The sequence below is a fragment of the Nostoc sp. genome (genome assembly GCF_054880495.1).
Genome location: NZ_JBTYKD010000104.1, coordinates 1 through 57,671 on the forward strand (window position 1 = coordinate 1; position 57,671 = coordinate 57,671).

A 57,671-nucleotide genomic window follows, 5' to 3' on the forward strand; every position below is an offset into this window, starting at 1 on the left:
ATTGCAGCGCATTGAGTGGAGAATAATCATAAAGAGGAGAATATCCCTAAACTTCATTGAATCAAGGTGCAATATGAATACACCGTCGGTATTTTAAGCATTCTGGTAGTCCCGTCCTTTTTGGGGATGGGGATTTCCCGTAAGCCTTGATGTTTCCAATCTCCGTTATTCACTCTTAACCATTCTTCCAGGTGGAAGCGTTCGCTAAAGGTGAGGGATTTTTTACCATCGATACCAGCCGTCTTTTTACCAGCATTTAGCTGAGATACTTGTCTAATTGCAAGAAATCGAGCCGAGGTTGATTTAAGAATAAGCTTTTGGAGTGACCGTGCTGACCGCTTATCGCCAACTTGAACAGCTTTAAATACGCGTCTTTGAAGGCGGAAAAGGTTACGGCGGAATTTCTTCCACGGTAGAGCTTTCCAAGATTCACTAGTTTGATAACTGTGTCTAATCATTTTCTCTTCTCTGGGTTGTATTTTCTGAACACCTCGCAGCAATTACGTTGCGTCCTACCCTAACTGTGGGGATTCCTCCGCTCGTCTGGGCTACCCAAGGTTCGACTGCCTTAAGACCCACAATTAGTTTTTATTCGTTCCCTCGGTGAGATTGATAGTTCCTTTAGATGTAGCCACTTCAACTACTAGATTCCCTGGACTCTTGCCGTTATACGTGCAATTACGGCGGGGATTAGCTCTAGTGGGGTCAGGGGTGATGGTTGTTACGCCCTGCCCAAAGACTAAGTTGCTTTTCTAGGCTCTGTTTCATCATGGGAACCCCCTATTAGCGCTAGTGTCAGCCCGTAACGGCTGTCTAATTGCGCCCTGTTCCCAGCTTCACTCTACAAGAAACGAGCTTGTTCGGTGTGGGCAGGTAAGGAGTCAATTCTGAGTCTGAATGGTAGGGCTTGCACCTACATCAAACCGAGAGTTCAACCTTCTATGGCAGTAATCTGCTGCCAGGTTGGATTAGCTATGTACGGACTTACACCGTGATTCACTAATCAACGAATCGCACTACACATATCTTTGTACAGGATTAAAACGGTGTGGGACAACTCTAAAATACTTGTGTGTACACGGTAGCCCTATTCTGGGAAGATTATATGACTATTAAAGATGAGTATTGAAGGTACTATCTCTAGTTTTATTTTCCCATTTTTGGTAAATAAGACTGACGATACTTGTTCTTAGCCATCAGCCTAGCCTCACGCTTTGTCCACTGTTTTTGTAAAGGAACATCAGCTAATTTTTGCAATAATATGAATACACTATCATCTCCAGTCAACCGAGCGATGATTTGAGCGATCGCCTTACAACAACTCCAAGGATGACGCACCACCTGAACTTCTGCAAATCTCACCACACCCCAATTGCGCTCTAAGAAAAAACGGTTACGGATTTTATCGTCATCAACATCAATGCAGTGGTGAGGTTTACCTGTATCTCCAGCATAAGGTTCATCAATCTCAATATCGAGAGCTAACCCAGAAGATTGATGGTAAAGGATAAAATCAGCTGAGTAACGTCGAGACGAACCAGGAATTTCAAATTCCACCGCTTGACAGATAAGATTCTCTAGAAACGCACACAGTAAATGGCGAAAAAACTCCTTTTCACTGACACCTTGCTTGGCCGTACCATTTACATTTGGTAATTGAACGCATCCTTGCAACGAAGCTTTCAGATGCTCCCGTGCTTGATAAGCGTTAGTAAACCGTCTTGCTAGTGGTGGATAAAGGATAACCGGATAGTAGCTAGTAGACATTAGTAGTTATCGGGCTGCTCGCGTCTAACGCTTTTTATTCGCAAGTATCAACCTTAATTGTAATCAAAAAAACTTATTTAAGGCACTGACCAAGTGCATAATAATATCATTCCCCCACCGACAAAAACCAATGAACCTTCCTCAGTAAATTGCCGAATATTCCAGCATCTAACCCCAGTCAACCTAATGACCAAAATCCTCGATTAATGGAGATACCCATGAAAGAATTAATGAAACAGCCTTCATCTTGGCTACCAAATGGAATAAAACTTAATCTTTCCGATCAGTTTCGTCCTTTTTCTTTTACTGAAGAATTACAAATACGTTTAGAGGAACTATTAGAAAAAAATAAAGAAAATTTACTCAATCCAGATGAACAAGCAGAATTAGCTGGGTTATTGGAATTAGAAAAAATCTTCAGTTTTATCAACGCTAAACTTGCTTCTTAATTGTGGTTATCAACAATTTTGTTCGCTTAAATGTCCGTAAAAGGGCAAAATACTTGTGTGAATATTGTCACTCTCCAGAACGCTCAAATGCAACACCCTTTACCATTGATCACATTATTCCTCAATCTTTAGGAGGATCAGACGATCTCAATAATTTGGCTTTAGCTTGTCATCGTTGTAATCAAAGGCGGTATAATTTTACAACTGGGATTGATCCAGAAACACAAACAGAAGTTCCATTATTTAATCCGAGAAATCAAAATTGGTCAGAGCATTTTATCTGGACAAAAAATGGGTTAAATATCATTGGAACAACTCCTATAGGTCGTGCAACTTGCAGTCGTTTTGATTTTAATGATCAAAACCATGATGATGGGTTTATTCTAAATTCCCGTCAACTTTGGTTAACAGCAGGTTGGCATCCACCTATTGATGATCTACGTCAATAATAATAAAAGAATATCCATCTTAATGAACACTAATAAATTAAACTTTTTCGGGTATTTGTGTGAGGGTTTGGAATCCTAGCCATTGACAGATAAACTTGCTGCGGTTGCTCTCCAGACGCGCTATCGCGCCACGGTTTCTAGCATTAAGCAAGCAACATTTATGCAAACACTGACAACTTCACTTGACTCAACTACTGCTGCTCATCAAAATCTTCAACCTAAACAAGAAATTGCTTCCAATTTATCTTTCAATACTAATTTAGATTCAGGCACTATAGCTATCTTAGAACAAATTGAAGCTGAATATGAATACTACGAAACTTGTGAGGAGTGGTAATCATGAATTTAGCACTCGCTCAACAATCCTTAGCAGGACTTTCCCAAACTGCTGCTCATCTCTGGGAACAACTAACCAATTGCCAGACTACTGAAGAAGAAGCTGCTATCATCACCGCTATTTGGGAAACTCAGGAAGTTCAGGAAGAAGTTGTTGATATCCAAGCAGAACTGGCATTACAACTGGATGCTGAAATAGCGGCTATTAAGCAACGACTAGAACATCTAAAAGCTGTACATCAATCAGCACTGTTAAGACTAGAACGCTGGCGACAAAAATTAGATGAAACTATTTTAGAACAAACCGCCGCAGGAATTCTACCTGAGCAAATGATTGGTAATTCACTTCGCATCACAATTCAAGAAAATCCGCCAAGTTGTGAGGTGCTGATAGATGCAGAACAATTGTCTCCAAAATACCGCAGAGAAAAGACTGTTTACTCAGCAGACAAGAAAGCTATCATTGCTGCTTGGAAGAAAGGTATTCCTGTAGATGGCACTCACATCCAGCGTAAGCGCCGAGTTATCTATGCTTTGACAGCAACAGCAATTCAAGACTTCAAAGACTCGCTTTTAACTTAGCAATAGCTTTAACTAATTTATCAGCCAACAGCATGAATTTTACTGTTTAGTTGGCTGCTAATTATAACTCTTTTTTAAGACTTAAGTACGTTGGCACTATGAAAGTCAAATATGTTCAAACGTAACTGAATTAAGCCTGGTTTCTAAAATAAATAGTATTTCATCTGTTTCTCTAACTGCTCATTTTTAGCCAACCAAACACCTGAGCTACAGTTAACTCCAAGTCTATCCCGGCTAACACTGGCAAACGCTCATCACCCTGTAAAAGTTCTGGTTGTTGATTTGGACGGAAGACCAAAATAGAACGATCTTCTGGATCTATCAACCAACCTAATTGGCAACCATGATCTAAGCAATAGAGAATATTGCCTGTAACTCGATTTGAACTTTGTTCGGGAGAAAGAATTTCAATTGTCCAGTCTGGAGAAAGCAGAAAATCATTGGGTGCCTCCCCATCAGCAGCAAAGGGAATACGTGACCAGTTGAAAACCGCTACATCAGGTACTATTGAGCGGATACCAAAACTACAGCGCAGTTCTGGAAAGGCATAAGCAACATGAAGGCTTTCGGCAACATCATTAATACTGTTGCACAGCCTTAACTGTAATCGGCTATGCTTCCCTTTTGGCATTGGCTTGGTGATAATCTCACCATTAATGTAAATGCTTGCAGGCTTTGTTTCTGGTAGCTTGAGAAACTCCTCCAGAGTCAGGGATTGGGCAATTACCGTGGACATGGCTCAGTCGAGAAAAGCAAAGGGGATATGTTTTAGTCTAGCAGTACCTACTCTCAAAAACAGTTTCTACTTCTGGCTACCGCCACAACTGCTTGCACACCAGTTAACAAGGCTAAAAAAGCTATGACTACAAAATGGCTAACACCAGAACAGGCCATTGTCAAAGCCAACCTCACTATTACATCTGAAACCTTAAAATCTTACATTTCAGAACAACAGGGAAAAACCACTGCTGAAGAACAATTCCAAGCTCTAGGATTGCTATTTGACAGGGAACGCTTGCGTGCAGGTAAACCTAACTTTTTACAACTTTTAGAACCAGTAAGTGATGAAAATAGCTACGGCAAAGATGAAATCGACTCTCACCAGTTAGACGACGATGACATAGAAACATCTGCTATCAACAAGGTAAATCAACTAGAACCATTTATTTTCGAGCAATGTAAAGTTCAAATCGTTATCACCCTACTACCTACACAACAAACAGGAGATAGACCTGTAATGATTGCTGCCAGCAGTCACGGTGATTTCCCTGTAGTTACCATGCTCAATCAGGAAGAACTCGGTGATTTACCACCTGCAATTGTTCAACTACTGGACGAACTCAAAGCCGATTTTCCTAATCGCCAAATTCGCCGGAATATAGCCCAGACTAAAGTTGTCAAAACCAATAAACCGCCCACTGCCCAAACTCCAGTTCGCACTGAAACTGCTAGCTCAGATACTACTAAACCAGCTAGTAATACTACGCAAATATCACTGTTTTAAATGCCATGAATACTACAGATAGTAACAAATTACTTGTTATCTACGAAGGTCAACAACACTGGATTCCAGAAGCGATCGCCATTAATGACCAATTACTACGGGATGCCTTCACTCCTCTTTGCGCTGAACTGGCAAACGCAGACATTGAGCGGAAACCAGGAGAACCCATTCACATCATCAAGAAGCCCGGTAAAAAAGGTACTTCTTCTCTAGATTGCTTGATAATGGCTCCTGAAGAAATCAACCCCGCAGTCCAAATGTGCTACCAAATGCGTCAACGTCAGATCATCACTGGAATTGACTGGCAAAATGCAGGACAGGTATCAGTCCAGATTGAAGAGGCGATCGCAGCTGGGACAGAATTTTCTCAGTTACTCAACCAAACCCTAAAATCCCTAACAGCCTGCACTCCCACATCTAGCGTTATCCCTGAAGGTTTTTGAGTGCTGACAAAAGGGGTTGGAAATTGACTTGAGGGATAAATTATTGTCCACATTATAGCAGTTTGCATTTCGATTGAAGTAGACCCCACACCTACCTCTGTCTTTTTGTTCTTCAATTCCGGCCCCCATAATAACGAGTTGCACTAAAATATGTCTCACCTCGTACCCCTCAGTATGGCAGAGGCAATTTATAGTCTTTATCAGTGCCAATTTACCTTAGATGCCACGGAATCACTCGATTATCTGGAAACCCAACTCAACCTCTACTCCTTACTAGCACTGTATCAGCACTACTTTCCCACCGAATGGAAAGCCAGCCAAGCCGCTATTTACCCACCGACAGATGTAGATTGCCATAGTCCCAGAGAACTGGAATTCATTGTACTGATTTACACTCATCTGTTTCCGTTATCCCACTGGACTGTAGAAACAGCCTACGAACAAAGATTGCACAGCATTCCTATTACCCCAATGGGTATTGACTGGACAATGGATGGAGAAATTGAACATCTCAAAGATGGTTGGCAACTACTTTTACCCTTTAGCCATGACAGTCGCCGTTGGCTTGATGACATACACCCAGAAGGTAGCGATTGGTTTGATAGTGAATTTGCAATTTACGAAATTACGTACACTGACATCGACCACCCAGACAAAATTGACCACAAAAAACTGAAACGGCAGTGTCATCACTTAGATAATCCTTTAAAGTTTCTGCCTTTAACTTTAAAGCTGCTAGACCATGAAACTAAAAACCTTTGGTTGGACGAGTACGCAGACGATTATTACTACCAACCTGACTGCACCTCTCTACCTTGGTCAAAAGCATCTATTGATTTGCTCACTAGAAAATGGCAGCAAGCCACCCGGATGCTGAACTGTGCAGCCAACTTAATTGATTGGCTAGAAGCAGACTTAAAACCTCATGCTCAGATTCTACTACAACTATGGAAACAAGCATTGAAACCACGTTAATCGACGTTACATCCGCAGCAATTCTATCCAGCGAGATTCTACGAGCAATTTTGGCAGAACCTCCCCGAAAATCTCCAGTAATTCAAGCAGAATTGCTGTTTTTGGATGGCATTTACATCTTCCATCACCGAGACAAAGAAATTGCCGATGCTCATATTTACAAATGTATCTCACCGGCAGCCCTGAGAATTGCTTTTAGCAACGAACCAATTGATACTGGTTGGATGGAACCAGGAATTGTGCGCTGGGGTACGGGCAGTACAGACACATATTTGGTAAAATTTATCCCACCAGCCACTCATAGAATCAATTGCGATGAACTTGGTTCTTTAATCGTTCCGCTACCTGCAATGGTGTTTGTGGGCAAGGGATTAAAGTATTGGGTTTGGGCAATTCAAGAACAGGAGTTTACCCCTCAAGCGTCAGCCTTTCATGTGCCACTACCAAATGTCTACAGTTCTGGACAGGTTTGCTGGGGAGTGAACGAACCACCTGCTGCTAATAGTCTATCAATTAACTATGCTTGGAATTTGTTTATTTCCAGTATTTTCACTAACCACTTAACAATAAGTAAATCACAAAAATACCGTAAGGATGTTCGCCACCAACTTCTAAAACTGCACAAAAGATGCAGACGTGCAACCTATCCTGTATCTGACCTTGTGCCTATCGGCAATCAGAAAAGTGTCGCTATGCTTGTGCAGGAAATCCTCGATGAACCCATTGCTTGAAGGCATTATTGGTTACAAAATTGTCACAACTTCATCTCTACCAACACACACCAGTAGTGGATTAGAGTACCTTTATGCCGGAAATGGCATCTTTGCTAGAGCCATTCGTCCTGGCATAGAGGTATTAATGCCTATTTGCTTGTGTTCCCAAACTATCAAAGGGCTACCTCACCTAACACCTTATCTCAAAGTCACTCCCTTAATTCCCAAACCGCTACTACTGGAAATGTGGCGGTCGAGTTATCAAGCTGGCAATCAATTTCATGAAATTCTCTTTCATCTCCAATGTACTGATGCAGGCTGGGATTTACAAGTCCCAGAGCAAATTCAAACTCCAACTAGCTGCCAGCCAACTCATTCTGGCAGTGACTCTTCCCACCAGAAAGCGGCTGTAGATATCCATTCCCACGGTTCCTTACCTGCCTTTTTCTCTACCACCGATAATGCTGACGAATCTGGCTTTCGCATTTATGGAGTACTAGGTAGAGTTAATACCCTGAAACCAGAGATTAAATTACGGGTTGGACTGTTTCGCCACTGTTGGGATGTACCTGCTAGAGCAGTGTTTGACATTGACCCAGACTTTTTTATGGTTGATGTCTCACTTTCATCTGGCTGCAAATTCTACAGTACCGATGTACCGCCTGTAAATGTGATGGAGAAGCTATGGAGGTGAATTTCAATTTAGCAAATGCTTGTCCCCTCACCAATACCTTTATCAACTTAACCAACCGTACTATGGAGCTAAATCTTGATTTGGCAAATGCTTCTCCTGTCCTGACTGTCAACTACTCGAAGATAGAACTGTGGCTAGTTGGGTGCGGCGGCACTGGTTCTTGGTTGGCTCCTTCTTTGGTTCGGTTAGGCAGAGTTCTTTCTCAGCAAGGTAAACAGGTGAAACTCTACTTTGTTGACCCGGATCATGTTGAGTCAGCTAACGTTTTCCGCCAGTGCTTCTGTGATGCAGAAATCGGACTCAACAAAGCCAAAACCCTGGCGCTGCGCTACTCCCTGGCTTGGAAGATGGAAGTTACAGCGATCGCTCAACCCTTCCAACCCGAATGGATTGTCCCCAGTTACAATACCCTAATTGTTGTGACTGCTTGCGTAGATAATGCCAAAGCCAGAGAGTCAATTACCCAAGTACTTCAGCACAACACTCATCGCCCTGCGCCTCACATTTGGCATTTGGATTGCGGTAACTCCAAGCGTAGTGGTCAGGTACTATTAGGTTCTCATCTGTCTACTAACCCCAATGACTATTATTTCCAGGCTTTAGGCTGCTTTCGCTTACCTGCGCCAACTATACAGCAACCTGATCTACTGGTTTCACAACCAGAAGAGTTGGCAGACAACAACTTGTCATGTGAACAAATGGCTTTGCTCAATAGCCAGTCCTTGAGCATTAACCAGCGAGTTGCTGCGGAAGCATTTGATTATTTGCTGCAACTGACGGCGGGGAAACTACGACGATTTGCTACTTATTTCGACTTAGAGAGTGGTAGCGGAAAATCCCTGTATACAACGCAAGTTGGTATTATGCAGGCGATTCTACTGGGTCATTCCTGTGCGTAGGCGTAGCCCGCACTTCTCTACGAGACGTTGCGCGTAGCTTGCTTCCACGTTCGCGGAGCGTGCCGTAGGCAAGTGGTACGACAAAGCTCAGTGACCGTCGTAGACATCGCTCCTCTCTCAAGTTAATAACCAAGCACTGTACAGTTGCTTCTGTACAGTGACTTTAATTAAGTAAACCAGCCCGCAACGCCAATACAGCTGCTTGAGTGCGATCGCTTGCACAAAGCTTGTTCAAAACCCCACGCACATATACTTTTACACTTCCCAGGCTGAGATAGAGTTTCTGGGCAATCTCGTTATTGCTATAGCCTTGGACAATTAACTCCAAGACTTGCAGTTCCCGATTTGTCAATGGATCTGCTTGCAGAATGCTTGCTTGCTCTGGGTCAATTGCAGAAATCGCTACCGTCTGAGTAGCATTCGGTTTTACCGCCGCCGCTCCTTGACGAGTATGCTTGAGAACAATACGAGCGATCGCTGGATCAATCCACGACTGACCTTCATGGGTGATATGCAGCGCTTCCAACAACAACTCGAATTTAATTGTCTTCACACAGTAAGAGTCTGCCCCGGCTGCAAACGCTGCCAGTACCATCTGTTCTTTGGCAAAGGAAGTGAGCATCATGACTTTAGTCTGTACTGCTGTTTCCGGCGTCAGAGATTCCCGAAACTGCTGCACCAGCCATATCCCGTCTCTGTCCGGCAAGCCAATATCGATGATTGCTATGTCTGGTTTTGTGCTTTGGAGCAGTTTCAACCCATTGGACGCTGTAGCTTCATCACCCACGACTTGAATACCTTCTTGCTCGTTGAGAGAACTACGCATCCCAATCCGCGTTAAGCTGTGGTCTTCAATAATTACCACTCGAATATCTCCCATCATTCACCTCAGCAGCTTGGTAACTATACTTTTCTAATTGTCGAATATGGTTTTAAGCAAAGGATTACTCCATTGGACGAAAAATTTTAGCTATTCAGCCAAAATGTGGCTGTTGAGATACAAAGCGGCATTTCAATGTTATTAAACCTCGTCCAGGTTGAAACCAGTAATTTTTACAGTATTGGCTGAAAAGTTGATATATCATCGGCTACATATCTCAACTAGCTGTTGAAAAAGCTCCAGTGTTCAAAATGGACGTGGTTTAATCTGAAAATTCTCTGAAAAAATCTTCCCAAAGTATAAAAAAATATAAAAGTACTGAAGTTAGACTGAAAGCAACACAGTTTATTTTGACCTGTGTCCACATCACACCCATAGGAGGATGCAACTTATCTCTAACCGAGAATCCTGGCTCTTACACATAGGCAGATTAACAATTGCGTTTTATGAAGAACACTTTATCTTGGAATATAACTTCAGAACAAAAAAACCAAAAAATTCTGCTGGTGGATGACTCAGCTGACAGCCTCCGCTTGCTGCAAGTCACTTTGAAGCTGAAGGGATACAACGTGACCATAGCCGACAGTGGTGCTGAAGCATTGGTAAAAATTGCCGAATCTCCTCCCGATTTGGTACTGCTAGATGTGGTGATGCCGGATATGGATGGCTATGAAGTTACCCAGCAAATTAAGCACAACTCAAACTTACCTTTTATCCCAATTTTGCTGGTGACAGGGTATGAAAAATCAAGTGTCGTCAAAGGTTTAGATGCAGGTGCAGACGAATTTATTCGCAAGCCGGTAGATAAGAAGGAATTACTGTCCAGGGTGCGGGCTTTGTTGAGACTAAAACACAGTATGAACGAACAACTGTTTCTCAGTCAACGACGGGAAGATTATGTGACCCGCCTCACTCACGATCTGCGAACTCCGTTGATAGCTGCTGACCAATTCCTAAAGTTGCTGCAAAGAGGTGTTTTTGGCAATACCTTATCAGCAATGCGTGAATCTTTAGAACAAATGGCTCAGAGTAACCAAACTTTGTTGTCAATGGTCGATACTTTGTTAGAAGTTTACCAGTATGAAGCTGGAGGCAAAACTTTGGATTTCTTTGTAGTTGACCTGTGGGAATTATGTCAGCAGGTAGTGCAAGAACTAATGCCTTTGGCTGATGTTAAACATTTAACTCTCAAAGCTGTCTTGACAAAGGGTACTGAAGCTTCTTTAGTTAGTGTTAGAGGCGATCGCCTGGAACTACGCCGACTGCTGACTAACTTAGTTGGTAACGCCATTCGCTTCAGTGATGCTGGGTCAGTAGAAGTTCGCCTCAATTCCACTGTTCAAGGGGTAACGATTGAAGTAGAGGATACAGGTATTGGCATGAATCCAGAAGAACAATTACTCTTATTTGATCGCTTTCGACAGGGCAAGCATCAACGTCGGGGGAACGGTTTAGGATTATATTTGTCCCGTCAAATTGTTGAAGCCCATCAGGGAAATATTTGTGTTTCATCGACTGTTGGGAAAGGCAGTATCTTCACAGTTTATTTACCTGTGCAAACAGCTTATTCAGAAATGTTATCAGCATAAAAAATTTGGAAAATCGAGCTTAAGGATTTGCAGCGAAATAAGTTACCTACTTTATCAACAAAACTGATAATCAAGGCTTTCAGTGATTCAAAAAGGTAACTTATTAATGCGTGCATCTTAAGGGAAGTTTTACCAAGATTCATCTGGTTCAGGTGGACGCCAACCACGAGTAGTTGAACTTTCATCACCTAGTCGATCAATTGCCCCAGGATCGCTATTGAGGAATTCATCTAAATCTTCATATCCACTTGGATAATAATAACCTGATGTAGGTTTGATAGGATTTTTCTTAATTATTATGCTTTCACCAGGTTTGAGATGAGCATATTCGGGGTAATGCTCATCTTGGGATATATCATCAGAAGGAGTGATCAACTCATCTCCTGGTGAATCTGGGTCATCGTCATAAAGCATGACTAATAAACCATCTTCTAGTCGTTGAATTCTTTTATTCATAAAATCTAGTGGTAGCTTCAAAATTGTGTAGCTTGAGTAACACAGTGGAACAATGATAATACGATTAAAAGCGCTGTTCAGCTATTTAACTTTCTTGGAAGTCTGCTAGCAGAGCTAATACCGTATAAAATACCGTCTGCCATGAAATCAGTAAATTATCCACTTGGATGATTTTATCCAGTGTAATTTCGTGCCAAGGTGAATATTGGAGTCTCATGCTTGCTAGATAAGCTATCTAATAGATGATTGGTAATGGATTTAACCACTAGAGTCTTAGAAGGTTCTGGTTTGAGCATACCTATCTTTGATGGGTCGTATAACAATGGTAAGGGTAGATATTTATCTGAACCAGAAATCATTAAAAATTCTCTGCTCGAACAGATGTTTGAAGCAGAAGATTTACAATCTCTACTACTGGTTAAAATTGATAGTAAAAATCCAGATGCCAACCATTTAAGACAAAGAACCTTTCAGGATGGAATCCGACGCAAGTTAGCTTTCAGTTCTGGCAATAGTTATTACTTTGCTGATGGTTCACTGCATAAAAAAATTAGACGCTTATTCGCTACAGAACCGGATACTGCCTGCCGCTATGGTTCTTTACTAGTTAGTAATTGCTACAAAGGCTCAGAAACTTTTACAGGGCTGCGAGTCAAAATTGTGGACTTTGAAGATCCACAGTATGCTCATTATAAAACAGGAGACTGTCACGGCAAGATTTCGCCCCAACTTGCCAAACAATTGGGAGGAGAAGGGAATTGTCCATTCCAATTTCGGTTTGCCTGGAGGAGTAATTGGGCTGAACCAGATAATTCCCAGTGCCCAAAAACCAGCTTCTTATCCAAAGGTACTTTCCTACCCGATGCGAATTTGACTGATGTCAAAGGCTATGACATTATTATGGATCGTTCCTCAATTAAAGGCATTAAAAAGTCAGAACTCAAAAACTTAATACCCTGCGGTAACTATGAGTTTCCCCAAGCGGTAATCGGTAATCGAGGTAACGCCAAAGCTACCAGCTACGATAATAGTTGGCAGTTTACCATTTGGTACTCAGAAGAAGCAATCAAAGAAGATTTGAGCAAACCCACCGAAGAAAAAGCTAAAGAACTTGCCGAGTTGCAGCGTAATCCCTTGGTGTTGGCAAAATACATTATCCAACAATATGACAAACAACAGCGATCGCAGCAAGAGCAGTCAGAAGAAGCTTTTAACGAAATTGAGGGTAATGCTAACAATCAAGCACAGGAATCTCGCTGGATTTCCCTATTACGCAGCGATAAATATGGCCAATTGATTGAAACCCCCAAATTCCGCAAATTTGCTACCGATTACATAGCCAATCAATGGCGTGACTTAGCGATTAAGGGAGGATACAACCATAATTCGGGTATGGCAATGCCATGCGATCGCCTAACTCGTGGCACAATCTGTGTACCCCATCTACCGGAAGGAGATGTCATTCTCACTCGTTACCCCATCGTCAACTCAGACAACATCCGCCTCTACCAAAACATCCACGACCCAGAATTGAAGAAAACTCGCAACGTAGTTTGGATTCACCCCAAGGATGCCGAGGAATACCACCAAGCCGATTTTGACGGCGACCAATTAATGGTCAGCCCTGCGACTAAACTGCCTAATATTGCTCAAGAAACTCTCCGCGCAGGTGAACCAGGACGATTTGAGCCAGTTAAACAACGCCCTAAGCTGGCGTATACGGAAATTACAGATGAACAAGGCAACTTAAAATACAAAAACTTAGCAGAAATTGCTGCTGCCAGCAGTCAAAATAAAGTCGGGCTGGTAGCAACAAACATTGGGCGTGTACAGTCATCGATGCCCCAAAATGGTGAGAATGTGGAGCGATTTGGCAGACGACAAAGGAAGCTACTAAACCGTCTATTTCAGGCACTTCAAGTTGAGGTAGATTCGCCCAAAAGTGCAGAAAGATTAGAAGATATCAAGGAAATAGGTGGGGAAAATTTACTTGTCGATGCCAAAAAATGGTCAGAGTCTCACCCCAGTTACTTCTTTGACTTTAAGAAAGATGAACGACTTTATCGCTCCTTTGCCATGCCTGCGGATGCTCCCGGCTCAATTAACGTGATTGCAAGAGTTGTAGTCAATCCTTTGTGGGAACCAACACGCATTCGTAGTAGAGATAGGCATGAGTTTCGCTACCTATTTCCCAAAGAGACGCTATCTGTAGATGCCTTGGAATGGGCGGAGGAATTGAAAACAAGGTTTCAGCAAGCTAGAGACGAGATTAAGGAACGGGTGGGAGATGACAAGGAAGCCTTTAATGAGGAACTAGGAAAGCTCTACGAAAGCTATCGGGCGGAAATTGATGAATTATTCCCCACTTCAGAGGAACGATTTGTAAGTCGTGCGGACAAGCTCCGCCAATGCGTAGCGTCTCGCAGAGAAGGGGCGGCGGCACTGTGGCACACACAACATACCCGTCCAGAATTAGATCGGCATCGCAAAGACTGTTTAAAGCTGGCAGAACAGATGGAAATTACGTTTTCGTTTGAGCATGATTATGAACTGCCAAGCGTTGCATTACCACAGGATATTTATGTTTTGAGCGTTCCTTTCGGTGCAGGTGCTATTAAATGGAAAGAATCTTTAGAACAAAAGGGAATTAAATTTGATGCCACGATTCATCCTCAATTACCTCTGATTGAATTTGCTTTGAAAGACTTGTCCCCCAAAGTAGTTGATAAATTAGCAGCTAAATTTGGCGAAAACATTAACGATTTAGATGAACTGAATATCCCGAAGGATTTGAGAATTATTCCTCCAGCAGATCATAGTTGGGCAACATCACGTCAGGATTCAGGTGTTGGTGCTTTGGCATATAACCTGTTTACAGAGGAAGTATGTCAGCAGCTTCAGGATTTTCAGTTTGATGAAATTAAAGTGTTGGGTATCAAATACAATGACTTCGCCAATGAAAACTTTGCTAGTAAGCAATGGAAAAAGCGCAGCGTTACTTTGGAAGTGGGAGTTTTTGAGTTACCCGAATCACATCCAGAGTTTTATCGTTACAACGGTACACCGATATTACAGATTGATGGCAAGAATTTAGGTACTTTTGCTCCCGACAGCCCGAAACTGCCGATTGGTGCTACATTTGCCGCTACTTTGCAACCAGATGGCTCTAGTATTATCCTCAAGGTTAATCCTGAGTCAATCAATCTACCAGAAGTTCCATTATCGGAATCAGAACCAAAGTTAGATACTGCTGGGCAATTCCGAGCCATTCACCGTGAACTCTGGCGTAAGGAAATGTTTGATAATTTGGTAGGGGCGATCGCTACTACCTACGAACAGCGACAAGCCAATCAATCTGCAAGTAATGAAATTGAGCAGTTTAAGATAGGTAGCCATTGGACTGCTTATGTGCAACCCAGTGGTGATTTTATTGTCCGAAATGAAGGTAAGCGGACGATTTGTCGAGGTAATCTACAGACGGGTGAGGAGATATTTCCATTTTCAGAAGAACGTGCCAGTGAGCTAGAAGCGATGATTTTAGAGAGGGAACGATTACCTCACAGAAAACATGAATTATCACATAATGGACACCATATTAGCAGTCAGAATATAGAGTTGAACTAAAGTGGTAAAGGAGATTATTTAAATGCGCTAAATAACATAAGTAATTTTATAAATTTACGATTATCTTTGAAACCGCAATAGTAATTTTCCTTTCTAATATCTTGTAGAACATTAATCAGCAGGTTTAAAAACAAAAATTGGCACTCTGAGAGTTGATTTTCTAAGTTAATTTCATACAATCAAGGTAACATTTTCAATAGATATAGCAATCCTATCTGATTTGTGAAAATTATCGGTGTCCAGATCCCCGACTTCGTAAAAGTTGTCGGGGATCTAACTTTTCACGAATGATTTAGGATTGCTATAGATATTCTTGACAATGATTGACCTATCTTTTTTTCCATAATTCGTCAAACCTTTGCACCACTTGGAATGTAAGGTGCTTGTCGCCCCTTCAGGCACATACTAGATACAAGACGATTGTTAAAATATCTGAGGATTTTATTACCATAGAATTTCAAGGATATTTTACTGAATGATTTGACCAAAAAAATCGCCCTGACCCAAATCCTAATAGCAATTTATACCGAAACACGTAGATTTTTCTCTTAATTACTTTAAAGATGCACTAATTCTTTGTCCTGACTGCAAACCTTTAATTATTTACACCTTCCTACTTATGCAAACTCAAAATGTTGAACAAATATTTCAAGATGTTTTAGATGAGCTTTACCAAACACATCTGCCATCCAAGCATCCTTTCTTCTCTCGTCTAGCTCTGTTGCCACCAGAACAACTTCGTTCTCCCGATTTATTAGGAGAAATTTACCTCAGATACCAAGCAGCCTGTCATGCAACTCGTGTCATGGTTTACTTTATACCGCACTTAAATAGTCCTGCGCTCAGAGAGCGGAAGCTCAGAATTATTAGTGACGATGATAGTTGGCAAAATGGTGGTATTCACCATTATCAATTAAGTCAAGCTTTTGCTAATTTGGGAGCAAAATTGACCATCCTAGATGAAGAGTTTGGCAGTTTGGATGAATTACAAAAATACCTAGACCCTACTACTGCCAATTTTGTATCTTTAGTGCAGAATATTTATCCGCAGTCTCTAGGTCCTTTCTGTGTGGTTGAAATGTTTGCTTATGATTGGATGCAAGCATTAATGAATGCGCTGGCTCATTGTTTTCCATTTATTAAACAAGAGCCATACTTTACTGAATGTTTTGACCAAGGTATTGAAGAAAGACACGCCCAAGAAGCAATAGAATTAACCAGTATTATTCTCAACAAGTCACCACAATTATTGACTTCCACAATTGAAGGCGCAAACATGATGGCTATGGCGTTAGATCAATTTTGGTCTGGATTAGATAATTTATTGCAAGACATTCATCCTCACCCGCGCATCTTACTATAATTTTCACTTTGGGGATGAGCGAGATGAGAGAAATTTTCACCCAATCCTCATTGCCCCTTATCCCCAGAGGGGGCCCCACCTTCCCCAATCTTCAATTCCTTTTACGCTGTTAATAAATTTTGTTCAATATATGTGGCTTGAACAAAAGCTTGAAAAATTCTTTGATGATGGGGATCATTAACTGAAAGCTCTGGATGCCATTGCACACCAATTGCCCAAGGGTGATGTTGATGTTCCACTGCTTCAATTACCCCATCTTCTGGGGCATAGGCTACAACACGCCAACCATCTGGGACTTTGTGTACTGCTTGGTGATGCCAAGAAACTACCGATATGTGAGTATTCTGAACAAAATTAGCTAGACGGCTTTCTGCATTTATTTTGACTAAATGTTCTGTGGGTAAACGCTTTCCAGGTTCAGGATCTATCCGATGTAATACTGAATTACCATAAACCTCTGGGACGTGGGGAATGAGAGTACCGCCAGAAGCAACGATGAGAATTTGTAAACCCCGGCAGATACCTAACACAGGTAAATTATGTTGCATAGCATATTTAGCTAATTGCAATTCAAAAGCATCGCGATCGCTATCTACAGAATAAATGCTGGGGTGATCTAAACCTTCATACCACACAGGGTTAATGTCTCCACCTCCAGAGATGATTAAACCATCCAAAGGCTCTAATAATATCGCCGGGTCAGTTTCGCCTGGTGGTAATAATATGGGAGTACCACCGGCGGCGCGGACTGCATCTATATAAACACTTGGCAAAGAAAACGGTAATGCTTCTTGCCGACCGTTGGTTGTAATACCAATCAACGCTTTTCGAGACCTTCTACTCATCGTTTTTCTTTGCTCCTAGGGTTTTTAGAGTTTTAATTTGAGCTTCTGTGAGATTCACTGCACCTGTGATATCCATCCCTTCACACAGTCTGGGAGACCTGAGTGTTTTTTTCAACTCTCCTGTTTCTGTATGCCAAAGCATAATCGTGCCATCTTCACTACTACTAGCAAGAGTTTGACCATCAGCACTAAAGACTACAGACCAGATTCTTTCTTGATGTCCGGTCAAAGTTTGGTAGAGTTTAGCAGTTTTGATATCCCAAATTTCAATGATTGAGTTTCCCCCCGCACTTGCGACAAAACGACCTTTAGGGCTAAAAGCCACAGTCCGCACCCAACCAGTTTCTCCTTTCAAGGTTTGGATACACTTACCTGTAGTTACATCCCAGAGCTTAACTGTGTGGTCTTCGCTACCGCTCACCAGGGTATTACCATCTGGACTAAAACGCACAGACCGCACCCATCCATCATGACCAAAGAGAGTTTTAAGGCATTTACCTGTATCTACATCCCACAATTTGATTGTGCAGTCTTCGCTACCACTAGCTAAGATGCTGCTATCTGGACTAAAAGTTACAGACCAGAGCCAGTTTTTATGATTCTCTTGAGTTTGGCGGTATTCACCTGTACGAATATTCCATATTCTTAATATTTTGTCATCGCCACCACTGGCTAAATAACGACTATCTGGACTAAAAGCCACAGTCAAAATGCGATCAAAATGGTCTACTAAAGTTTTGCGATGTTGACCCGTTTGAGTATCCCATAATCTGATAGTTTGGTCGTCACTACCACTAGCAATCATACTACTGTCAGGACTCAAAGCAACTGCGCGTATTCTATTGGTATGCCCTGCCAAAGATTTACTTTCACCTGTATCTAAGTTCCAGAGTTTAATAGTTTTGTCGTCATTGCCACTAATTAATATGTTACTACGGGGATGAAAAACTAGAGACCAAGCCCAATCTGTGTAACCTTCAAGAGTTTTGAGACATTCACCTGTATGAGCATCCCAAAGTTTCACAGTTTTGTCATCGCTACTACTGATTAAAGTTTTACCTTCAGGATCAGTAAAGGTCACAGACCAAACTTTTTCTGTATGTTCTGATAAAGTCCGGTAGCGTTTGTTAGCATTAATATCCCACAAAATTACCTTATGGTCTTCACTGGCACTAGCCAAAATGCGAGAATTTGGTTCTGGGCTAAACGCTAGCGATCGCACTCTTTGGGTATGTCCTGCTAAAGTTTGGAGATACTTGCCGCTATGAATATCCCAGAGCCTAATAGTATGGTCATCACTACCACTGGCTAAAATTTTACCATCAGAACTAAAGGCAACTGTACGTACCCGCGCTGTATGTTGTCCTTCCAGAGTTCTTATGTAATTTCCCGTGTGTGCATTCCACAAAATTACTGTCCTGTCACTACTACCACTAGCTAAAATTTTGCCATCAGGACTAAAAGCAACTCCACGTACCCAATGAGTATGTTTTTCAAGAATTTTCCAGCATTCAGCAGTATGGATATCCCATAGTCTAACTGTTTTATCTTCGCTACTACTAGCTACTGTTTTTCCATCTGGGCTAAATGCTACTGACCAGACTCTTTCTTTATGTCCTTGTAATGGTCTCAAAAATTGACCAGTTGTGGTATTCCATAATCTGACGGTTTTATCATCACTACCACTTACTAAAATTTCTCCATCAGGACTAAAAGCCACTGACCTAATCCAATTTGTATGCCCTTCTAAAGTTAAAAGTTGGTGCCCTTTAGCATCTCTGAGGCGAATTTCACTTTTAGTATCACCCAAGGCAATCATCGATTTTTGCGAGTTATACGCCACTGCCAAAACAATCCCAAAGGACTCTGTAAACCGTGTTTTGTTTAAGTCTGCATTAACAACTTTTACATTACGTAAATCTGCACCTCTTAAATATGCTTGCCATACCGTGAAATTGGATAAATCAAACCCAGATAAATTGTAGTTGTGATAGCGTAATAGATTTAAAATATTACCCACAAGATATCCTTTGGGTAAATCCCTAATTTTTTGCTTTTGCTCCTCCAGTAATTTAACTAGTTTTGTATCTAACTCATTAACATTTTTAGCAATTGGTTTAATAATTAATTGTGTCTGGTTATTTCTCACATAGTCTTGGGCAGTAGCTTTGGCTAAAGCAAATCGATTAAAAAATTGCGTCTGTCCAGAATTTATCTCTTTACTTACCTGCCGAATCAGAATACCAGTCATATATTCTAATACGACATTTTGCAGGGTAAATTTACCATCAACGGCTTCAATTAATGAGCATCGTTTCAGGTTTTCTAAGGCATTAATCACATCAAAATATATTGGTTTTTCGGTAATATCCTCAAATAACTCTATAGTAGATACTGGCTCTCGATTAATTGCCAACCAGTACATAATTTCTTGTTCTAATTCTGTCAGGTGGGTAAATTGCTGCTCTAATAAACTTTCTATCCCTACAAACGGTGTCAAGGTAATTTCTTGAGATAAAAATTCCGAAACATTTCCGCTAAATAAATCTTGAATAAAAGTAGAGACTATTTTTAAGGCTAAAGGATTACCACTGTATAATCTTACTAGTTTTTGTATTTCCTCGTCTGTACCAGTAAGTTTTTTAGCCTCCAAGATTTTCATTACTTCTAAATCTTTTAAACCTTGGAGTTGTAAATAACAAATTAGCAAGCTTTCCCCTTCTTGCATAGCAATTTTTTTCGGTTTGACCCGACTTGTGAATACTAAACAACTTTGGTGATGTAATTCGCCGATCCGCTGAATTAAAATACTATAGTCTTGATATTCATCACGGTATTCTTCTGCATGGGAGCCATCCGCCAGGATTGATTCAAAATTATCTAAAATTAATAAACAACGGGAAGACCTCAAGTGCTCCAGCAGACGTGTGATTTTTTCATGAATATTACCTGTAGTATTAATTTCTTCTTGATTCGACAAAAATTTAATGATCCCATTCAGTATTATCTCTAACTTGGGAGCCTCTCGGAGACTACGCCAGATAATATAATCAAAATCTGACTTTAATTGTGTAGCCAATTTCACAGATAAAGCGGTTTTTCCCAGTCCACCCATTCCCAGCAACCCCACAATCCGACACCGTTCGTTGATGATCCATTGTCGGAGAGTAGCTAATTCCTCAGTACGCCCGTAAAAAGTTACAGTATCCGGTGCTTCTCCTAAATCTTGTTTACTGTTAGAGGAGCTTTTCTCAGCCACAGGAACTATCTGATGAGAGGTTCCGTTGATGAGTTCTGGTTTGTATTTAGCAAATAATGTGACTAATTCGGATTTTTTAGTGACATCAAATGCTCGATATAGTCTTTCTAGGTACTTTCTGACTGTCGCTGGCTGAATAACCAGAACTTGAGCGATCGCTTCGTCTAACTCCCCAGCCAAAACTAAACGCAACACCTCTTGGCGACGTGGCGTTAGTTTATCGAAGGTTTCATTCAACTGTTGTTGATTCATATCGTTTGGTGGCTTTCCACCTAACATCCGATTTAGTGACTAAGAATAGCTTACAATCTAAAACCTTTTGTGACACTTGTCACTTGTACGGAAATCTTGATTTTTTCAGATACTCAATTGATGAAGAATGTGGAATATAGTCACATTCTGATTGCTAAGGAGCCTTGAGCCAAAAGGCTTTGAGCCATCTAAACTCTGCTCACATATTTGACTACAGCCATACAAATAAAATTTCTCACTTAACTGCTTGACAGTAATCGGATCGGCATGAGATAGTTCTATACATGAGACAGTTGTCACAGATTACGACACTCGTTTCCTGGAAAAACCCAATTAAAAACTGCCCACTCAATCATGTAAGCAAATCCCCTGGTAGATTCCTGTTCACAAAGGTGACACCTTTCTTTCCAGCAATTGAACGGTTGACACATTTGTAATTTTTAACTGAGAGTCTAGCACTGGTGTAGCATAAGGTTGCATAACTATGCCCAGAGAAACTAGCGAAGCGAATGAAGTTGACAGAATTGTGACTCGGCTGCGGGTAATTCTTCTTACTTGTTGGCATGAGACTGGATTCGGTCACATAGAAGTCAAAAGCGAACGAATTAAGCGTGGTCAAATTGCGGTGACTATCATGGGTTCTACCCACTATCGATATGTCATCAATAACGAGGATTTACAGAATTGCATCAATAACGAGGATTTACAGAATTGGTTGATGGAGGAGAAGAAATCGAATTACGCTACAAGTGAATACCAAATCTCAACACAATTGAATAAACATCACCAAACAACTGAATAATTAGATATTCTTCTCAAAAATCAGTAAAGTGTAGGTATAGTTGTGACGACTAACCAATAGCAAGACAAAGAAAATACAGTCAAAAATGTGCAAACCCTAGCCATGATAAATGTGATTTTTACAAGGCAGGAAAAGTTTATCAAACTTTTCCTGCCTTATATTTTAAGGGGTGATTGATAGAAAAAGTTAGCAAATTTTTGGAGTGCATAATTATGAAGACTCAACAAGAAAACAAAAACAACATCTTATTTCGGTTAGCTTCAAGATGTTTAAAATGCCTGCTACTGTTTGTATTTGGCTTGGCGATTACCTTTGTTCTTTCTAGTCTTGTGGGATTAGGAGGTGTGACTCAAATGCTGTTACCTATGATTGCAGACTTGTTGTCAAAATTGACTATTATTCTAATATGTTTGTTTGCTGCCGCCATAATTATCGAGTCTTTACTAAAAAAATGAATTCATCAGCATCTCATAGATGGCTAATGATTCAACACCGTTTAGTTAAGGCTAAAAATCAATATCTATAGGAATCATACTTGAATCTTGCTAAGTATGCTGAGGAACAAACCTTTGTATGGGAAGCTTCTAGCCAATTTGGTTTTTCAGAAATCAAATATGAGTCCTATATGTAGGTTGAATTGAGCAATAAAATTCCACCTATGCGAAGCTTAATGTTTTGCACTCCGCTCTATCCAACCTACAATATACTTGACTTTGACTGAAATGTATTGCAATGCATTAGGAGGAGGAAACTACCTTAGTTTGATTGGCATGACTATGAACCAGAAGATATTACCCCAGAAACTCCTGTGAGCCAAAAAAAGTCAGCCGATGAAAACACATTGACTGTCCTCAGATCATTGCGGATATTTAAGTTTCACAGGATTAGCTTTGTTCCTTAGTGCTTTTGTGGTGCAAAAATCAATTTTTTAACCACTAATGATAGCCAACCTTTGATGTGGCAGGACTACTTTTTGATATGCATCGTTCCCAGGCACATGAGTGGATGCATCGATTGCAGCCAATCGAATAAACGACTTTGGGGGAGAAGATGTCACTACCGAAACGCCATCTAGAAAGCATTGAAGCATTTTTGTCACGGTTTCCAGGATTCCAACCAGGGCAAACGCATCTAAATTACTCTTGATCACAACGAAGGTTAAGAACCAACGAAAAAATCAGGATTTCGCGTTTAATTATTTTTTAAGCCCCAAAGCGATCGCCTAATTTTTTCGCAATAAGCAAGAGTTAATGACATTATCTTTAACTCTATTGAGAATAGGCTTTACTTATTGACATGATGCGGCCGCCCTGGGATTCCAACGGTGATGATTGATGGGACAGAGAACAGATTTGCCCGTCCTCAATATCCTGAATAACAAAAACAGAACTACTCCGGTAAAAAGAAACGTCATACGCGTAAACACTTGGCTGCGGTTGATTGTGATTTGAACGATAATTTAGCCAAACGGTCACGAAATACTTCAAAAGTAATTGTCACTTAAAGGATAAGATGGCCGTTTTTAAAGGATAAAGTGGCCGCTCCAATCAAGCTGGAATGCTTATTTTTCCGTTGCACACAATCTGCGGCGATAACTTCGTTAAGCTTCGCTAACGCATTCAAATCTCTTAAACACTCTTCCCTACTCAGTTCTGCTTTGCGGTCACTTTATGCTTTAATTTCGGCCACTTTATCCTTTAAGTGACAATTTTTGGTCAGGGTATGATTCACAATTTGGTCATCTAGGGGATAAAAGCACATTGATGAAACCAAACAGATCAGAAGTATGAAATTGAAATCCTCTGCACAATCCATGAATAACGAACCAACTCCTAATTCTCATTCCACAATCGAACTGTCGATTACCCAAGAACGCTTGCGCCAAGCACGTTACAGCTTTAACCTGTCCTTGATTGCTACCACAGTATCTTTCTTTATTGGCTTTGTAGGCGCTGGGCTAATTTTATCAAATAAAATTCCAGAAGGAACTGTTGCTGCTGCTGGAGGTTTGGTTTCAAGTGTACGTTGCATTCAACTTGCTAAGGACGCGAACGATAGACTTGACAAGGTTTTAGCTGAAATAAAGAACGAAAAAAATTAACTGCCAAAATGACAGGCTTGACTTCCCCTCTGTAACTATACCAATTAGCGATCGCTCAACTGAGAGCATCCCCTTTTCATGATCACCAAAAGTGGACAAGACCCTTAATTCTGGTTGAGTCGTCACCCCAATAAATCTTCCCGGTAGTGCTGTCAGAAATATTGGCAAACCGTGGGGTCTGCGAACTGTCAAGATTAGCCAACTGGACGACTTATAAATCGCCATTTGGTCTAGCTGCTTCCAGATCAAGTCTTGTTAGGCTAACTGCTAAGGCAATCAGCTTTGAGTACCTATGGCTACCAAAACACTGACCAAACCTAAGCAAAGACAAAATTCTCAAAATCGCTCATGGGAAAACCTGACAGATCGCCGCAAACTCCGCCATATTGAAAACACATTGGATAAAGCGATCGCATCCTCAATTCAAGATGATTCTATCCAGTCCCACGAAGACTTTAAAGCCTATGTAGAAAACTACAGCCAGGAATCGGGTAAAGCCCCCATCACAGTAGAACTCTGTGTTGGAGGCGGGGATGATGACGAGATTAGAGGCTATCGCTTCTACCTCACCAGCGATCCCAACCACAGAACCAGTGGCAAGTACCTGATTAAAAACCTCGAAGGAATTACCAACAAAGATGAAAACTACTTCACCCCTTCTAACATTGCTGAAATTTGCGGTTTTGCTGAAACAGAACTAGACGATCTCGATGATGAATTAGAAGATGACCTGCTCGATTTAGATGAAGAAAATGAAGAAATAGATGATACAAACGACGGACTGGACGACCTATTAAATGACGATTTCAACACCAAACTTGATGACCTAGATGACTTAGGTGAAGAAGACGAGCCATCTGTTAGTCGTGTTAGCGCAGCCCAAACTAAAACTCAAGCCAAAACTTCAACTAAAACCCAAAGTAAGTCTCAGCTTAAAACACAACCTAAAACTCAGGACAGAGCTAAGACCAATAAAACTGCTGCCAAAAACTCCAAATCCAGAGAACCTCTAGACGAAGCTTCGCGTTTAAGTGCCACAGCTGCCACCAATGGACGAGAAGTAAATGGGGTGAATTTAGCAGGACTAGCTGGACAATTGGGAACTCTGGGAATTGTTGTGGGACAGGGAGTTTTGGAACAGCTAGCAGCCGAGGCTGATGAAAAGCGGCTTGAACGAATTCTCAAAGAACTGCAACGGCAAAATGACCAAGTAGATAACATAGCCAGTCGTTTGCAAGAAGCAAAGCCGGACTCATCGGAGTCTCAAAAGTCTCAAGATTTTCAAACTGTATCTGAAGAATCAGTCACAGACAATCCACTGGCTGTAGCTGCTACCAAAATCGGCTCGAAAGTAGACAATCTTGGTGACAAACTAGACCCCAAATACCAATCTCAACCATTTGAATTAGATAAGGATGCCAGTGTTAGCGAACAGCTTGACCAAATTGAAGCCTACCTGAAAGTTCTTTCCAAGCGACTTGACCGTTTAGAAATGGTAGTTAGCCGATTGGAAAAACAGATGGCAGCATCACAGAATAATTCTACTGTTGTCGAGTCAGAAACTGATGCAGATATTGTCCAACCTAACTCTGCTAACCAGCCACCAGCAGACGTTGACATTTTAGAACATCTGACGAAACGCCAAGCACAGCAACAACAAGCTGCCTGTGCTGATGCTTTAGTGGGGTTTGCCAAAGTTGCTGGTGAGTTATTTGACCAATCTCCCCAAGCAGGTATCGCCATTTCCAGTAACAAAACTTTATGGGTGGAAGCACAGGACAAGCAGGTAGCAATTGCCTTAGAAAATACCCAAGCTGAAACACTCTTTGCTGGTACTCGCACTCAGGGACAGTGGGCGATCGCACAAGACAATCTCAGCCCTGATGAAAAGGCTGGCATTTGCAAACTGCCACAGTCGAAAGAAGAATACGCCCTCAAAGCCAGCACCCAAGCATTAATTCAAAAATTTCAAGAACAACTACCTAACCATTTTAACAGCAACGATGAACCGACATTCACCTGGACTGAAAAGGGCAAAGTCAAGTACGAATTTGAAGTCGTGAAACTGCCCAATAATACACGGCTACTTCAAGGATTTAACCCTAATCGTAACGATGAACAAGTGCTTGATGCCGTTTTAGTACCAGGGCAGCCCCCGGAGATTTTGCAGTGCAGCATCCCCCTGCGTGAGATAGAAGCGCTACTAGACAATCAGCAATCAACTCGCTCTACCCAAGCCCAGACTGATAAAGATACTGCAAGCCAACGTCAGAAACAAACTCAAAGAAAAGCCAGCAAACCAGAAATGCAAGTTTAATTTTACCCAGAAGAGAAAAATGAACAACACAAAATCTCACATTTCTCAGTTAAAACTGCTGCTATCTCGTAAATTTTCAAACAACTTGAGAAACCTGAAAATCAACCGCACAGACTTACTTTTCATTTTACTATGTCTTGTGATTGGAATTTATTTGTTAGCTACCAAACCCATATTCGTCACTATTTTGGGATGTGCCACCATTGTTTTCTTCAGTATTGGGTACGTAATTCGCACAGTACCAATTCTAGAAAAGTATTTAGGTAGAAAAATTCGCTTTTGGCATATTGTTGCCGCCATTATCACTGTTACCGCTTTACTCGATACCTTTACAACTCCAGCCCAAGCTATTTTCTTAAGCGGGTTGGAAAGCTTCTTCAACAATTTAGCCCAACAAAGTTCCCAAGCCGGAGGCGGTTCCACTAGCACTTTGGATGCCAACGTTGTTGGTTTAACATTCAACCTCATCCGAGGTGCATTCTTGCTACTGGTTGCTGCTGCTTCTCTATTTGCCTATAACCAAGCACAGCAAGGTAACGACTGGCGACCGATTGTTACTCAAGTTGGTTTAGCGTTCTCCATCGTAATTGCCATTGATGTTATCACTTTCATATTTGTCGGTAATGGCACAGGAACAACATCAGCCATCAGGTAAACCCAACTTGAATTTTATACCCATTAAATAAGAATTCAGAAGTCAGAAAACATTCGTCAGAATGCAGCACCAAAGAATTACACAAATATGGCACAAGACAATCAAGAATTCATCAAAGTCAATCGGATTCTAGGCAAACAAGCCAGCATTGGGCCAATTCCGGCTGAACAGCTACTTCCTTGGATTGCCATCATTGTAGTTTGCTATGTTCTCACCAATGGTTTACTCAGTTTGGGTATGGGTTGGTTCTTTGCCACCTCATTCTGGCTAATTATCAGTTGGTGGATTCTCACAGGCAAACAGCCCCATCAGTTTTTAGATCGATGGCGTAATCCACCGGGAACAGAGTGGTGCAATAGTAACAGCATTTACATCTCACCGATCCCCGAATATCGACCCTGGTGGGTACGTCGGCGTTACGCAGACTCGCAAGTGCAAATCCGATTCAAGCCGCTGATTGTACCGAATCAATATGGAGGCAAAAGTAAGCTCATGCCCTTCCAAAATGAGGTAAACATCTGCTGTATTGCAGAAATTAAGAAAGATGATCGTGAAGTGGCTGCCCTGTTATTGGATAAAGGCAACTCTCAGTATCAACTCGTGTTTGGGTTTCGCATCGCTGGACTGCATGACATACTCCATGAAAATGAGGTCAGCGAATTTGCCCACTCTATCGAAGAGGGTTTGAAAGAACTACCCCCCGGTGAAAAAATTACCTTTTGTACAGGCTGTTATAGTGATGATACTGAGTCATATCCCCTACAGACAGGCTCTACCAAGGGAGTACCGCACAAACACCAAACCCCGCTTACTGCCTTAGCAGACGATTGCCACTTGAAACCAGTTTCTGTGCTGCTTCGCAACGAGCAATTGCGGGTGGAACAACTCAAGGAAGCAGGTTCTCGCCAAATCTGGAATCAAATTGCCTTCTGTACTTGGACGAGCGATGATGAAGCTGGTTCACAGCAAAAGGATTTTGTGGGTGGACTGATTGAAAAATGCAGGAAATTTGGCTCTTGGGCAGTTGAACTGATTACAGGGAATAAGCGCATTTACCAAGAGGAGTTTTTCAAAAAGCTATTACTGCAAGGGTTTCAGCAAGGATTTATCCAATGGGAATTGCTGCTCAATACCAAAATTGGCTTAGAAGTAACACCTTGCAATGCTACAGATTTGTGGCAGTGGCTTTGGAATCGATTTAATGAGGGTGCAGCACCTCCTATTCCCCAAGTCATTACACTGAAGGAGACTGAGACGGGACTGGAGTTAACAGAAACCCTAACCACCGATAAGCACATCTGTACATTACTGATTGAAGGACAACAAGGACGTTCCGCTTGTCCCGAACATCGGGGAGATAATGACCGAGTTTACCTCACAGGTAAAAGCAAGGTTTGTGGAGTCATGGTTGTAACAGATCCCCCCGTCGGTTGGTCTAATGCCCAAGAGCAGCTAAAGTGGGTCTGGAAAATCCTTGCTTCCAGCTACGTCCACGATACAGAAGCTTGGATTGAAATCAGCCGCAGCAATGACTTCTTAATCCAAGACAACCTAGCGCGTCAGGCAAAACAATCCAAAACAGCCCGCACTTTAGCCATAACCAAAGGACAGGGACGGGACGTTGGAGCGGAAATCAAACAGGAGGAATCCTTTGAAGCCCAACGACGACTTTATGAAGGCACGAAAGCGTTGCACTGTGCGCCTGTATTTCTAGTTTATCGTCACAGTGCCCAAGAGTTAACCCACGCTTGCAACTTATTGGCTAACAGTTTTGAGACTGCCAAAGTCATTCGAGAGCGTAATATTGCTTGGGAAATTTGGCTGCAAACCCTGCCGATTACCTGCAAATGGTTGCTGCACGGAGGTAATCTCAGCGAACGCAGAATAACTTTAGATACCCATACTGTAGCTGGAATTATGCCCCTAACTGTCCCCAAGGACATCGATAAACAAGGTGTGGAATTCCTTACCAGCCGTGGTGGCAAGCCTATTTATGTGGATTTATTTCATCAACAGATTGGACGCGCTCTAATTACAGGTACTTCCGGCTCAGGAAAGAGCGTTTTGGGATGGCGTTTTGCTTTAGAGGCATTAGCGAACAATATTCCCGTTGTTGGTATGGATATCTCTGCCAGTGGTAACAGCACTTTCAAAACGGCAATTGAGCTTTTGGGGGAACAAGGAGCATATTACGATATTTCCAGTGGCAGCAGTAACCTACTGGAACCGCCAGATTTACGACGGTTCGACAAGTCAGAACGGGAACGGCGCATGGAATCTTGGAAGGACTTTATTCGCAAAGCATTAACAGCGATCGCTATGGGTAAAGTCGAAAACCCACATTTAGCTCAACGGGTTGATGCCTTGCTAGTCAAAGCTTTGGACGTATTTCTAAAAGACCCAGAAATTATTACTCGCTACAACCAAGCCTTTGAGATGGGCTGGCTTTCACCAGAATGGCAGCAGATACCCACGCTACCAGATTTCGTCAAGTTCTGTACTAGAGAACGTCTCAATCTGAGATCCTTTGAAGAGATTGACCGACAGGCACTTAACCAAATCCAAAATCAGGTTAGCGCTTTACTAGCATCTAGGTTAGGCAAAGCGATCGCTCGTCCCAGCACTTTTTCCCCAGTTCCGGCGATTAAATTCTTTGCTCTCAGTGGATTGAGTAACGAACAGGATGCTTACTTGATGGCAATTAACGCCCATAGTGCTTGTATCCGTAATGCCTTATCCCATCCCAAGAGTTTGTTTATTGGCGATGAGCTTTCAGTGCTTTTACGTAAAGATGGCTTTGCCCAGATCATAGGCGAAACCTGTGCCACGGGAAGGAAAGAAGGCATTGCTGTTCTGCTGTTGTCCCAAGACCCGGATACCATTTGCGAGTGTTCAACAGGCGCTCAAATTATGCAGAACATGACCTACCGGATTACCGGACGTATTACCAGTAGCGGTATTGCTTCTTTCCAACAGTATCTGAGCTATCCCATCAATATTATCAGTCAGAATGCAACTGAAGCATTTTTGCCCCGTACCAGCGACCTTTATTCTTGCTGGCTAGTAGAAACAGGTGGTAGATTCTGGCGTACCCGCTTTTACCCTGGAGAAATGATGCTGGCCAGTGTTGCCAATAACCAGGATGAACGGGAAGCACGAGAACGGGTGATGGCTCAGTATCCAGATACCGCTAAAGGCAACCTGTTAGGACTGAGAGCGTTTACCGATGCTTACATTCCTGCTTTGAAGGAAAACAAAGGGTTTAAGCATATTGGCAAAGAGATAGATCAAACCCCAGTATTGCGCGATTGGTTACGCCCAGCCGTAAGTCCTGCGGACAGGCTTAACCAAAGCGGAGCATCTCTGCAAGGAGAAAGCGATCGCCCAGAGAATAACGATGGCCAACAGGCTGAAAGTAGCCTGATTGCAAGTTGATATATCTAAAAACTGCATTAAGGAAGGTGAATCATGAAATCTAAACTTACCTTTATCAGATTGATAGCACCGATTCTAATTTTGTCACTTGGTTCTATCGCCAGTCCAGCCCTTGCTCGCACTCAAGACAACGGTCAAGATCCAGTAGCTGCTGCTGTTAGTAACAAAACTACTGGTAGTATTTTCACCTCAGACACAGCATCTCAAATCAATGATTTTGTGGGAGATGTCAAAAATTTCGCTCAAAATGACCTATTTAATCCTCTTGGCAATTTGCTCAATTCTGCCTTGGGTGCAATTCAAATTCCAGATTTAAACAAAGTTTTGGCAGGAATCATGAACGGTTCTGCCAACAACGATCCTGGTGCCGTGCTATCTGAAACTTTGGAGAACAAAACCAATGGTCAAAGCTCTTATGGTATCCGTGAAGACCTTGGTAAATATGCTACTAGAACAGTTGCCACAGAGATCGCTAATCAGGCTACTTTGAGCCAAACAGCCCAAAGTCAGATGGCTCAAATTAAGCAAGCTACTCAACAAGATACTCAAGAAAGCGTCAGCTTGGGTGAGGAATCCCAAAGTTTAGATGTCACCCAACAGATTTTGCAAAACCTATCCCAACAGACTGCTCTTACCAGTCGCGTCAACGAGCGGATGCTTATTGAAGCCCAGCAAGCACGCGTTGACAGGGCATTGAGTAACACCTTAACCGCTCAAACAGCCAAGGAACTTTCAGCGATCAATACTGCCGATCGCCGTAAGAGTGTTGCCGCAGGTAATGCTGCAACTCAACAGGCGGGGTTATTGATCATGCCTGGTGGCATTACCCTTGGTTCTGACAAGCAGTAGCTACGAATTGGAATCTTAGAGCTAGTACCGCCGTGAAGTCAAAAGTCAAAAAGCTGATTAATCAACCTTTTTAGCTATTTTGTAGCAAGTTTTAAGAGTAGGGGCATGGTTGGTTTATTTATGCCGTGCTGTACTAGTTCTAAGTAATTAATTAGACATTGTAAATCAATTACAACTTACGCAAAACCTTCCATTTCTTCGTGTATTCCCTTCTCTACGAGAGGCTGTGCCCCAAGCAAAGCTATGCCGCAGGCTTTATGGGACGCTCCGCAAACTCATTTCTTATCCGTAAGTCCTGTCAATTTTAGCTGCGATCGCTAACGCTTTCGACACTCATGATCCACATTATTGCTCAATCATTTCCAGTAACAGGCGGCGAATCCGATGCCCTAGAAATTATCTCCAGTTCTTTAGAACTTTCTCGTGCCACAGTTGAGTCGTGGAATACCGTCTGGCTAGTTACTTTAGATCCGCTCGGTTCGGCATTATGGATTGGCTTGATTAAATTGGGCATCACCTTGGGAGCCGCCAGCATCTTATTTGTGGCGCTGACTACTGGCAAGGAAATCATTGAAAAGCAATCATGGTCAGAACTGGCATCAATCTTTGTTTGGCCCATCGTGATTATGATTTTCTTGGGGGCCAACGGCAATATGCTGGCGAAGACAATTACTGTTATCCGAGGCTTCGCTTACAACCAAGTGCAAAGCGTTCTTCAGCTTCAAGTTGGTGAACTAACATTTCGAGATGCTATTACCAATGTGGCAATTAGCAGTATCGCTAGACAACAGCTAGAAAACCTCTATAGCGAATGTCAAGGAAAAGTCGGTACAGAGTTAGTTGAATGCTGGAACTCAAAGCAAGCCCAGGCACAGGCAATTGTTACCAAAGCTGAAGAGCAAGCTAAATCTCCACTCCAACCACTACGAGATTTTGGTAGTTTTCTCTGGAATAGAACTTTACCTGGTCAAATCGGTACTGCTGTTCAGTTTGCCAATGATCCAGGTAGTGTGTTTCGAGATACTGCCATTCCCATCATTCGCTTTATCCTGTATGCCCTGCAATGGGGCTTTGTAAATATTTTGGAAGCTGCTCTGTTGCTAACAGCATTATTTGCACCGATCGCAGTTGGTTTATCTTTGCTGCCATTACAAGGTCGTCCTATTTGGGCGTGGCTGACAGGGTTTATTTCCTTGTTTGGTGTTCAACTTGGTTACAACATTTTAGTAGGTTTAGCAGCCGTCGTGCTGGTGAAGTCGGGTGCTGAATTAGCATCTGATGTAGCATTTTTATGTTTCCTGAGCATCTTTGCACCAGTTTTGGCGGTATTGATAGCTGGAGGTGGGGGAATGGCAATCTATAACGGCATTTCTGCCAATGTCAAAGGCTTAACCGATATTTTTAGCAGTGCCATTGGAACTGCAACCAGTATTGCTCTACTCCGCAGGGGGTAATACCAATTTTGGATTTTAGATTTTAGATTAAAAACCTTTAACACAAGGCTGTTCCAGGATTCTCAAACAATACTACCTATGCCAATTTGGTATGACTCTGCAAATTAAACGACTTCAAGCTCCATTGCTTCCAGAAGCCAAAAACCTCCTAGCTGTTTGCTTTATCTGCCTAACTGCATTTAACGGTTTGATATTTTTTTTGACTCTATTCACCGCTTTCAGGGTCAATAAAATCGCCGATCGCAAGACGACCTTTGCCCAGTTAGTAAATGGCGAGACAATCTACATTTCCGAGCAAGACCGCAACTGGCGCTATCCAGCTGTAATTCAAAAGGTAGTTAGTGACTGGACAACCCTAACATTTAACTGGGATGACAAACTCACTGGTACTAATCAACCAGACCAAGGCATTCAAGTTGGTAGAAATGGGCGCATTCCCACAAATACTTGGTTTGCTTCCCTGCTGCTAGAACCGGAATTTGCCAAAGCTTCTCTACCGAAGATTGCCGAATTAGTTCCTACTAGCTTCTTTTCAGGTCAACTGCGTAGCACCACCATTATTTCCTATCTGTCAGAACCGAGAGCAGTACGACCTGGGGAATGGGAAATAGACATCATTGCTACCCGCATCTTAGTTGACCGTACTACTGGTAGAGATGAGCGTATTCCTTTTAACCGCACCTTTACCGTCCAAGCAGTGGAGATTCCCCGATCTCCTTTAGGTAAAGAGGCCCCTCTGGTAGAACAGAAAATTTATGAAGTGCGATCGTCTGGACTGCAAATTACCAAAATGGTTGAGTTCAATTCTCAGCAACGGCGTTAAAGGAAAAGGGTAGAATTATGACCAATTCAAATCAAAACCATGAATTTGACTACCTAAATGAAAACTCTGGTGATTCTTCGCCGGAATTCAACAGTACTAACGGCAATCATCGCTCTAACCAAGCCACTTTGGTCGCTGATGATGATATCAGCCCTGAAGAGGAGCAGTTGTTGGCAGGTTATAACCCTACCGCAAATCAGGTCATTTCCGAAGAATATCGCTTGAAACAAGATGCAGAAGGAGCGGTAGAGCGACCGTTAGCAGAAAAACCTAGTGTTCGACTAGGTTCAGTAGTTGCCTTAGTGGGAATGGTTATTGGCTCTGTAGCACTGATCTGGTTTGGATTTCTCCAACCGAAACCTCCTGTCAAACAAGTAGTTCAAACTCCTACTACATCTCCAAAAGGCGAACCAGTTTTAGATGAATCTGCCGAACTGAAAAGCAGATTAGCCTTTCAAGACCAACGGCAACAACTGAAAGTGGAACCTGTTGCTGCTAAATCCCCAAGTCCAACCTTACAAAATAAACCCAAACCAACGCCATCTCCTCAGACTTTTTCACCGCGCACAACTCCTGCATCACGCATAACACCAATAACTCCTGTCAGAATTTCTCAACCTGCGCCTCCAGTAGTGCGGTATATTTCTCCCAATCCTGTAAGTTATCAAGCTTCACCACCAATACGACAGCCTGAAAGTAATGTCGATCCTTTCCAGCAGTGGAGCCAACTAGCTAGCCTGGGACAGTCGCAAATCGGTAACTCTAAAGTAGCTGAAACTCAGTCAGAAGTTGCTGTTAACACTCAAACTCCAACAGGCTCGAAACCAACAGCTAGGACATCCATTTCCACTCCCGAAGACCCTGGTATTCAAACAGTTTTAATTGGCTCCAAAAGCACTGACAGTAAAACTGATAACTTGACTCCAGGAATGGTAGGTATCCTCAATCGCACCCCTGTAGCTACAACCAATCTCAATGTCAATGAAACTAAAGAGGTAGCGCTGGGTACATCTGCCACAGGTAGAATTATCATGCCGATGATTTGGGATCAGGGAGGCAATAATAAGAGCGATCGCTTTGCTATCGAGTTAACCAAACCTCTCACAGCCACAGATGGCACAGTGGCACTCCCGGCTGGTACTGTTTTAGTAACGAAAATAGTGGCAGTAGGTAAAAAGAATAACTTGGTATCTGCTAGTGCGATCGCGCTTATTTACCCTGACTCCCAAGGCACAGTCAAACAGGAAACTATTCCGGCTGAGACTTTGCTAATTCGTGGTCGAGGACAGCAACCGTTAATTGCTAAAAAGCTGAATGATGTGGGGACAGATATTGCCCAACAAGATTTGTTAGTTGGATTACTCAGTAGTTTGGGTAAAGTGGGAAGCATAGTGAATCAGCCCCGCACTCAATCTAGCACTGTTGTTTCTAGTGGCACTTTTAGCCAAAGTACTCTTACTAGTAACTCTAATCCTCAGATTTGGGCGGCGGCGCTAGAAGGCTTTTTTAGTCCAGTCAGTGAACGTCTGTCTAGGCGCTCTGACCAAGCAGTACAGGAATTACTACAACGTCCAAATATCCAGTTTTTACCTGAAGGTACAGAAGTCTCGGTTGTCGTCAATAGTTTTTTGAAAGTTGAACGATGAAACAATTTGCTACTCTTATCATCGGCACTAGCACATTACTGCTCAGTCTGACAGCGCCTGTTGTACAGGCACAAGCACAAACTCCTGCATATCGCTTGATTGAACGGGATATGGCTGCAAATAACAGAATTCAGGTTCAAATTACTCCAGGACGTGCTACGCCCATTAGCTTCACTCAAACCGACGAGGCGATCGCCTACATTTTGGTAGCAGATCCTTCACAACTGGTCTACACCACAGATACAGATTTAAAAAGCGGACGCGCTACAACCATCTTTCTGAGGGCAATCCAACCGCTAAAGTTTCCAGGGGCTACCACCACTGCCATTACTAACTTACTTGTCCAAACTGTAGACAAAACGGGACAAAAGCGACTCTACAACTTTGATATCGTTCCAGTGCGTAGAAACACTGCGTATGTTGGTATTCAGATTGCAAATGCGTTCGTCGTACCCCTACAGGGAAGCAAGCTACGCGTAGCGGACGCACCAGAAGACGTTGCCGTTGGCGGAGCCTCTCGTAGAGAAGGCATTGTCTCTGGCACTGCGCCAAGACGCGGAGCGGCTTCTGAAAGTAGCGCGATCGCTGGACAGCAGACACTATTAATAGATAAAAATCGCAGAGCGAGAGTAGATGATATTGAAACCGGGCTGAGAATTGCTATTAATCGGGGTTACACCAACAAAAGCGATCCAGTTGTTCTTAAAATGCAGCAAGTTTTAGACCTGTTGCGAAATACCAGAGTCACAATAAAAGAAGCAGCTACATCTGTTGGTGTTCCAGTTGAGGTTATTTCTGAATTAGGAAGAATCGCCTTAAATGACCGCCTACTCAGACTAGGACAGCAACGCTAGAGGTGATGCATTATGCACTGGTTAAAATACATTTCTTTTTACTAAATTCACATAATTCAGAATTTGAAAATAGAAAAATTAATTAATGCAATAATTTTGAAGCAGGGAGATAGCGACGGTCAAAAAGCCAACTGAGTGATAAGTCAGTAAGCATTGCTTAATGCGGTTATTTGAGAATTTGTTGAGAACACAGGCTTCTTAATGACAATATGCGTTCGCCCTAATCTGGATGCTGATGCTAAGTATTGTCATTTTCCCCTTTGGTGATAATTCTGTAAATCGCTGTCTAATGACCAGATAAACACTTCACTCATTTGAAAGAGATTACAGGACTTATGAAATTCCTGAATGATGCTAAAATCACCGAAACTGGTTCCTTCTTGCTTATTAGGAGCTTTGTTTTTGCCAGCCAGATCCGGGAACTGGTCAATCCACTCCAATATCTCTGCGGTGTTCGGGAATGTAGTAGGTCTCCAGGGAGCTACGCCTGTGAATGCCTCTTTAACTTCTTTAACAAAACGTAGGGCAGTTTTCCTTCGCATTGTGCCATCGCCGTTCTGGGCAATGTGGTTGCCTGTTTCAAGTATCGTCGCCATAGGCAACAAAAAAGTACAGCCAGATTGAGCATAGGTCTGAAAATCTTCGAGAACTGATGCTCTATGCTGATTATAGTTGGGAACGTTCAGTATTTCGAGGAATATGCTGGTATCTATTAGGCAGATACTACTCATTGCTGTACTCCTGCAAACGAGACAGCCATTCCATAGCTTGCTGTTTTCTATCTTCTGGTGTGTGCGGCGACTTGACGAACCGATCCACTACCCCAGCAGTTACCAGTTGACCGAGCGGCCCCTGAGATATCAGACTTGGGAAATCGTACATATCCCCAAGCCGTACAAGGCGGCTATCTCCTGACTCTGGATCTCGGAAACAAAACACTACATCACCGAGAGCCGCATCGGGTAAGGCATCCATTAGGGCTGGATTGTGGGTAGAAAGCAGCACTCGTAACTTCCGCCGCTCGGCAATATCCCGGATACTGGTGAGTAAATGCTTGGCACGGTTGGGATGAACGCCGTTGTCGATTTCCTCGATGACGACTAAACTACCTTCGGTAGCCGATAGCATAGCAGCAGTTATAGCCAATACCCGCAAAGTGCCATCGGATAATAATGCTGCCTCACAATAGCGACGGTTATTGCCAAAGGTTTCCGCTAACCGCACCATGACTTCATCCCGTGGACCGAAAAGAAAATCTAGCCCATCTATAGCCTGTTCTGGTAGACTTTGGATAAAGTTCAGAATTGCCTGTTGATTGTCGGGGTTGTTTTCCCACAAGCGATACAGGACGCTGGAAAGATTGGTACCATCTTCTTGTAATCGCTTATCAGATTTGAAGCTGTACTCGCGCATTCTGGCGGGGACGGGATCTAGAAACAGGATGTTCTTTAAAATTCGTTGATATTCGCGGACGGTATCAGGAATTATCTTTTGGGATATGGGGTACTTTGCATCAAAATGGGCAGGGGTGTCTAATTGCACGAATATAGCCATCTGATCGCTGCACGTTACTCGTGGTTTGTTCTTCCCTTTTGTAAAGTTGTTATATGCGACACCAACATCAGTCTCTACTCCTTGAGAAGGCTGATCTAGGTCATATAGCGGCACTTGACTTGTCGAGCCAACGATTCGCTCACTACTGATGTGTAGTTCTCCGTCACGCACATTCAGGGTTATATCGAGTTGGTTCCAGTCTGGGTAGTCTAAACGGCAACCGATGGTAAAATTTGACTCTCCCCGATGGCACAAGTCATTTACTCGACCGCGTACAACGCGCTCTGCACTATTTACTGCATATTGAATGCTAGAAAGTTTTTGTCCTTGTGCCAGCCATGACAGAAAGCGCAGACCTTCAAGGGCATTACTTTTACCTGCGGCATTGGCTCCGATTAGTACGGTTAGCGATCCAAGGGGTAAGCGGCCCTTCGACAGGCTCAGGGTACCACTTGTACTGTAGCTTTTGAAGCTGGCGAGGGTAAATTCTGTCAGCATGGCACTCATCTTACAATTATCATCTCAAGGCTCAATGGTGGAGGGAGGCGAAGAGGGCATCGAGTTCTGACAGTGAGGCGTGGTGACTCATCTCTAAAGCCCGTTACTGTGAGTCGGTTATTGTGCAGGTTCCGAGTTGGGGACAAATAATCTCTATTGCCTTACTCTTGAAAAAAACAATTCTGTGTTCGTTATCTTCAGAGTCTCCTAAAGTGACTCGTTTACGGATGCTCATGTTTTTCATATCAGAGACGGTATTCTCAAAGAAATCCGATTGATGCCCACAGTCGCAACGAAAGGATGATGGATACAGTTCTATTGCCATCTTACACACCATGACTTTCCCCGCCAAATACTACCATGCTAGTCAGGCGATATTTGACAGGAATAGTAAGGTAATCAGTGGGGTATTCAAGCAAGAATACCTCACTCGCTAGCTGAAAGATGTCCAGAAAACCCCGTGAGATCAAACCAGGATACTGTTATCACATTACCATTCGCTGCAATAACCGTGAGTTTCAGTTAACTCACCACGAATGCCGTCAGGTGATTGCTATACTGTTGATCAAGTTTTTAATACCTCAATGATCTTGTCCACAAGTTCCATTGGCTCAATTGGCTTAGCAATAAAAAGTTTAAACCCTGCTTTTAAAATACGTTGCTCATTTTTGGCTTCAGCAAAAGCAGTGAGAGCGATCGCTGGAATTTGTCCCCCTTGCTCTATAGTGCGGGAGCGAACCTGATGAATTAAGGTAAAGCCATCCTCATCTGGCATACTGATATCACTAATCAGTAGAGCGGGCGATTGCTGTTCTAAAAGTGCCAATGCTTCTTTTACTGATGCTGCCACTAATACATCAGCCCCGGCGCTCTGAAGAACGGTCTGCATTAACATCCGAGCATCTGCATCGTCATCCACAACTAGAATGCACAAGTTCTGCAATTGGGCAATTTCCTTATTGCCATGCAGCAATTCTCCTACTACTAGTTCATCATTGCTTAACTGCCCTGTCATTTTAACGATAGGTAGCCTCACCGTGAATGTCGAACCCTTGCCGAATCCCGCACTGGCTGCTGTGATATTGCCATTGTGGAGTTCTACAATTGTGAGAGCGATCGCAAGTCCTAACCCCAATCCACCAGCAGAACGAGTAGTGGAAGCATCACGCTGACTAAACCGTTCAAAGACGAATGGTATAAATTCTGCTTCTATGCCCCTCCCTCGATCAATAACAGTAATCTGAGCTTGAGACTCAACTTGTTCCAACCTCACCTCTACACTTTCATTCTTGGAACTAAACTTGATTGCATTTGAAAGCAAATTCCAAACCACTTGTTGTAAACGAATGGCATCACCTAAAACATTAGACACAGCAGCATCAAGATGTAACTGAATTTGAATGCCCTTTGTTTCGGCTGACAATCGAATAGTATCTGCTGCTGACCGAATTACACTTGCTAAGTCAACAGGTTTGATTTCCAAATTCATCTCGCCCTTCTGCATCCTAGCCAGATCCAACAAATCGTCAATTAAGCGAACTTGTAGACGGGCATTCCGCTCAATCGTTTCCAGTCCCTCAATTTTCAGTGCTTCATCCATCTCATGTTCAGTTAGCAATAGTTGCGCCCAGCCGTGGAGATTATGCATGGGAGTACGTAACTCATGAGACAAGACAGCGACGAATTCATCCTTGACTCGATTTATTTCTGCCAGTTCCTCAGTCTTTTGTCTCAGTTCTTCCTCTACACGCTTTTGTTCAGTGATATCAATGCCGATTAAAAATGCGGCTCTGTTCTGGTCATATTTTTGAGCCACAATTAAATAGCTACGATCTGCGCTTATCGATTTCAACTCATATAATGCTTCAGATTGATCTCCAGCAAAGAAATTTTGCACGAACTCACGAAACCCATTACCACTAGCCAAAAAACCAATATCCTGACCAACAAAAGCTTCGGGAGACAAATTAAAACTATCCGCTAAGTGCTTGTTGACACCTAGATAGCACAAATCGGAACTGACCCAAGATACAATTCCAGGTACAGCCTCCAGTACAGTCTGCAACTGATCTCTAGCAGCTTGCAATTTTCTTTCTGCCTGGTTGCGCTGGGTAATATCTAGAAATATACTTACACACCCCCGCATTTTTCCATCTTCATCAAATAAAGGGGCAGCATATTGCGACAGATTAATTCTCACACCATCATTACGAACCACCTCAATCTCAGAATCCAGTATTTCCACACCATGAGTGGTAGCATATTGCATAGCTAGTTCTTCTGGAGCTAGTTCTCTGCCTGACTGGTAAACTTTAAAGTTAGTTGGACGTTCATCATTAGGAGCGCTGAGAGAGGCATTTGCGTCAACAGGTATGCCCAGCAGTTTGGCAAGAGCCGGATTAACTCGAATAGTTCGGCATTCTGGATCTTCTGCAATGCCAATGCCAGTTGGAATCACCTCTAACAAAGTTTGTAGTTCTTTAACTCGTCGATTTAAAGCTTGGTTCAACTTGATAATTTTTGCTTCTGCTTGTTTGCGGTTCGTGACGTTTTGGAAGATTGCCAAGCCCGTCAGAATTTTGCTATTTTCATCTTTGACTGGAAAAGTTTGTATTAGATAAACTTGATTTTTATAAGGGATTTCAATACACATTGGGGTACCCTGTAAGGTACTACGGTAAGCTGGTTCTATCAGTTCGTAAGTCTCAGGGAGAACAGTTTCGTGCAGCGTTTTACCTTGGAACTCTTCTTTTGCTAAACCAAAAATTTGCAGTTCTGTGCCTTCAACACCCATAAAGCGCATATCTCGATCAAAGAGAAAAACTACTCCATTGGGTATATTTTGGGTTAATGTTCGGTATAGTTCTTCACCTTGACGAAGTGAACGCTGACTCTGTAATAAATCTTTTAGATTGATTCGGGCTTCTGTTTTGTCACTATCTGACTGCTGTTTGCTTGACTGGAAGTTAGCAGTTAGCGCACTGATTAATAGACCCTCGATAACAAATAATACAAATTCCAGACTATCGAGAGTAGAAGATGGGTTTGTAAAAAAGTAATGATTAGCTAAAGCAGCCAAAAACACTGATGCCAATCCTGAAGTGATGCTACCGTACCAAGTATTTATAGAAATAGCAATCAGCCACAAGCTGAAAGAACTTGTGATTCCAGTTACATTCTCTAATCCCAGCTTTACTAGCAAGGTTACTCCCACACTGAAAAATGCAATCGCGTAGGGCAGGTATTTTTGTTTGATAAATAACATAGAGATGGGAGCAACAGGATTTTGTGAAGCCGGATAAAAAAACGAGCGATGTCTACGGTGGGCCACGCCTACGCTAAAAACTATTTTCAGTATAATCAAATATTTGGTATATTTAAATACGTATTAATGCGTAGTCAGATTTACTAGGTCTAATGTATGGCTTAGGGGGCGCGAAAATTTGTAATGACAAGAATTCAAGTAGGATTTCCGAGTAGCAATAATTTGAAGATTGGGGATGTTTACGTTCATCGAAAAATATATATGTGCAACTCCAGATTTAACTAAATCATCTGAATGTTAAAAAACTTTTAGAATTGACAAATATCACGGAATGGAATCGACAAATTGCTAAAGAAAGAAAAAATTAGACAAGTCGCTTTGAGAGCATCCAAGTGTGCTTGAGTAGAAGTGTACACAACCAGTTGATTAATATCTGCTTTTAACTGTTCTCTAGCTGCTATCAAAGCTACTAAAGAAGCACTACTGGCTGAGTCTTGAATTACTCCTCCTCCTGTGGTCGAAGATTTAAACTGCGAGGGAAGTTTCAACATATCTATTAACCAGTCTAGAACCTGAGGGGGCGACATGAAAGCTAAAACGTAGATAGAATAAGCTCCATAGCCCTCATACCTCGTAAATAATACTCAATCTTATTGCGGTTTAATCTCATTAATTTTTGAACAATACACCAACAATTATCTATGAAACTTACCCAGGTTTGACTATATAAACCGACATAAAAACTGCTATGTCTCCTGGTCACTCGTCCATATTCTTTGACTCTACCAATATATTTTTGTACACCAATACGCTTAATTTTTTGCCCTTGAAAGGTGGACATACTATAAGCAAAAGATATTATTAAAATCATCGATATCAAGCGTTCACCGGAAACATTTGTATCTTCTAATTTGTAGCCACCACTTTTAAAGTCTCGAAACATTTCTCGGAGGCGGAGTGTCTCCGACTCCGCTCAATATCAAAACGTTTTTTATAAGCATTGATAGCCGAGGTAAGGTCGGTTAAATTTGTTAAGATAAACCACCCTTCTTCTGTTGACCATCCTTTCAGTTCGCGCTGCCATTTACCAGCTAGGTTGAAACCTGCAATCTTCTGAGCTTTTGTAACCTTGATATTTTGTAAAAATAAAGAAACACCCGGTTTTAAACCTAAGCTATCAAGGGAGTGCCAAATTTCATCTTCATTTTGAATAAATTCATTCTTTTTCAATCTCAAACAAAACTGTACTTTTTGCTCCCTGAGCCAGTTGGCCAACTTTACAGAGCAAAATTCTCTATCACCTAATACAACAGGCTGATATCTTTTGAATAATCCTAGTAATCGAGAGAATATTTTTGATTGCTCCTCAAAATTACTATTTCCCAATCTAGGTAAAAATTCCCAATATATTGGGATAGCCCTTTTGTCATAAATTAAACTAATCATTATCAAATTTTTTCGCTGCCATTTAGTCCGATCAATTACCAAATAAATTCTTTGATTCTCCGGAAAATTTTGAGTTAGCCAGGTTTGTATTATCGGAAACCAAATTTCCTGAATATTGAGTATTGGCAGCGATAAGAATCTTTGAATTTTCTTGCGTCTACTTTCAAATAATATTGGTATAGGTAAGGCATTTGCTATTTTCTCTAGACTAACTTCTTTAATATCTTGTAGTACATTAATCAGCAGGTTTAAAAACAATAATTGGGACTCTGAGAGTTGATTTTCTAGGTTCTTTTGATACAATGGAGGTAACATTTTCAATAGATAGGTCTTCTTGACAATGATTGACCTATCTTTTTCTACCATAATTTGGTCAAACCTTTATACAATCTGCAATGTGGGCTGCATGTCACCCCCTCAGGTCTAGAACATGAGTTTCTAACTCAGTACAAGCTGGAGAAGTTGCCCATAACATTCCTTGAACTCCAAGTCCTGCACTGACTAATTCTCCTAAAATTGATGGTGCAGAAATACCTGTAGGAAAGAAAGCAAAAAAGTTTGGAGACTGCCAATTAGTCAATCCTGGTACGATGATTTCATCTAAATCTTGTAAAATGTCTGCAAAAGACTCTCCTTTTACCGGGAATGTTTCTGGTAGTTTGGCTCTAATGTCTCCAGGTTCAACTGGAGATAAAACAGGCAGTTGCTCTACTGTTTCTAAATAATTAGCTATCCAATCAATAGTTTTATATCCCCAATGACGAAATTCATCTGAGGACATATGATATTCTTGATTATTTTCCATATTGTTCTACCGTTTAAAACTTATTATTTGACACCACATATTTTATACTTTATCTGAACGGCTAATTACGAGTCGGTCTATTTATACAATTACATTCCTTAATATGCCTAAACCTTGCACCTTCAGCTCTACGACATCTCCTCGCTGCAACCATCGGTTTAACTCTAATCCACAACCATTACCCACTGTACCAGAACCAATAAATTCACCTGGGTATAATGTTTCATCTTGGGAAATGTAAGCAATTATTTCCTCAAAAGAAAAATGCATTTCACTACTGTTGCCTCTTGACCACTCTTCGGCGTTAATACTGGCACTCATCGCTAGATTATATGGATTTGTAACTTCATCTGGAGTGACTAGATAGGGGCCAATAGCGTTACCTGTATCAAAATCCTTTGCCTTAGCTGGCCCTAAGCGTCCTCCCATTTCCTGTATTTGGATGTCACGGGCGCTGAAATCGTTGTAAATCGTGTAGCCACCTATATATTTATGTGCTTCTTCAACAGTGATATTACGCCCTGTTTTACCGATAAAGATCCCGATCTCTAATTCGTAGTCAAGTTTTTTTGTATAGGTAGGCCAGTATACTTTTGCATCTGTCCCGACAACACTGAAGGGATTACCTTTATAATAAACTGGGGACTTGTACCAAACATCAGGCACACTGAATAAAGGTTTCCCTCGCCATTTTTCTACCCAAGCATCTACATTGGCAAGGAATGGCGATCGCCACCTAACCACAGTCCGAGTTGCTTGAATGAGGTGCTTTTCAAACACCATACAATCACGAATAGAACGCGGTCGCGGTACGGGAGAGAGTAATATCACATCACTCAATGGGTGAGTAGTTCCTGCTGGGCGTTGAGTAGAAACAAAATCTCGGATTTTTGCAGATGCTTCGCGGGCTACTTCTCCGCCATCCAAAAAAGCCTGCATATCAACTAAAAAAGGCGCAATGTCCTCAGACATTACCTGTCTGCCTGCTTGCAAACTTACCACAGTCTGGTCATTATCAACGAGCAAACCCAACAGGGGAATTGCCTGCGGGTCAGAAGTCAGAATAAACGTCAGTAGTTTCATGGGGTGGTTAATTTTCGATAATGCCTACTACCCGCGATGGCCCGGCAGAGGCATCTTTAATTTTCAAGGGAAAGGCTGCAACCTTGAACCCATAAGACGGCAATTGATTTAAATTAGCTAGGCGTTCCAATTGACAGTATTCTTTATCGATCCCCACAAAATGAGCTGCCCAGAAAATATCATCTCTGCCACTTTCTTTCGCCTCTTTTGCTTGGACTCTTAATGGTACGTCCCAGCCCCAGGAGTCAATACCCATAACTTTGATACCTTTATCAATTAGCCAATGAGTTGCTTGGGCACTAACACCACATCCGTGAGTAAAATATTCTGGCGTTCCCAGTCGTCTATCGTTCCCAGTTTGGATTAATACAATATCAAATGGTTTGAGCTGGTAATTAATCTTTTCTAAGGCTAACTCAACATCCTGCACTGTAATGGCAGAACCATCTGACTTGTGTCGCATATCTAAAACAACACCATCACTGTAACACCACTCCAATGGAATCTGATCGATTGTCTTGGCCTGCTTACCCTCAGAAGTTGGTGCATAATGCCACGGTGCATCCATGTGAGTTGTGCCGTGAGTCGATAGCTTGATCGTTTCATTAGCCCAACCTAATTTGCCACGAAGATATTTTGGCGTAATTCCAAATAGTAGCCAAATAGCAAACCGTCCAAACTTATGTCCCTGATAAGTGACAACATTGCGTGCCCACCAGGGGGCCCAATCCTTGTCATTTTGCAGCGTATCACTCAAATCAATTATCTGCAATTGGCGATCGCTAGATGAATTAGCGCCTTTGAAATTAAGTAGTTCTGTCATTTTTATCTCAGAGGAAGAACGATAATATTTTCCAAGTATTTTACTGAGAATCAGGTAAATTATCTCAGAGGATGTTTGAAAAGTCGGTGATGCAGCATCCGTTCTCACGGATGGTCAAATACCGTGGTACACGACAACAATGCTTATTTGAGATTGGTGTCGTCTAATCACAGAATTCAAACAAGAAGTTGCGCTCATTTTTCTATTGATGGATGATAAGCAGTATCAGCAAAAAATCACCCTTGGATATGACACCTGCTACAAATTCTTCAAACGAATCCCCAAAGCTGCAACGCAATACGCTGCAATTGCGCCATGCGGTCGTTATGGCAGTCGCTGCGATGTCTCCGGTGGGTGCCATCTTTTTTAATACTATTCCACAAGCGGGACTCGTCGGTGCAGCGATGCCGTTGTGTTACATCATTGGTTTTGGGGTGGCTCTGCTGGTTGCCGATCAAATCAGCATACTTGCAGCCGAGTTTCCCACGAGTGGCTCGTTGTATACCTTTGTGACTCAAGGATTAGGAGTGCGCTGGGGCTTTCTCGCTGGCTGGTTGAGTTTAATTTCCTTTGGTGTAGCTATTGCCTTTGTCTTTCTAGTAATGAGTGCGAATTTTCAAGAACTCTTGCTGCACTGGTTCGGCGTACACCTAAACTGGACATTATGGTATTGCTTGTTCGCTTTGATCGTGGGGGCAGTGTGTTATCGCGGCATTCGCTTCTCGCTGCAATTGGATCTGACGCTATTGATGTTTGAACTCGGCGTTTGTCTGTTGCTCGCGCTCATAGTGTTCATACAAGCTGGCAAAACCGGACAACTGACGCTCTTACCCTTCACGCTGACGCTCTTACCACAGCAGAGTAACCTGGTTGCCGGTGTCATTTTGTCCATCCTCAGTTTCGTCGGGTTTGAATCCGCAACCACGTTGGGTGAAGAAGTTAAAAACCCCCGACAGTCAATTCCGAAAGCGACGGCGATCACCCTAGTTTTAGTCGGTGTGTTCTATGTGCTGATGTCATATGTGGCAACGGTGGGATATGGCATTCATAACATGGCAGCCTTTGCCCAAGATGCTGCCCCCTTCGATACGATTGCGCGTCACGTTTGGGGGAATGGGTTTGCCTTATTGATTGATTTTGCCGGAATTATGGCTGGATATGCCTGTGCCGTTGCCTTTCTCAACGCTGCTGCTCGGATTGTCTATGCCATAAGTCGAGAAGAACTATTTCCCCGTTGGTTGATGCACATTCATCCCACCTATCGCACACCGACAAATGCCATTCTCGGGTTGTGTGGCAGTTCTGCGTTTGTGGGGCTGGGGTTGGGAATACTGTGGACACCGATTCAGGCATTTGGCTTTCTAGGTACAGTCTTAACGCTCGCTGCCCTAGCGATCTACGGATTGACTAGTTTGGCGTGTTTTCGATATTTCTCGACAAAACGCCGCGCTCGGTTGGAGCAAAACTCTACTATTCGCTTTGCTTGGTTGCGTTATGTTCTGCTACCTTGGCTCTCGATAATTACGATTAGTGGTGTTCTAGTTGGCACTCTTTATCCCCCTCCGCCAGCACCGCTTCACTTAGCACCAGTTGTCGTCTTAATTTGGCTATTGCTGGGCATCGGAGTGTTAAGGTTTCTGCAAATTCACAAACCCGAAGCTATTCGTCAGGCAGGTAGACTATTTGTCGTTGATGAAACTGAAACCCTCAGTTAGAAGAAAGCGATCGCTCTTGAGTGATGGTGTAGGACTATCGGTGAGAGGTTAAGATAATTTTACCGAAAAATGATTGAGCAGTGGTATACTATGTGCTAAATCTGACTTTTCCCGGTATCTCCTTGATGGAGCGATCGCTTACTATAGCCCTAGCCTAAAGCCCTATTCTCTCGTGATTAATTATCATTAAAATAAAGTTGTTGAGAATAAGATATCATGTGAAACCCTTGCTATTTCGTTGTTTCACGACTTAACGGGAAAAGTCAGGTTAGAACAAGTCTGCTATAGATAGCTACAGATATCTGTATATAGCTGTAACAGCCGCTCTCTTCCGATTTGCGAATGTCCTAAGCTGCCTGACCACTGCTATAAATATATTGATTGCCGATGATGCCGAATGAATATGGAAACATATTCCTCAAACCAGAAGGAGTGTTGTTTTTCGGAGAAGCAAAACCAACAGCTATCGCTGCATTGAGTGGATCAATTAATAGAATTAGCGAAGCGATGATGATCCAAACACTTCCTACTTTCGCTGCAACAGGTTCTTTTCCATTTCAACTCACTCAGCAGCAGCAAAAAGCTTTAGATGCAATGTGGACATTTATACAGCCAACCGTGATGACTGCTTTATTTCTGCTGGTTGGCTATGCCGGAACTGGCAAGTCAACTATTGTTTTCCAACTAGTTAAAGTTCTTGTCGCTGCGGGTAAGCGAGTTGTACTGAGTGCACCCACTAATAAAGCTGTAGGTGTGCTGCAACGCATGGCGGCAGAAAATGGCGTAACAGGGGTAGAATTCTTCACCATTCACCAGTTGTTAGGACTGGGTATGGTAACTAGAGGTAAAGAGAAAGTACTTGACCAAACAGGGCCTTCTTACATCAATCTATTTGATGTTGTCTTTATTGATGAATGTTCCATGATTGGCAAACAACTCTGGCGCTGGATTGAGGATGTTGCTAACCAATCATCCACCTGGACAAAAATCAAAATTATTCTCATGGGCGACCCAGCACAGTTAAATCCAGTTAATGAAGGAAAATCCCCTAGTTTTCAAGTGCCAGATAAAGCAGTATTGACTCAAGTTGTGCGTCAAGGAACTGGTAGTCCTTTGCTAGAGTTTGTCACTGCTTCTCGTTATGCAGTTACCAAGAGCAAGTTTCCTTTTGAGCCTTATGCCAAATATTTACCTGATAAAAGTAATGGGGCGCTGATGGTTAAACGTCAAACTTTGCTGCATTATGCCTGCAAAAAGATGAAGAGAGAATTTGCTCAAAACCCAGATTGTTTCCGAATTTTGTCATGGACTAATACTCAAGTTGACTTTTACAATCAGCAGATTCGCACTCATTTATATGGTGAAAATATCAATCGGTTTATTCCAGGAGAGAGATTAATCACCAGAGATCCTGTGATGGCTCCTGATGGTAAAACTACGATTCTTTCTACATCTACAGAATTTACTGTTTTAGATGTCTTTGGAGATCGTTACAACAACTATGATACTTGGAGGTTGAAGGTAGAGACAGATGAGGGGATTGTGCGTCAGTTCTATGTTTTGCAGGAAGATGAGCAAAAACAATTTGACCAAGAAACCAAACGTTTACTCAAAAGTGCCAAGCGTAATCCCTTTCTGTGGAAGCAGTACTACAAACATTCAGAGCAGTTTGCCAACATCAGAAACTGCTTTGCATTAACTGTTCACAATAGCCAAGGTAGCACTTTCTTAGAAGCGGGTATTGATGGTCAAGATTTGAGTAAGCGACTTTATCCAGAACGAGGAGATGACAGTAAGGCAGTACTGGCAAAGATTAGAGAGTTTAATCGTTTGTACTATGTTTCTAGCTCACGGGCTAGACAACGGATATTAGTTATCCGGTAATAATTGTGTATAGCAATCTCGACACAAAATTCCGATTAATCATTCGTGAACACTGAGAACCCCGATTTATTAGATAAGTTGGGGTTCTGTGCCTTGTGATTTTCACAGATTAAATATGATTGCTATATTAGGAAATCAAAATAGATAATATCCGATTAAAAATTTGACAGTTTTAATAACTACTTACTAATTATAGATATTCTGTATTCTTTTTGAACAATATTCCGATAAAACTACGATAAAAACGGCTTTTAATTCTTAGTACTTTTTCAAAATAAATCGTATTTATATAGATTTCGTAAGCACTGAAATGAGTTGAATGAATAAAATTATAGCCCAATTTAGTGGCGAACAGGTAAAGCTGACGCTTTACTGTACTGAGGTGAGAAAACATTATTATTCCTAGTAAATGTGGTATAATCAGTGATTACAAATTCAAGCGAAACCTTTCTAAAAGACGCTGTTGTTGAAAGATATAACATCTCTAAGTTGAATAAAACTCGCATACGTTTCAAGATTCAGTTAAAGAAGACAACCAAAAGTAATGCTCCAAAATGGACAGATGTTCTTAAATATTCTCAAGATGAACAAGAATCTGACTTAGTGAAGGTTACAACCTCAGAAGTTGGTTTAAAGGGCATCAAAGTTTTCAAAGCTTTAGACGAAGCAGCAAACCAATTAAGGCAAGAAATTGCTTCAGTCCAAGAATGGATGAATTATGACAATGGTGATTGGATTTGTTCTATAGACTTAGCGCCCTTGGTCTGGAATCAACTAATCGGAATTCGAGATAATATTGCACCTGTTTTACGCACTCAACTGAAAGAAGAGTATGAAAAGGGGTACACAGACTATCAAGAACGTATTGACAAATTTCTCTCACTCAATGCTTGGCAGTTATCTGTAGAACAACAACAAGAAGTTAAGCAGAACTTAGCCAAAGCTTTTCCCTGTTTAGAGGAACTAGAGGACTATTTACAAGTAGTAATTGGTCGTCCTGTCATTATTCCCGCCATCAGTGAACAATTGTCAGAGAAACAAGCTGAATGCTTAGGGCAAATAACTCGGTTTATCGAACAGTATGACAGAAATTTAGAACAAACACTGAGGGAATCAGCGATCGCTCTCGGTGAACAACTAGCAGCCCAGTTGCTCGAAGATTTGAGCAATTGGGAACCAGGACGCAAGCCAGTCAACTTCAAGAAGAAGATGGAACGCCATTTCAAAAAAGTCCAAATGCTTTTGGCTAACGCCAGTTTTGAAGCAGGTAGCAGCCTTGGACAAATGATGGCTCATCTAGAAAATGTTCTCGAAAACGCTTCTGTGGATGCCAAAAAGCTGGATTCACAAGGGCGTTCTCAGTTACAAGAAAAAATGGATGAAATTTGCTCCAAGCTTCTGGATGAACAACGCCATCTTCAACGATTAGCAAGTGATGAGGGCATGGGCTTAACCAGAGCTACAGCGATGTCTCTCAAACTTCGCTAGAAAAAACAATCAAGAACGTGTCTGTATCGTCCTTGATCGAAAACTAGGTGTGGGTTGTAGAGGAAGACAATACGCCCACACTTCCCAAGCTTGCTACGGAACTAAGAGGGGAAGGAACTTTTTGCTTCCTTGTCTATCACCACTGTTCGCATTAATTTACCAGTCCACAGTATTTAGAGGTAGGAAATGTCACATTTTTCAACTGTCACCACAAAACTAACTAACCGTGAATGTTTAGTACAAGCTTTACAAGATTTGCAGCTTACTGTCCAAGTTTATGAAAAACCACAATCCCTGAGAGGTTATTACGACGACTCCCAAGGACAAAGTGCTGAGATTGTTGTCCCTGGTCGTAGTTTAAGTGTCCGCGCAGATATCGGGTTTAGGTGGGATCAAGAGGCAGGGGTGTATCAACTCATCCATGATGCCTATGAAACTGTACCCCGACTAGGAGAAAACTTCTTTTCTCACACCCTAATACAAGCCTATGGCAAGAAGATGGTTCGCGCTAAAGCAGCCCAGTTACAAGAACATCTAGGAGAATGCACCATCACAGAAGAAACCAACGGTCAGGTACATACTCTGCGCCTTGCATTTTCAGCACACCAGCAAATTCAACAAGTTCGGAGATAATTTATGGAACGGGCAATCTTGATACATTTTGACACTGCTACAGGTGAAGTGAAAATAGAAGCCGAGGGATTTGAGGGTTTGTCGTGCCTAGAAGCAACCCAACCCTTTGAGGAAGCTCTGGGTATAGTGCAAGGCGATCGCACTTACAAACCAGAATCTCAGCCACAGCTTCGTAGCACGATTACTCATCAACAAAAACTGTACCAGTAAATGATCAGGACTTACGCACTGGTAAGGGAAAATCAAACCGCAGAGGACGCAGAGGACACGGAGAAATAAGAGTTTCAGAGAGTTTTTGCGTAAGTCCTAATGATGACAAGGGAGATAGGAAGAGACTTCTTTAATAATTCCTGCTTGTCTTCGTGTCCTCCCCATCCTGCCTGTTCCTCACCTAAACAAGGGTGCAATTCCACCATTAAACATTCAATGGGGGACGAGGGAAATTCCCCCGCACAATTTTTCTATGAGCGAACTACCTGAAGATTATCCGATGCTGCATATTTACCCCTCAAAAGGAGCGCGGGAACCAGTAATTATCAAAGGAAATGCGGAGGGACTTTGCGCTTTAGTCAATGCCCTAATTTGCGCCATTGCTCATCCAAATTCTTCTGGAGTTGCTGAAGTGTTTAACGGCGATGCCGAAGTTTACGAAGTAGTCGTGCATCTTGTTACCACTCACGAAAAACTTTCTCCCGTACCCGATCAAAATTCACAACAATGAAACTATCAAACCTGATTACCACCATTGACTCTCAAATACCCATCGTGGCAATAGATGTTCTGTCCCCCGAAGAAGCCACTATCATTCAGTGGTTAACTACTGAAGTGATGGACAAACTTAACAGTCCTGTGTACTTCTGGAATTTGGGAGTTTCCGGCTTGGAGCAATGTCTAATTGCTGACGACGGTGGACTGGTGTTCAAATCAGTCGAGACGTATAAAAAGCCTCATAACGTAGACCCTTTAATATATGTGTTCGAGTACATCAACAATTTCGGCGGTAATGGGGTTTTCATCCTGGGAGATGTTCACCCTTTTGTCGGTAAAAACTCCCTGCAATTGAGTTGGGAAGTCCTCACCAGAGTAAAAAATTTGTACCATCGCCTCAAACCGACTGAAAAGCGAATTGTGTTTTTAGGTCAAAACATTCAATTGCACGAATCCCTGCTGAGACTAATTCCTTGCTGTGAAGTTCCTTTACCCAGCATTGAGCAAATTCAAGACCACTTAGAATCATATTTGCTATATTTGCAAGAATCTGCCAGTGAGCAAGAGGTAACTTTTACCGTATCTCTCACCACTGAAGATAAAGAAACCTTGGCAAGAGCAGCATTAGGCTTGACGCTGGAGGAAATTAGCGACTTTCTGCGGCTCACTGTTAAGGAGCGATTAACTTCTAAAGGTATAGTAATTGATACTACGGTCATCCCTTTGGTTGTCGAATACAAAACCCGCCTACTGTCTCAGATGGGTATTGAATTAGGTAAACTGGCGACCATACCCTTTGGTGGTTTGGATTTATTGCGGGATTGGTTGCAACGCCGCAGCCGATTATTTTCTCAAGAAGCGCGATCGCTAAATCTACCCCAACCTAAAGGGGTGCTACTGGCAGGGCCACCAGGAACAGGTAAATCGATAGTAGCAAAGAACATTGCAACCATACTCAATCTTCCACTGTTGCAATTAGACATTGCCTCGATGCTTGGTAGCCTGGTGGGAGAATCTGAGGGCAATGTCCGCCGCGCACTCAAGACTGCTGAAGCGATCGCACCCTGTATCTTGTGGATTGATGAGGTTGAGAAAGCACTTTCAGCTAATGGTGATACCTCTGGAGTCTCACAAAGGATTCTGGGGAATATCCTCACTTTCATGTCTGAATGTACGGCGGGGGTGTTTGTGGTGGCAACCTGTAATGACCCAACAGCGCTGCCTATTGAGTTCAAGAGGAAAGGGCGGTTTGACGAGAATTTCTTCGTTGACCTGCCTACTGAGTTGGAACGTTGCCAGATTCTCAAAATTCATTTAGAACGGTTTGGTATAGAAGTTCCACAGGAATATTTAGAGGCGATCGCTGCTGCTACTGACAAGTTTAGTGGTGCTGAGTTGGAAACCCTGGCATCAGAAGCAGCACTACTGGCTTTTGATGAGGGAAGACCTCAGCAAATCACACTGGCTGATTTAGAAAATTGTCAGCAAAACATCACCCCTTTAGCGATTCAAGATGCTGCTGCTGTTGAGCGGATGCAGTCTTGGTCAAAGATTGCGCGACCAGCTTCCAGTCCTGTGCAGGTGTCTAAGAAAGGTCTTCGTACTTCTAGGTTCCGTACTAATTAGGTATTCCCAAATTAGTAATGATTTGAAGCTTTTGTCAAATGAACATCTATTGTTGAGATATTCATTTGACATGGCAAGACGTTACTCTAAATTATGTCAAAAATATGGAAGTTTACTTAATATTTGTAAATGCGGCTCAGAACAGTAACAAATTCTGGAGTGCAAAAGTTGAGCAAAGCAATCTAACTGTTGAGTGGGGTAGGGTAGGCTACAAATCTCAGCAAAAAATTCACTCTTTCGGTAATTATCAACAAGCAGTTTCTAAATTTCACAATCTCGTAGCTGAGAAGAAAATGAAAGGCTATCGAGAAAGCCAACCTCAAATTGATAGTACTTCTGATTCTCTAGAAATCAAAAGAGCTATCCAATTTCTGGAGATTTTGCGTCCTTATGTAACACAAAGACAATTTACCAACAGAAATTATCTAGAGACATTAAACCAATATTTGAAAATCGTTCCTACACCTTTAGGAATGAAAATAGACCCATCTCGAATATACCGCGATGTTGCAGATCTTGAACATCAACTATCACTGCTGAACTCTTTGTTGGAAACTGATTTGCTGGGTGATAACACTACAGAAGAATCTGCTAATAACAGCAAAGTTATTAGTTTGAAAAGTATTGGGAAGAACTTTTGGAGGCATTTGTAGAACTTAATAATTCAGGAGCAAAGCCAGAGGCTCCGAAGGCTCCAGTTTGAATAAAGGCTTACCTGAGAGTCGTTAAATGGGATATATCAGTAAAATTCTGTATGTCTCACAGAGTAAACGCATCTGATTCAAAGCTTCACAGCCTTTATTTTCTGCTATCGCAGTCACCTTTCTAACAATGACGCAACCAGAAATAAATTATCATGACTCAAACAGCATCGAAACAAAGGGTAAAGCCTGCCAATCAGACAAAACAAACAAGTGTAGCTACTCCTAAAGGCGAAAATGAAGTATCAGCAAATATCCCAGACATATCTACAGGTAAAAAGAAAAAACCTACATCTCCAGATCCTGATACTTCAACTGAGCCTATCTCAAATAAGCGTACTAATAAACGTTCTGCCAAATCAGAGTTAAACTCTCAACCACTTATAGAATCAGGAATGGAGGTAATCTGCTCACAAACTAAATTTCACGATGCACTCTCTTTAGTTAGTTGTGCTACCCCAGCTAAACCTACCCATCCTATTCTTGCTAATGCTCTAATCATTGCAGATATCGAAACACAACAGATACATTTAACTGTTACTGATTTAGCATTAACAATTCAGGCAAGTTTTGAAGCCCAGGTTTTGCTCAAGGGTGAAATTACTGTGCCAGTGGAAATGCTATTTGAGATAGTTAAGCATTGCCCTAATGGTAATATTACCCTCAGTAGTCAGACTCAGATTATACAGCTTATTGATGAGGATAAGCAAACAAAAATCTGCTCTCTCAGTTTATCTGATGCTGATGGAAAATATGAAATTAGAGGCATTAGTGCTGAAGAATTTCCACCTAGTTCTACAATTGATGCTACTCCCATTCCTCTGCCAACAACAGTTTTCAAAGATGGTTTGAAAGGTGTGATTTATGCTGTTAGTACTGATGAAAATAAATATATCTTGACCGGAGTTCATATCCAAATTACACAGGAGAAGTTAAAGTTTATTGGTACTGATGGGCATCGAGTCGCAACTACTGAACTTTCAACTCAAGGAATTGGTAGAAAACCCCGCAAACAAGTAGAATCTGAAGAGATACAATTTACTATTCCCGGTCGAGTCCTCAAAGAACTAGCGCGTAACTTGGATGATTCTGTCGAATTCATTAATTTGTTGTATGATGCCGAAAGTAATCGCTTGGGTTTTGCTTGGCAAGATATTATCCTCAGATGTCAATGTTTGGAAGGAACTTACCCTGACTGCGAACAGCTATTGGCAAGATTTAGCTTTGACCGAGAAGTAATCCTAGAAAAAGCATTCTTAGTCAAAGCACTAGAACGGTTAGCTGTGTTAACAGATAAAAAAGAGAAAGGTATTTACTTACAGTTTGATGGAAGTTTGCAGCAGCTACGACTATCAATTGAACGGGAGTTTGGCAAAGGTGATCAGGTTATTGCTGCTCATCTACCATCAGAAATGTCATTGAATATTCAGTTTAACCTCAAGTATTTGGTAGAAGCAGCCAAGGCAATTCCCAGTTCTGCTATCAAAATGCACTTGCAACAATCAGATCATCCTGCCATGTTGGTTCCTTATGGAGATAGACCAAATCCAGAACTGCAAATGGAAATGCGTCAATTCTTACTGCCACTTTACACTCTAAATGCTTAATAAATGTTAATTGGAATCTTGAAGTTTTGTAGGGTGTTTTGGATACGAGTGGTGTTTATTTTAGACGGGGATTTGAGGAACTCTGGACAAAACTGGACAACATGAACGAAAATCCTCGATTTTGACAAATAGAAATTGTGCATTTTGGCGGTAAATATCCGACTATTTGCCGCCAAAATACCAAAGTTATCCAGTTTTATCAAGAAAAAATGAAGCAAAGCAGGGTGCAAGAAGGAAAGATAGAAAAGTATGTTTTAGAATCTAATTGTTACCCAACCCAATATGGTAAACACTTTACAATCAGAGTATTACTCAATAGTTCCACCATGCCAGCAAAAGACATATACCATAATGAAGTCAAGAACGCATTGATAAAAGACGGTTGGACTATCACAGATGATCCTTACTTTATCAAATATGAGGATGCTGAACTCTACGCCGACCTAGCAGCAGAAAAACCAATCGCCGCAGAACGCCAGGGACAGAAAATTGTTGTAGAAATCAAGAGCTTTGTGGGCAAATCGCTGATGTATGATTTTCATAATGCGCTGGGACAATACATAGTCTATCGGAAACTCATTCAACTTACGGAGCCAGAATATAAACTTTATTTAGCTGTTGATGATGTTGTCTATGAGAACTTTTTTCAACGTAAATCTGTACAAGCAGTCATCAGTGAAAATAACCTGCTGTTAATAGTTGTAAATACAGAAAAGGAGGAAATTAGGCAATGGATAAGCTAGAACAATACCGCAATGTTATCAAGAAGATATTGACTGAGTATTACGAAACTACTAATACTCAAGTTATAAAAAATGCGGGAGTTGAAGTAAGCGATCGCTTGGCTTTTGATGAAACAAGAGATCAATATCTTTGGTTTCGATTTGGCTGGGATGACAAAAAGCAGATACAGTATATTATTATCTATCTCTGCATTAAAAATGGCAAAGTTTGGGTGGAAGAAGATGCAACTAATTTATGCGTTGTTGATGATTTACTATCAGCCGGAATACCCCAAGCCGATATTGTTTTGGGTTTTCATCATCCCAGTAAACGAGGTTTAACAGAATTCGCTACTGCTTAAGGAGGCAGATAAAAAAGATAAATTTAGCGTTTTATGAGCCAAGGATATGAATTCTAAAATGGCTATAGCTCGGTTGTAAATTCCATAAACTTCTCCACCTGTTTCAACGGTTAAATAATTAGGTGTACTCAACTTCTGTATCGGTAAATCTTCCTGGGAACGTTTGAGCAAATTATCCTACTTTGGATTCAAAATTACACCCCCTTAACAGGGGTAAGGGCGACAAATTAAGGTTAATGAATCCTATGTCTACAGTCGCCCTACATCAAAAATATCGACCCCAGACAATAGCCGAATTAGTTGGACAGCCCTACATCAAAACTGCTCTGACTAATGCTGTCAAATACCTGCAAATTGCACCAGCTTATTTGTTTACAGGTTCTAGAGGCACAGGTAAAACTTCAACTGCTCGGATATTTGCTAAATCCCTTAATTGCCTCAACACTAAAAAACCATCTGACCAACCTTGTGGTATTTGTCAATCCTGCCGTTCAATTGAAACCAGTAATAGCCTAGATGTCAGTGAAATTGATGCTGCTTCTAATAATGGTGTAGATGATGCCCGTGCTTTAATTGAGCGGAGTACCTTAGCACCTGTTGCAGGACGTTATCGAATTTTTATTCTCGATGAGTGCCATTGTCTAACTGGTAACGCCTTCAATGCTTTACTTAAGTGTATTGAAGAACCGCCACCTCATGTAGTATTCATTCTCTGCACAACAGAACTGCACAAGGT

At 41.9% G+C, this 57,671-nt stretch carries 51 protein-coding genes and 2 pseudogenes (1 of these 53 running past the window's edge); 36 read left to right on the forward strand and 17 right to left on the reverse strand.

The features are described 5' to 3' along the window. Positions 1-80 precede the first annotated feature (80 nt). Positions 81-458 (reverse strand): annotated as a pseudogene (locus tag ACYTXL_RS11635) (reverse transcriptase N-terminal domain-containing protein); the annotation flags it as partial. Between the two features lie 688 nt (positions 459-1,146). After that, positions 1,147-1,767: a hypothetical protein gene (locus ACYTXL_RS11640; protein ID WP_461924881.1), complete on the reverse strand. Its 621-nt coding sequence runs from the start codon at positions 1,765-1,767 to the stop codon at positions 1,147-1,149. Positions 1,768-1,916: 149 nt separating this feature from the next. Between ACYTXL_RS11640 and ACYTXL_RS11645 the strand changes: the two genes are divergently transcribed. The 4 genes from ACYTXL_RS11645 (at position 1,917) to ACYTXL_RS11660 (ending at position 3,583) form a co-directional block, all read left to right on the forward strand. Further along, on the forward strand, positions 1,917-2,216 hold the full coding sequence (locus ACYTXL_RS11645; RefSeq protein ID WP_461924882.1) for a hypothetical protein: 300 nt from the start codon (positions 1,917-1,919) through the stop codon (positions 2,214-2,216). Between the two features lie 2 nt (positions 2,217-2,218). Continuing rightward, a complete protein-coding gene (locus ACYTXL_RS11650; RefSeq protein WP_461924883.1) occupies positions 2,219-2,665 on the forward strand; it encodes an HNH endonuclease in 447 nt (148 codons plus the stop codon). Positions 2,666-2,747: 82 nt separating this feature from the next. Beyond that, positions 2,748-3,002 carry a hypothetical protein gene (locus ACYTXL_RS11655; protein WP_461924884.1) on the forward strand — a complete coding sequence of 85 codons (255 nt, stop codon included), beginning with the start codon at positions 2,748-2,750 and terminating at the stop codon, positions 3,000-3,002. 2 nt (positions 3,003-3,004) lie between these two features. Beyond that, the gene (locus ACYTXL_RS11660) at positions 3,005-3,583 is read left to right on the forward strand and encodes a siphovirus Gp157 family protein (RefSeq protein WP_461924885.1); all 579 of its coding nucleotides are present in this window, start codon (positions 3,005-3,007) and stop codon (positions 3,581-3,583) included. A 172-nt stretch (positions 3,584-3,755) separates the two neighbouring features. On the opposite strand, the gene ACYTXL_RS11665 is transcribed toward ACYTXL_RS11660, so the two are convergent. Then, on the reverse strand, positions 3,756-4,319 hold the full coding sequence (locus ACYTXL_RS11665; RefSeq protein ID WP_461924886.1) for a Uma2 family endonuclease: 564 nt from the start codon (positions 4,317-4,319) through the stop codon (positions 3,756-3,758). Between the two features lie 123 nt (positions 4,320-4,442). Between ACYTXL_RS11665 and ACYTXL_RS11670 the strand changes: the two genes are divergently transcribed. The 6 genes from ACYTXL_RS11670 to ACYTXL_RS11695 all read left to right on the forward strand — a co-directional run bounded on the left by ACYTXL_RS11670 (position 4,443) and on the right by ACYTXL_RS11695 (position 8,811). Continuing rightward, on the forward strand, positions 4,443-5,087 hold the full coding sequence (locus ACYTXL_RS11670) for a hypothetical protein (RefSeq protein ID WP_461924887.1): 645 nt from the start codon (positions 4,443-4,445) through the stop codon (positions 5,085-5,087). Between the two features lie 5 nt (positions 5,088-5,092). Next, complete coding sequence (locus ACYTXL_RS11675) at positions 5,093-5,530, forward strand: hypothetical protein (protein ID WP_461924888.1); 438 nt, start codon at positions 5,093-5,095, stop codon at positions 5,528-5,530. A gap of 150 nt (positions 5,531-5,680) precedes the next feature. Then, positions 5,681-6,505 (forward strand): hypothetical protein, encoded by an 825-nt coding sequence (locus tag ACYTXL_RS11680; RefSeq protein WP_461924889.1) that lies wholly within the window; start codon positions 5,681-5,683, stop codon positions 6,503-6,505. Next, a complete protein-coding gene (locus ACYTXL_RS11685; RefSeq protein ID WP_461924890.1) occupies positions 6,478-7,236 on the forward strand; it encodes a hypothetical protein in 759 nt (252 codons plus the stop codon). Before ACYTXL_RS11680 ends, ACYTXL_RS11685 begins: the two co-directional genes overlap by 28 nt. Then, the gene (locus tag ACYTXL_RS11690) at positions 7,220-7,912 is read left to right on the forward strand and encodes a hypothetical protein (protein WP_461924891.1); all 693 of its coding nucleotides are present in this window, start codon (positions 7,220-7,222) and stop codon (positions 7,910-7,912) included. The genes ACYTXL_RS11685 and ACYTXL_RS11690 overlap by 17 nt, the downstream gene beginning before the upstream one ends. Continuing rightward, a complete protein-coding gene (locus ACYTXL_RS11695; protein WP_461924892.1) occupies positions 7,903-8,811 on the forward strand; it encodes a ThiF family adenylyltransferase in 909 nt (302 codons plus the stop codon). The genes ACYTXL_RS11690 and ACYTXL_RS11695 overlap by 10 nt, the downstream gene beginning before the upstream one ends. Before the next feature lie 163 nt (positions 8,812-8,974). Here the strand turns inward: ACYTXL_RS11695 and ACYTXL_RS11700 are convergent, their stop codons facing one another. Continuing rightward, positions 8,975-9,691 carry a response regulator gene (locus ACYTXL_RS11700; protein WP_461925028.1) on the reverse strand — a complete coding sequence of 239 codons (717 nt, stop codon included), beginning with the start codon at positions 9,689-9,691 and terminating at the stop codon, positions 8,975-8,977. Positions 9,692-10,137: 446 nt separating this feature from the next. On the opposite strand from ACYTXL_RS11700, the gene ACYTXL_RS11705 reads away from it, so the two are divergent. Beyond that, positions 10,138-11,280, forward strand: coding sequence for a hybrid sensor histidine kinase/response regulator (locus tag ACYTXL_RS11705; protein ID WP_461924893.1), 1,143 nt, complete (start codon positions 10,138-10,140; stop codon positions 11,278-11,280). 129 nt (positions 11,281-11,409) lie between these two features. Here the strand turns inward: ACYTXL_RS11705 and ACYTXL_RS11710 are convergent, their stop codons facing one another. Together ACYTXL_RS11710 and ACYTXL_RS11715 are read right to left on the reverse strand one after the other, a co-directional pair. Next, a complete protein-coding gene (locus ACYTXL_RS11710; RefSeq protein ID WP_461924894.1) occupies positions 11,410-11,736 on the reverse strand; it encodes a hypothetical protein in 327 nt (108 codons plus the stop codon). Between the two features lie 85 nt (positions 11,737-11,821). Next, positions 11,822-11,953 carry a hypothetical protein gene (locus tag ACYTXL_RS11715; RefSeq protein WP_258169890.1) on the reverse strand — a complete coding sequence of 44 codons (132 nt, stop codon included), beginning with the start codon at positions 11,951-11,953 and terminating at the stop codon, positions 11,822-11,824. A 35-nt stretch (positions 11,954-11,988) separates the two neighbouring features. Here ACYTXL_RS11715 and ACYTXL_RS11720 point away from each other — a divergent pair, with 35 nt between their 5' ends. Then, positions 11,989-15,360, forward strand: a complete 3,372-nt coding sequence (locus ACYTXL_RS11720) for a hypothetical protein (RefSeq protein ID WP_461924895.1) — start codon at positions 11,989-11,991, stop codon at positions 15,358-15,360. A gap of 619 nt (positions 15,361-15,979) precedes the next feature. Next, positions 15,980-16,723, forward strand: coding sequence for a hypothetical protein (locus ACYTXL_RS11725; RefSeq protein ID WP_461924896.1), 744 nt, complete (start codon positions 15,980-15,982; stop codon positions 16,721-16,723). Between the two features lie 101 nt (positions 16,724-16,824). On the opposite strand, the gene ACYTXL_RS11730 is transcribed toward ACYTXL_RS11725, so the two are convergent. Next, positions 16,825-17,568, reverse strand: coding sequence for a gamma-glutamyl-gamma-aminobutyrate hydrolase family protein (locus tag ACYTXL_RS11730; protein WP_461924897.1), 744 nt, complete (start codon positions 17,566-17,568; stop codon positions 16,825-16,827). Further along, positions 17,561-21,079, reverse strand: coding sequence for a WD40 domain-containing protein (locus tag ACYTXL_RS11735; protein ID WP_461924898.1), 3,519 nt, complete (start codon positions 21,077-21,079; stop codon positions 17,561-17,563). The genes ACYTXL_RS11730 and ACYTXL_RS11735 overlap by 8 nt, the downstream gene beginning before the upstream one ends. A gap of 484 nt (positions 21,080-21,563) precedes the next feature. Between ACYTXL_RS11735 and ACYTXL_RS11740 the strand changes: the two genes are divergently transcribed. The 3 genes from ACYTXL_RS11740 to ACYTXL_RS11750 all read left to right on the forward strand — a co-directional run bounded on the left by ACYTXL_RS11740 (position 21,564) and on the right by ACYTXL_RS11750 (position 23,982). After that, a complete protein-coding gene (locus ACYTXL_RS11740; RefSeq protein ID WP_461924899.1) occupies positions 21,564-21,881 on the forward strand; it encodes a hypothetical protein in 318 nt (105 codons plus the stop codon). 212 nt (positions 21,882-22,093) lie between these two features. Beyond that, entirely contained in the window at positions 22,094-22,336 is a 243-nt protein-coding gene (locus tag ACYTXL_RS11745) for a hypothetical protein (RefSeq protein WP_461924900.1), read from the forward strand. Positions 22,337-23,667: 1,331 nt separating this feature from the next. After that, complete coding sequence (locus tag ACYTXL_RS11750) at positions 23,668-23,982, forward strand: TRADD-N-associated membrane domain-containing protein (protein WP_461924901.1); 315 nt, start codon at positions 23,668-23,670, stop codon at positions 23,980-23,982. Here ACYTXL_RS11750 and ACYTXL_RS11755 read toward each other — a convergent pair. Continuing rightward, positions 23,953-24,207, reverse strand: coding sequence for a hypothetical protein (locus ACYTXL_RS11755; RefSeq protein WP_461924902.1), 255 nt, complete (start codon positions 24,205-24,207; stop codon positions 23,953-23,955). The genes ACYTXL_RS11750 and ACYTXL_RS11755 overlap by 30 nt on opposite strands. A gap of 67 nt (positions 24,208-24,274) precedes the next feature. Here ACYTXL_RS11755 and ACYTXL_RS11760 point away from each other — a divergent pair, with 67 nt between their 5' ends. From ACYTXL_RS11760 to ACYTXL_RS11795, 8 genes are all read left to right on the forward strand, one after another. Further along, positions 24,275-26,299, forward strand: a complete 2,025-nt coding sequence (locus ACYTXL_RS11760) for a hypothetical protein (protein WP_461924903.1) — start codon at positions 24,275-24,277, stop codon at positions 26,297-26,299. 19 nt (positions 26,300-26,318) lie between these two features. Continuing rightward, a complete protein-coding gene (locus ACYTXL_RS11765; protein WP_461924904.1) occupies positions 26,319-26,954 on the forward strand; it encodes a hypothetical protein in 636 nt (211 codons plus the stop codon). An 87-nt stretch (positions 26,955-27,041) separates the two neighbouring features. After that, a complete protein-coding gene (locus ACYTXL_RS11770; RefSeq protein ID WP_461924905.1) occupies positions 27,042-30,389 on the forward strand; it encodes a hypothetical protein in 3,348 nt (1,115 codons plus the stop codon). 33 nt (positions 30,390-30,422) lie between these two features. After that, positions 30,423-31,238, forward strand: a complete 816-nt coding sequence (locus ACYTXL_RS11775; RefSeq protein WP_461924906.1) for a hypothetical protein — start codon at positions 30,423-30,425, stop codon at positions 31,236-31,238. A gap of 335 nt (positions 31,239-31,573) precedes the next feature. After that, positions 31,574-32,692, forward strand: coding sequence for a hypothetical protein (locus ACYTXL_RS11780; RefSeq protein ID WP_461924907.1), 1,119 nt, complete (start codon positions 31,574-31,576; stop codon positions 32,690-32,692). 91 nt (positions 32,693-32,783) lie between these two features. Beyond that, complete coding sequence (locus ACYTXL_RS11785) at positions 32,784-33,515, forward strand: hypothetical protein (protein ID WP_461921683.1); 732 nt, start codon at positions 32,784-32,786, stop codon at positions 33,513-33,515. Positions 33,516-33,532: 17 nt separating this feature from the next. After that, on the forward strand, positions 33,533-35,161 hold the full coding sequence (locus tag ACYTXL_RS11790) for a hypothetical protein (RefSeq protein WP_461924908.1): 1,629 nt from the start codon (positions 33,533-33,535) through the stop codon (positions 35,159-35,161). Beyond that, positions 35,158-36,015 carry a hypothetical protein gene (locus ACYTXL_RS11795; protein ID WP_461924909.1) on the forward strand — a complete coding sequence of 286 codons (858 nt, stop codon included), beginning with the start codon at positions 35,158-35,160 and terminating at the stop codon, positions 36,013-36,015. The genes ACYTXL_RS11790 and ACYTXL_RS11795 overlap by 4 nt, the downstream gene beginning before the upstream one ends. Before the next feature lie 248 nt (positions 36,016-36,263). On the opposite strand, the gene ACYTXL_RS11800 is transcribed toward ACYTXL_RS11795, so the two are convergent. From ACYTXL_RS11800 to ACYTXL_RS11835, 8 genes and pseudogenes are all read right to left on the reverse strand, one after another. After that, entirely contained in the window at positions 36,264-36,746 is a 483-nt protein-coding gene (locus tag ACYTXL_RS11800; RefSeq protein ID WP_229475639.1) for a hypothetical protein, read from the reverse strand. Then, the gene (locus ACYTXL_RS11805; protein WP_461924910.1) at positions 36,739-38,067 is read right to left on the reverse strand and encodes an AAA family ATPase; all 1,329 of its coding nucleotides are present in this window, start codon (positions 38,065-38,067) and stop codon (positions 36,739-36,741) included. The genes ACYTXL_RS11800 and ACYTXL_RS11805 overlap by 8 nt, the downstream gene beginning before the upstream one ends. Before the next feature lie 565 nt (positions 38,068-38,632). Further along, positions 38,633-41,332, reverse strand: a complete 2,700-nt coding sequence (locus ACYTXL_RS11810) for a hybrid sensor histidine kinase/response regulator (RefSeq protein ID WP_461924911.1) — start codon at positions 41,330-41,332, stop codon at positions 38,633-38,635. Between the two features lie 308 nt (positions 41,333-41,640). Next, a complete protein-coding gene (locus tag ACYTXL_RS11815) occupies positions 41,641-41,919 on the reverse strand; it encodes a pyridoxal-dependent decarboxylase (protein WP_461925029.1) in 279 nt (92 codons plus the stop codon). Then, positions 41,905-43,093 (reverse strand): annotated as a pseudogene (locus tag ACYTXL_RS11820) (IS4 family transposase); the annotation flags it as partial. The gene ACYTXL_RS11815 and the pseudogene ACYTXL_RS11820, both read right to left, overlap by 15 nt. Before the next feature lie 94 nt (positions 43,094-43,187). Further along, a complete protein-coding gene (locus ACYTXL_RS11825) occupies positions 43,188-43,583 on the reverse strand; it encodes a pyridoxal-dependent decarboxylase (RefSeq protein WP_461924912.1) in 396 nt (131 codons plus the stop codon). Positions 43,584-43,664: 81 nt separating this feature from the next. Then, entirely contained in the window at positions 43,665-44,666 is a 1,002-nt protein-coding gene (locus ACYTXL_RS11830) for a fumarylacetoacetate hydrolase family protein (RefSeq protein ID WP_292791279.1), read from the reverse strand. Positions 44,667-44,673: 7 nt separating this feature from the next. Next, positions 44,674-45,489, reverse strand: a complete 816-nt coding sequence (locus ACYTXL_RS11835; protein ID WP_292791277.1) for a cyclase family protein — start codon at positions 45,487-45,489, stop codon at positions 44,674-44,676. 248 nt (positions 45,490-45,737) lie between these two features. On the opposite strand from ACYTXL_RS11835, the gene ACYTXL_RS11840 reads away from it, so the two are divergent. The 12 genes from ACYTXL_RS11840 to dnaX form a co-directional block, all read left to right on the forward strand. Continuing rightward, complete coding sequence (locus ACYTXL_RS11840) at positions 45,738-47,204, forward strand: APC family permease (protein WP_461924913.1); 1,467 nt, start codon at positions 45,738-45,740, stop codon at positions 47,202-47,204. 387 nt (positions 47,205-47,591) lie between these two features. After that, positions 47,592-49,088 carry an ATP-dependent DNA helicase gene (locus ACYTXL_RS11845; protein WP_461924914.1) on the forward strand — a complete coding sequence of 499 codons (1,497 nt, stop codon included), beginning with the start codon at positions 47,592-47,594 and terminating at the stop codon, positions 49,086-49,088. Between the two features lie 423 nt (positions 49,089-49,511). Further along, positions 49,512-50,576, forward strand: coding sequence for a hypothetical protein (locus tag ACYTXL_RS11850; RefSeq protein WP_461924915.1), 1,065 nt, complete (start codon positions 49,512-49,514; stop codon positions 50,574-50,576). 186 nt (positions 50,577-50,762) lie between these two features. Next, positions 50,763-51,209, forward strand: coding sequence for a DUF1257 domain-containing protein (locus ACYTXL_RS11855; RefSeq protein ID WP_461924916.1), 447 nt, complete (start codon positions 50,763-50,765; stop codon positions 51,207-51,209). 3 nt (positions 51,210-51,212) lie between these two features. Continuing rightward, positions 51,213-51,419 carry a DUF2997 domain-containing protein gene (locus ACYTXL_RS11860; protein WP_461924917.1) on the forward strand — a complete coding sequence of 69 codons (207 nt, stop codon included), beginning with the start codon at positions 51,213-51,215 and terminating at the stop codon, positions 51,417-51,419. Positions 51,420-51,672: 253 nt separating this feature from the next. Further along, positions 51,673-51,930: a hypothetical protein gene (locus ACYTXL_RS11865; RefSeq protein WP_461924918.1), complete on the forward strand. Its 258-nt coding sequence runs from the start codon at positions 51,673-51,675 to the stop codon at positions 51,928-51,930. Continuing rightward, on the forward strand, positions 51,927-53,543 hold the full coding sequence (locus ACYTXL_RS11870; protein ID WP_461924919.1) for an AAA family ATPase: 1,617 nt from the start codon (positions 51,927-51,929) through the stop codon (positions 53,541-53,543). Before ACYTXL_RS11865 ends, ACYTXL_RS11870 begins: the two co-directional genes overlap by 4 nt. Positions 53,544-53,647: 104 nt before the next feature. Continuing rightward, complete coding sequence (locus ACYTXL_RS11875; RefSeq protein ID WP_461924920.1) at positions 53,648-54,196, forward strand: WGR domain-containing protein; 549 nt, start codon at positions 53,648-53,650, stop codon at positions 54,194-54,196. Between the two features lie 203 nt (positions 54,197-54,399). Beyond that, positions 54,400-55,851, forward strand: a complete 1,452-nt coding sequence (dnaN, locus tag ACYTXL_RS11880) for a DNA polymerase III subunit beta (RefSeq protein ID WP_461924921.1) — start codon at positions 54,400-54,402, stop codon at positions 55,849-55,851. A gap of 326 nt (positions 55,852-56,177) precedes the next feature. Next, on the forward strand, positions 56,178-56,594 hold the full coding sequence (locus ACYTXL_RS11885) for a XisH family protein (protein ID WP_461925030.1): 417 nt from the start codon (positions 56,178-56,180) through the stop codon (positions 56,592-56,594). Continuing rightward, positions 56,582-56,935, forward strand: coding sequence for a XisI protein (locus ACYTXL_RS11890; protein ID WP_461924922.1), 354 nt, complete (start codon positions 56,582-56,584; stop codon positions 56,933-56,935). Before ACYTXL_RS11885 ends, ACYTXL_RS11890 begins: the two co-directional genes overlap by 13 nt. Positions 56,936-57,180: 245 nt before the next feature. Beyond that, a protein-coding gene (dnaX, locus tag ACYTXL_RS11895) for a DNA polymerase III subunit gamma/tau (RefSeq protein ID WP_461924923.1) crosses the window boundary here: on the forward strand, positions 57,181-57,671 show its start. Its footprint extends 1,009 nt past the window's final position; 491 of the gene's 1,500 nt are visible here — the first part of the coding sequence; the start codon lies at positions 57,181-57,183; its stop codon lies off the right edge, out of view.

Bases quoted from the DNA above. Each gene is read 5' to 3' on its own strand.
- ACYTXL_RS11640 (WP_461924881.1), bottom strand. From the start codon at position 1,767: ATGTCTACTAGCTACTATCCGGTTATCCTTTATCCACCACTAGCAAGA.
- ACYTXL_RS11660 (WP_461924885.1), top strand. From the start codon at position 3,005: ATGAATTTAGCACTCGCTCAACAATCCTTAGCAGGACTTTCCCAAACT.
- ACYTXL_RS11665 (WP_461924886.1), bottom strand. From the start codon at position 4,319: ATGTCCACGGTAATTGCCCAATCCCTGACTCTGGAGGAGTTTCTCAAG.
- ACYTXL_RS11670 (WP_461924887.1), top strand. From the start codon at position 4,443: ATGACTACAAAATGGCTAACACCAGAACAGGCCATTGTCAAAGCCAAC.
- ACYTXL_RS11675 (WP_461924888.1), top strand. From the start codon at position 5,093: ATGAATACTACAGATAGTAACAAATTACTTGTTATCTACGAAGGTCAA.
- ACYTXL_RS11680 (WP_461924889.1), top strand. From the start codon at position 5,681: ATGTCTCACCTCGTACCCCTCAGTATGGCAGAGGCAATTTATAGTCTT.
- ACYTXL_RS11685 (WP_461924890.1), top strand. From the start codon at position 6,478: ATGGAAACAAGCATTGAAACCACGTTAATCGACGTTACATCCGCAGCA.
- ACYTXL_RS11690 (WP_461924891.1), top strand. From the start codon at position 7,220: ATGAACCCATTGCTTGAAGGCATTATTGGTTACAAAATTGTCACAACT.
- ACYTXL_RS11695 (WP_461924892.1), top strand. From the start codon at position 7,903: ATGGAGGTGAATTTCAATTTAGCAAATGCTTGTCCCCTCACCAATACC.
- ACYTXL_RS11700 (WP_461925028.1), bottom strand. From the start codon at position 9,691: ATGGGAGATATTCGAGTGGTAATTATTGAAGACCACAGCTTAACGCGG.
- ACYTXL_RS11705 (WP_461924893.1), top strand. From the start codon at position 10,138: ATGAAGAACACTTTATCTTGGAATATAACTTCAGAACAAAAAAACCAA.
- ACYTXL_RS11710 (WP_461924894.1), bottom strand. From the start codon at position 11,736: ATGAATAAAAGAATTCAACGACTAGAAGATGGTTTATTAGTCATGCTT.
- ACYTXL_RS11715 (WP_258169890.1), bottom strand. From the start codon at position 11,953: ATGAGACTCCAATATTCACCTTGGCACGAAATTACACTGGATAAAATC.
- ACYTXL_RS11720 (WP_461924895.1), top strand. From the start codon at position 11,989: ATGGATTTAACCACTAGAGTCTTAGAAGGTTCTGGTTTGAGCATACCT.
- ACYTXL_RS11725 (WP_461924896.1), top strand. From the start codon at position 15,980: ATGCAAACTCAAAATGTTGAACAAATATTTCAAGATGTTTTAGATGAG.
- ACYTXL_RS11730 (WP_461924897.1), bottom strand. From the start codon at position 17,568: ATGAGTAGAAGGTCTCGAAAAGCGTTGATTGGTATTACAACCAACGGT.
- ACYTXL_RS11735 (WP_461924898.1), bottom strand. From the start codon at position 21,079: ATGAATCAACAACAGTTGAATGAAACCTTCGATAAACTAACGCCACGT.
- ACYTXL_RS11740 (WP_461924899.1), top strand. From the start codon at position 21,564: ATGCCCAGAGAAACTAGCGAAGCGAATGAAGTTGACAGAATTGTGACT.
- ACYTXL_RS11745 (WP_461924900.1), top strand. From the start codon at position 22,094: ATGAAGACTCAACAAGAAAACAAAAACAACATCTTATTTCGGTTAGCT.
- ACYTXL_RS11750 (WP_461924901.1), top strand. From the start codon at position 23,668: ATGAAATTGAAATCCTCTGCACAATCCATGAATAACGAACCAACTCCT.
- ACYTXL_RS11755 (WP_461924902.1), bottom strand. From the start codon at position 24,207: ATGGCGATTTATAAGTCGTCCAGTTGGCTAATCTTGACAGTTCGCAGA.
- ACYTXL_RS11760 (WP_461924903.1), top strand. From the start codon at position 24,275: ATGGCTACCAAAACACTGACCAAACCTAAGCAAAGACAAAATTCTCAA.
- ACYTXL_RS11765 (WP_461924904.1), top strand. From the start codon at position 26,319: ATGAACAACACAAAATCTCACATTTCTCAGTTAAAACTGCTGCTATCT.
- ACYTXL_RS11770 (WP_461924905.1), top strand. From the start codon at position 27,042: ATGGCACAAGACAATCAAGAATTCATCAAAGTCAATCGGATTCTAGGC.
- ACYTXL_RS11775 (WP_461924906.1), top strand. From the start codon at position 30,423: ATGAAATCTAAACTTACCTTTATCAGATTGATAGCACCGATTCTAATT.
- ACYTXL_RS11780 (WP_461924907.1), top strand. From the start codon at position 31,574: ATGATCCACATTATTGCTCAATCATTTCCAGTAACAGGCGGCGAATCC.
- ACYTXL_RS11785 (WP_461921683.1), top strand. From the start codon at position 32,784: ATGACTCTGCAAATTAAACGACTTCAAGCTCCATTGCTTCCAGAAGCC.
- ACYTXL_RS11790 (WP_461924908.1), top strand. From the start codon at position 33,533: ATGACCAATTCAAATCAAAACCATGAATTTGACTACCTAAATGAAAAC.
- ACYTXL_RS11795 (WP_461924909.1), top strand. From the start codon at position 35,158: ATGAAACAATTTGCTACTCTTATCATCGGCACTAGCACATTACTGCTC.
- ACYTXL_RS11800 (WP_229475639.1), bottom strand. From the start codon at position 36,746: ATGAGTAGTATCTGCCTAATAGATACCAGCATATTCCTCGAAATACTG.
- ACYTXL_RS11805 (WP_461924910.1), bottom strand. From the start codon at position 38,067: ATGCTGACAGAATTTACCCTCGCCAGCTTCAAAAGCTACAGTACAAGT.
- ACYTXL_RS11810 (WP_461924911.1), bottom strand. From the start codon at position 41,332: ATGTTATTTATCAAACAAAAATACCTGCCCTACGCGATTGCATTTTTC.
- ACYTXL_RS11815 (WP_461925029.1), bottom strand. From the start codon at position 41,919: ATGTCGCCCCCTCAGGTTCTAGACTGGTTAATAGATATGTTGAAACTT.
- ACYTXL_RS11825 (WP_461924912.1), bottom strand. From the start codon at position 43,583: ATGGAAAATAATCAAGAATATCATATGTCCTCAGATGAATTTCGTCAT.
- ACYTXL_RS11830 (WP_292791279.1), bottom strand. From the start codon at position 44,666: ATGAAACTACTGACGTTTATTCTGACTTCTGACCCGCAGGCAATTCCC.
- ACYTXL_RS11835 (WP_292791277.1), bottom strand. From the start codon at position 45,489: ATGACAGAACTACTTAATTTCAAAGGCGCTAATTCATCTAGCGATCGC.
- ACYTXL_RS11840 (WP_461924913.1), top strand. From the start codon at position 45,738: ATGACACCTGCTACAAATTCTTCAAACGAATCCCCAAAGCTGCAACGC.
- ACYTXL_RS11845 (WP_461924914.1), top strand. From the start codon at position 47,592: ATGATGCCGAATGAATATGGAAACATATTCCTCAAACCAGAAGGAGTG.
- ACYTXL_RS11855 (WP_461924916.1), top strand. From the start codon at position 50,763: ATGTCACATTTTTCAACTGTCACCACAAAACTAACTAACCGTGAATGT.
- ACYTXL_RS11860 (WP_461924917.1), top strand. From the start codon at position 51,213: ATGGAACGGGCAATCTTGATACATTTTGACACTGCTACAGGTGAAGTG.
- ACYTXL_RS11865 (WP_461924918.1), top strand. From the start codon at position 51,673: ATGAGCGAACTACCTGAAGATTATCCGATGCTGCATATTTACCCCTCA.
- ACYTXL_RS11870 (WP_461924919.1), top strand. From the start codon at position 51,927: ATGAAACTATCAAACCTGATTACCACCATTGACTCTCAAATACCCATC.
- ACYTXL_RS11875 (WP_461924920.1), top strand. From the start codon at position 53,648: ATGGAAGTTTACTTAATATTTGTAAATGCGGCTCAGAACAGTAACAAA.
- dnaN (WP_461924921.1), top strand. From the start codon at position 54,400: ATGACTCAAACAGCATCGAAACAAAGGGTAAAGCCTGCCAATCAGACA.
- ACYTXL_RS11885 (WP_461925030.1), top strand. From the start codon at position 56,178: ATGCCAGCAAAAGACATATACCATAATGAAGTCAAGAACGCATTGATA.
- ACYTXL_RS11890 (WP_461924922.1), top strand. From the start codon at position 56,582: ATGGATAAGCTAGAACAATACCGCAATGTTATCAAGAAGATATTGACT.